The 42,867-nt window shown below is 37.9% G+C and carries 36 protein-coding genes and 1 pseudogene; 21 read left to right on the forward strand and 16 right to left on the reverse strand.

The window, feature by feature from the left end; genetic code table 11:
- Positions 1-301: 301 nt before the first annotated feature.
- The 4 genes from BC008_RS45665 to BC008_RS49235 all read left to right on the forward strand — a co-directional run bounded on the left by BC008_RS45665 (position 302) and on the right by BC008_RS49235 (position 2,928).
- Positions 302-937 carry a L,D-transpeptidase family protein gene (locus BC008_RS45665; protein ID WP_063800732.1) on the forward strand — a complete coding sequence of 212 codons (636 nt, stop codon included), beginning with the start codon at positions 302-304 and terminating at the stop codon, positions 935-937.
- A 764-nt stretch (positions 938-1,701) separates the two neighbouring features.
- Positions 1,702-2,076: an AAA family ATPase gene (locus BC008_RS01780; protein ID WP_201026068.1), complete on the forward strand. Its 375-nt coding sequence runs from the start codon at positions 1,702-1,704 to the stop codon at positions 2,074-2,076.
- On the forward strand, positions 2,066-2,722 hold the full coding sequence (locus BC008_RS01785) for a VWA-like domain-containing protein (RefSeq protein WP_058182996.1): 657 nt from the start codon (positions 2,066-2,068) through the stop codon (positions 2,720-2,722). The genes BC008_RS01780 and BC008_RS01785 overlap by 11 nt, the downstream gene beginning before the upstream one ends.
- A gap of 38 nt (positions 2,723-2,760) precedes the next feature.
- Positions 2,761-2,928: a hypothetical protein gene (locus BC008_RS49235; RefSeq protein ID WP_161938065.1), complete on the forward strand. Its 168-nt coding sequence runs from the start codon at positions 2,761-2,763 to the stop codon at positions 2,926-2,928.
- 105 nt (positions 2,929-3,033) lie between these two features.
- Here BC008_RS49235 and BC008_RS01790 read toward each other — a convergent pair whose 3' ends face one another.
- The 3 genes from BC008_RS01790 to BC008_RS01800 all read right to left on the reverse strand — a co-directional run bounded on the left by BC008_RS01790 (position 3,034) and on the right by BC008_RS01800 (position 6,324).
- A complete protein-coding gene (locus tag BC008_RS01790; RefSeq protein ID WP_027846249.1) occupies positions 3,034-4,434 on the reverse strand; it encodes an NAD(P)(+) transhydrogenase (Re/Si-specific) subunit beta in 1,401 nt (466 codons plus the stop codon).
- A 237-nt stretch (positions 4,435-4,671) separates the two neighbouring features.
- Positions 4,672-4,959 (reverse strand): NAD(P) transhydrogenase subunit alpha, encoded by a 288-nt coding sequence (locus tag BC008_RS01795; protein WP_027846250.1) that lies wholly within the window; start codon positions 4,957-4,959, stop codon positions 4,672-4,674.
- A gap of 213 nt (positions 4,960-5,172) precedes the next feature.
- Positions 5,173-6,324, reverse strand: a complete 1,152-nt coding sequence (locus BC008_RS01800; RefSeq protein ID WP_027846251.1) for a Re/Si-specific NAD(P)(+) transhydrogenase subunit alpha — start codon at positions 6,322-6,324, stop codon at positions 5,173-5,175.
- A gap of 842 nt (positions 6,325-7,166) precedes the next feature.
- On the opposite strand from BC008_RS01800, the pseudogene BC008_RS51095 reads away from it, so the two are divergent.
- From BC008_RS51095 to BC008_RS01835, 9 genes and pseudogenes are all read left to right on the forward strand, one after another.
- Positions 7,167-7,293 (forward strand): annotated as a pseudogene (locus BC008_RS51095) (membrane protein insertase YidC); the annotation flags it as partial.
- A gap of 582 nt (positions 7,294-7,875) precedes the next feature.
- On the forward strand, positions 7,876-8,382 hold the full coding sequence (locus BC008_RS01805; RefSeq protein ID WP_027846823.1) for a DUF2808 domain-containing protein: 507 nt from the start codon (positions 7,876-7,878) through the stop codon (positions 8,380-8,382).
- Positions 8,383-8,818: 436 nt separating this feature from the next.
- Positions 8,819-8,953 carry a 50S ribosomal protein L34 gene (gene rpmH / locus BC008_RS46030; RefSeq protein WP_072207676.1) on the forward strand — a complete coding sequence of 45 codons (135 nt, stop codon included), beginning with the start codon at positions 8,819-8,821 and terminating at the stop codon, positions 8,951-8,953.
- 49 nt (positions 8,954-9,002) lie between these two features.
- On the forward strand, positions 9,003-9,452 hold the full coding sequence (gene rnpA / locus BC008_RS01810; RefSeq protein ID WP_027846824.1) for a ribonuclease P protein component: 450 nt from the start codon (positions 9,003-9,005) through the stop codon (positions 9,450-9,452).
- Complete coding sequence (locus tag BC008_RS01815) at positions 9,439-9,828, forward strand: PH domain-containing protein (RefSeq protein ID WP_027846825.1); 390 nt, start codon at positions 9,439-9,441, stop codon at positions 9,826-9,828. The genes rnpA and BC008_RS01815 overlap by 14 nt, the downstream gene beginning before the upstream one ends.
- A gap of 208 nt (positions 9,829-10,036) precedes the next feature.
- The gene (gene yidC, locus BC008_RS01820; protein WP_058182997.1) at positions 10,037-11,188 is read left to right on the forward strand and encodes a membrane protein insertase YidC; all 1,152 of its coding nucleotides are present in this window, start codon (positions 10,037-10,039) and stop codon (positions 11,186-11,188) included.
- A 63-nt stretch (positions 11,189-11,251) separates the two neighbouring features.
- Positions 11,252-11,764 (forward strand): Jag family protein, encoded by a 513-nt coding sequence (locus BC008_RS01825; RefSeq protein WP_201026069.1) that lies wholly within the window; start codon positions 11,252-11,254, stop codon positions 11,762-11,764.
- Between the two features lie 389 nt (positions 11,765-12,153).
- The gene (locus BC008_RS01830) at positions 12,154-12,654 is read left to right on the forward strand and encodes a YceD family protein (RefSeq protein WP_027844009.1); all 501 of its coding nucleotides are present in this window, start codon (positions 12,154-12,156) and stop codon (positions 12,652-12,654) included.
- Positions 12,655-12,819: 165 nt separating this feature from the next.
- The gene (locus tag BC008_RS01835) at positions 12,820-13,641 is read left to right on the forward strand and encodes a pantothenate kinase (protein ID WP_082650459.1); all 822 of its coding nucleotides are present in this window, start codon (positions 12,820-12,822) and stop codon (positions 13,639-13,641) included.
- Here the strand turns inward: BC008_RS01835 and BC008_RS01840 are convergent, their stop codons facing one another.
- Positions 13,642-14,457, reverse strand: coding sequence for an alpha/beta fold hydrolase (locus tag BC008_RS01840; protein WP_027844007.1), 816 nt, complete (start codon positions 14,455-14,457; stop codon positions 13,642-13,644).
- Positions 14,458-15,020: 563 nt separating this feature from the next.
- A complete protein-coding gene (locus tag BC008_RS01845) occupies positions 15,021-15,476 on the reverse strand; it encodes an NUDIX domain-containing protein (protein ID WP_058183002.1) in 456 nt (151 codons plus the stop codon).
- 1,546 nt (positions 15,477-17,022) lie between these two features.
- Between BC008_RS01845 and BC008_RS50260 the strand changes: the two genes are divergently transcribed.
- Positions 17,023-17,190, forward strand: a complete 168-nt coding sequence (locus BC008_RS50260; protein WP_201026070.1) for a hypothetical protein — start codon at positions 17,023-17,025, stop codon at positions 17,188-17,190.
- Positions 17,191-17,501: 311 nt separating this feature from the next.
- On the opposite strand, the gene argH is transcribed toward BC008_RS50260, so the two are convergent.
- From argH to trmD, 6 genes are all read right to left on the reverse strand, one after another.
- Positions 17,502-18,893, reverse strand: a complete 1,392-nt coding sequence (gene argH, locus BC008_RS01850) for an argininosuccinate lyase (protein WP_027844005.1) — start codon at positions 18,891-18,893, stop codon at positions 17,502-17,504.
- Positions 18,894-19,148: 255 nt separating this feature from the next.
- Positions 19,149-19,355 (reverse strand): hypothetical protein, encoded by a 207-nt coding sequence (locus tag BC008_RS01855; protein ID WP_027844004.1) that lies wholly within the window; start codon positions 19,353-19,355, stop codon positions 19,149-19,151.
- Between the two features lie 441 nt (positions 19,356-19,796).
- The gene (gene larB / locus BC008_RS01860) at positions 19,797-20,573 is read right to left on the reverse strand and encodes a nickel pincer cofactor biosynthesis protein LarB (protein ID WP_027844003.1); all 777 of its coding nucleotides are present in this window, start codon (positions 20,571-20,573) and stop codon (positions 19,797-19,799) included.
- 376 nt (positions 20,574-20,949) lie between these two features.
- The gene (locus BC008_RS01865) at positions 20,950-22,752 is read right to left on the reverse strand and encodes an ABC transporter substrate-binding protein (protein WP_235595774.1); all 1,803 of its coding nucleotides are present in this window, start codon (positions 22,750-22,752) and stop codon (positions 20,950-20,952) included.
- 411 nt (positions 22,753-23,163) lie between these two features.
- Entirely contained in the window at positions 23,164-23,640 is a 477-nt protein-coding gene (gene ispF, locus BC008_RS01870) for a 2-C-methyl-D-erythritol 2,4-cyclodiphosphate synthase (protein WP_027844001.1), read from the reverse strand.
- Between the two features lie 244 nt (positions 23,641-23,884).
- Positions 23,885-24,598 (reverse strand): tRNA (guanosine(37)-N1)-methyltransferase TrmD, encoded by a 714-nt coding sequence (gene trmD / locus BC008_RS01875; protein ID WP_027844000.1) that lies wholly within the window; start codon positions 24,596-24,598, stop codon positions 23,885-23,887.
- 488 nt (positions 24,599-25,086) lie between these two features.
- Between trmD and BC008_RS01885 the strand changes: the two genes are divergently transcribed.
- Together BC008_RS01885 and cphA are read left to right on the forward strand one after the other, a co-directional pair.
- Positions 25,087-25,950, forward strand: coding sequence for a cyanophycinase (locus BC008_RS01885; RefSeq protein ID WP_027843999.1), 864 nt, complete (start codon positions 25,087-25,089; stop codon positions 25,948-25,950).
- A gap of 174 nt (positions 25,951-26,124) precedes the next feature.
- Complete coding sequence (gene cphA, locus BC008_RS01890) at positions 26,125-28,824, forward strand: cyanophycin synthetase (protein ID WP_027843998.1); 2,700 nt, start codon at positions 26,125-26,127, stop codon at positions 28,822-28,824.
- 441 nt (positions 28,825-29,265) lie between these two features.
- Here the strand turns inward: cphA and BC008_RS01895 are convergent, their stop codons facing one another.
- Entirely contained in the window at positions 29,266-29,460 is a 195-nt protein-coding gene (locus BC008_RS01895) for a Sec-independent protein translocase subunit TatA/TatB (RefSeq protein ID WP_058182998.1), read from the reverse strand.
- Between the two features lie 327 nt (positions 29,461-29,787).
- Complete coding sequence (locus BC008_RS01900; RefSeq protein WP_058182999.1) at positions 29,788-31,395, reverse strand: serine/threonine protein kinase; 1,608 nt, start codon at positions 31,393-31,395, stop codon at positions 29,788-29,790.
- A 784-nt stretch (positions 31,396-32,179) separates the two neighbouring features.
- Here BC008_RS01900 and BC008_RS01905 point away from each other — a divergent pair.
- The 3 genes from BC008_RS01905 to BC008_RS01915 all read left to right on the forward strand — a co-directional run bounded on the left by BC008_RS01905 (position 32,180) and on the right by BC008_RS01915 (position 35,627).
- Positions 32,180-33,400, forward strand: coding sequence for a hypothetical protein (locus BC008_RS01905; RefSeq protein WP_027845525.1), 1,221 nt, complete (start codon positions 32,180-32,182; stop codon positions 33,398-33,400).
- A gap of 960 nt (positions 33,401-34,360) precedes the next feature.
- The gene (locus BC008_RS01910; RefSeq protein WP_153009508.1) at positions 34,361-34,702 is read left to right on the forward strand and encodes a hypothetical protein; all 342 of its coding nucleotides are present in this window, start codon (positions 34,361-34,363) and stop codon (positions 34,700-34,702) included.
- Between the two features lie 55 nt (positions 34,703-34,757).
- Positions 34,758-35,627 (forward strand): hypothetical protein, encoded by an 870-nt coding sequence (locus tag BC008_RS01915; RefSeq protein WP_027845523.1) that lies wholly within the window; start codon positions 34,758-34,760, stop codon positions 35,625-35,627.
- A 39-nt stretch (positions 35,628-35,666) separates the two neighbouring features.
- Here BC008_RS01915 and BC008_RS01920 read toward each other — a convergent pair whose 3' ends face one another.
- From BC008_RS01920 to ahcY, 3 genes are all read right to left on the reverse strand, one after another.
- On the reverse strand, positions 35,667-38,081 hold the full coding sequence (locus BC008_RS01920) for a GH116 family glycosyl hydrolase (protein WP_027845522.1): 2,415 nt from the start codon (positions 38,079-38,081) through the stop codon (positions 35,667-35,669).
- Between the two features lie 279 nt (positions 38,082-38,360).
- A complete protein-coding gene (locus BC008_RS01925; RefSeq protein ID WP_027845521.1) occupies positions 38,361-38,954 on the reverse strand; it encodes a hypothetical protein in 594 nt (197 codons plus the stop codon).
- 685 nt (positions 38,955-39,639) lie between these two features.
- Positions 39,640-40,920: an adenosylhomocysteinase gene (gene ahcY, locus BC008_RS01930; protein WP_027845520.1), complete on the reverse strand. Its 1,281-nt coding sequence runs from the start codon at positions 40,918-40,920 to the stop codon at positions 39,640-39,642.
- Between the two features lie 307 nt (positions 40,921-41,227).
- Here ahcY and BC008_RS01935 point away from each other — a divergent pair, with 307 nt between their 5' ends.
- Together BC008_RS01935 and BC008_RS01940 are read left to right on the forward strand one after the other, a co-directional pair.
- Positions 41,228-41,626: a hypothetical protein gene (locus BC008_RS01935; protein WP_027845519.1), complete on the forward strand. Its 399-nt coding sequence runs from the start codon at positions 41,228-41,230 to the stop codon at positions 41,624-41,626.
- 410 nt (positions 41,627-42,036) lie between these two features.
- The gene (locus BC008_RS01940) at positions 42,037-42,807 is read left to right on the forward strand and encodes an NB-ARC domain-containing protein (protein ID WP_027847089.1); all 771 of its coding nucleotides are present in this window, start codon (positions 42,037-42,039) and stop codon (positions 42,805-42,807) included.
- Positions 42,808-42,867: the final 60 nt, after the last annotated feature.

Consider the following 42,867-nt stretch of genomic DNA (forward strand, 5'->3'; position numbering starts at 1 on the left):
GTGGTAAAAAGTACTTTTTTACTCTTTTATTATTGATTTATTTAAGTAATTACCGATTGTGACAGTTAGAGTGCGGAAGATGGGTTGTATGCGCGAGCATTAGCATCGAGAGATGTCACAAGAAATAGATCTTACAAGAAATAATCCTAACTTTCTGGAATTAAACAGCCTGGATCGGTATTCATCGTCAGAGCAAACGAGCGTAAATGACTTCTGTCAAAAGTTATCCAGAATAGTACTTTTAACGGGAAATCATTTTTTGTAACAAACCAACAATACAGTTACTATTAATAATAATCTAATGGCACAAACATACATATCAAAAGTCATCGTTGACTTATGGAAACAAGAAGTGACACTTGAATGGACTGGAGCAAATGCAGCTATACAAGAAAAAGGTCCCTTTCATTGTAGTCCTGGTGAAGGTGTGTCCGGTGTCAATTGCGATGATGTTGTGACCAGTAAAAGAGGTGGGACGAGTTGCACTCCAAAAGGTGAATTCCCAGTAAATTACCATGAACGTCGTTTTAGTCAATTTCCACAAGCCCAATGGGTAACACGTTTTCAAGATGATTCTCGTGGAATTGCTCTTCATTACTATCCAGTCGTTCCCGAATATCCTGATTCCAATGGATGCGTTCGTATCGCCAGCTTGAACGCAGCAAAACTCATTCATGACAACACAAAATCCAGACAATCAGTTATCAGCGTACGTGAAGAACTACGCCCAAAATTCGGTATTGTCTTAAAGCATGGAGCAAAAGGTCAAGATGTCAGAAAAGTTCAGCGTCGACTACTTGAGAAAGGATATAGACTAGGGGTAGATGGCGATTTTGGTCCTAGAACTGAAGCGGTAGTTAAACAATTTCAAAAGGATAAGAGGCTTTCAGCTGACGGAGTATTTGGTCGTCAAACCTATCAGGTACTTTTTGCATAAGTACGTTTAGTAAGAAAAATCATAACTTGTTTGTAATAGCGCTTTAGCGCTAAAGCGCTACTACTAGCCAAATACAGATATTTTATATTTATTTACATAGTTTACTTTTTTCTCGCCTACTTACTTAGTATGTTTGCACTTATTGGAATACTGTTGGCAAAAGAACGCTAATATATATCTGCCATAAAATGCAAAAATGTCAAAGTATATTACATTTTTTCAATAAATAAGGGTACCCTAGCGAGGGTTACCCTTTAAAATTTTGAGTTATTAAGCAAAATTATTTAGTTTTTTTATACAAACATCACTTCATAAAATTTGATTTTATTATTTCCATTTTCATTATTTAAATACACTTTTTCTATAATTGGATTTCAAATAATCTTTACTGACAGATAATATCTCAGAATTATCTGGATGACTGAGTTGAAATCGACCCCAAAGTAAAATTAATATTTCATCGCCACAAAACCAGAGACAACATCGTTGAGCCCTTGTTAAATTTAGAACTGCACTTTGTTCTATAGGTTTCACATCACTGTAGGCGATCGCATTAATGATTCATAAAATTTACTTGTTCCCCTACATCGAATCAAAAGATTGCTTGATTTTGACTTCGTCATATTTTTAAAGAAGTTTTATCAACGGAGCAATTTTTAATTGAAAAAATCAAATGGGAAGACATTTTTACAGTAAAGTCCCGAAAACTCTTATTCTTATTTAGTTACCTTTAATTTTTAATCATATTTCATCTATTTTTTCCGATGACTCCACAACAATTAGAAAACTACCTCAACCAATTAGTTACTAAAAATATCAAAATCAGTACAATGATTTGGGGTCCTCCTGGTGTTGGTAAATCAAGTATTGTTTCCCAGATCGCTTCCGCACATAAAATAAACTTTGTGGATGTGAGATTATCACAACTAGCACCAACAGATTTAAGAGGTTTACCAGTTGCTTCTAATGGTGTATCGAGTTGGTATCCACCAGATTTTTTACCTCGTACGGGTAAAGGGATATTATTCTTAGATGAACTGAATATGGCACCCCCAGCAATGCAAGGGGTTGCACAGCAACTAATCTTAGACCGTCGAGTCGGTTCTTACGTAGTACCATCAGGTTGGTATGTATATTAGTCAAAAACAAGTATTAGAAACATATTGGCGCAACGCTTTAGCTAGATCGGAAACCATCGCTCGCAGCAAACCTGATGGTAATATTCCTGGGGGAATCGCTCGGGAATTAGGAGCAATAAAAGATGCTCAACTAGATTGGAGGTCTTATTTGTGGCGTTACTTAGTAAAAACTCCAACTGATTTTTCTGGATTCGATCGCCGTTTTATTGGTAGAGGTTTATATCTAGAAAACTTAGAAGGGGAATCAGTTAAAGTATACGTTGCTGTCGATACTTCTGGTTCCATTGACAATGAAGAATTATCTCTGTTTCTGGGTGAAATTGACGGGATAATTAATTCTTACCCTCATCTGGACTGCGAGCTGTATTACGCTGACAGCGATATTTACGGACCTTATTCCCTTGAGAATAAAAGTTCTTTACCTACACCGGAAGGGGGTGGAGGTACTTCGTTTATTCCCTTTTTCTCGCTCCTTGGAGAAAAGTGGAATCATTTAGATACTGCTGTTTGTGTTTATTTAACAGATGGATATGGTGATTTTCCCCAGGTCGATCCAGATGTACCTGTTTTATGGGTTGTTACTCCTGGTGGTTTAAATAAAGATGAATTTCCTTTTGGTGAAGTGGTGAAATTACTACCTGTCTAGTTAAGGCTACATAAGTATTTACTTTGAAAGTATAAGTTATGTCTAAAAACCTTGAACTTGCTGAGAATATTAATACTCCTGTAGAAGAATTAATAGAATTAGCTGCGAATACAAACGATAAACGCGTCCTTGCTGCGATCGCAAAAAATCCAAATACACCCATAGATTTATTAATTGAATTAGCAGGTGGTAGATCAGAAAAATAGCAAAAAATAATCTTTTGGAGAGACAGACTGATCGGAGATAAATAAAAAAAGACGCGAATTAAATCGCGTCCCATATTGGAAATATTAGGTAAAAAAATTAGAAACTTACAGTTGCTTCACTTCAGAAACTAACTTACCAACCATATCTTTAGCGCTACCAAAAAGCATTGTGGTTTTATCCTTATAGAACAAATCATTGTCAACACCAGCAAAACCTTTACTCATTCCGCGCTTGATCACAATAGTTTGTTTTGCCCGGTCTACTTCCAAAATTGGCATTCCATAAATCGGACTATTTGCATCACTGCGCGCAGACGGGTTAACAACATCATTAGCACCAATTACTAACGCCACATCTGTTTGCTCGAATTGGGGATTAATATCTTCCATATCACAGAGCAAGTCATAAGATACATTCGCCTCTGCAAGCAATACGTTCATATGTCCCGGCATTCTTCCTGCTACTGGGTGAATAGCATATTTGACATCAACACCCAATCTTTCCAATTGATCTGCTAACTCGCGGACGTTATGTTGTGCTTGGGCTACCGCCATACCGTAACCAGGAACAATCACCACAGAGCGAGAATAACCTAACATCATCGCCCCTTCTTCTGGATCGATGCTGCGGACGCTCTTATCACCATCGTCACCACCGGCTCCTCCTCCAGCAGCAGCTTGACCAAATGCACCAAACAATACGCTGAACAAAGAGCGATTCATTGCTTTACACATAATCTGGGTCAGGATCAAACCTGATGCTCCCACCAATGCACCTGCAATAATCAACATATTGTTCATAACCACAAAACCAGCAGCAGCAGCCGCTAAACCAGATAGCGAGTTTAACAGCGAAATTACTACCGGCATATCACCACCACCGATGGGGATGACAAATAGCACGCCCAAAAGTAAAGAAATCCCAGTAATACCCAAGAAAATTCCTAGGTTATGAGGCGACATTACCAAGAAAACACTACCTACAACATAGGCAATTAATAGCAAAGCATTAACTGGTTGTTGTAAAGGGTATGTAATGGGAGTACCCCGTAAAATTCCCTGTAACTTTGCAAAAGCGATCGCACTACCAGTAAAAGTAATACCGCCAATAAATACATCCAAAACAATGGAAATATTTACATCTAAAGGTATGGTTTGAGAATGTTCCAGCAAGCGCCAAAATTCAGCAACAGCAACCAATGCTGAAGCCGCACCACCAAGCCCGTTGAGTAAACCAACCATTTGGGGCATTGAAGTCATTTTGACTGCGTAAGCACCTATAGCACCTACAGCCGAACCAATAGCTAACCCTACCAAAATCATTTGGTAGTTCAACACATTTTGGTCTAACAAAGTAACTACGATTGCTAGGAGCATACCCACAGCCGCGATCGCATTACCATTTCTAGCTGTAGCAGGCGAACCCAGTTTCTTTAAACCAAGAATAAATAAAGATGCAGCAAGCAAATATGATAGCTGAATGCCAGTCGGGAGAAAATCATTCATAATTCAGTTTTTAATTCCCATAATTCAGTTGTCACTGCTCATTAGTAAATTTCATTCGTCAAGCAACTAATGAACTTAAGATTTCTTTTGGTAAACACCAATATTTTGCAAAGCGCTAACGGTTAACTACTAATTGGTAATTGGTAATTACGAATTGAATAATTATTACCCATTACCTGTATTCCATAAGGACATGACATTAGCTATAAACCGTTACCTACTGATAACTGTTAACTGTTATCCAGCTTTTTTCTTGAACATTTGCAACATTCTATCGGTAACCAAAAAACCACCGACAACGTTAACCGTTGCTAGGGCGACAGCGATTAAACCAAGAGTTACTGATAGACTCGATTCCTTTGCACCAGAAGCTACGATCGCACCTAATACGGCGATACCAGAAATGGCATTGGAACCGGACATTAAAGGTGTATGAAGGGTTGGTGGAACTTTGTTGATGACTTCAAATCCAACAAAAGACGCCAAAACAAATACAAATAAAGCAGCAAGTAATGTTTCTGTCACTTTAAACTCCTTGGGGTGGGGGATTTACGGTAGGCGTTAGCGATAGCGTGACGTTAGCCATTAGGGGATTGGGAATTTAGGATTGGCGTTAGAGTGGGGTTAGCTGTATGGGGATTAGTAATTATTAATTACGGATATTATCTTCCCAGTAGCTAGTCCCCTATTCCCAGTCGCCAGTCGCCAGTAGCTAGTCCCCAATCCCTAATCACTCAATCACACCAAAGCAGCTAATGCATCCTTAATTCTGGAGGAAAGAATTTCTCCTCCATGGGTAATACAAGCTGCGTTGATAATGTCGTCTTCAAAGTTCAACTGCAAAGTATTTTCTTTGGTGAAAAGCTTCATTAGTGATGTCAGGTTTTTCGCATACAACTGACTGGCGTGAACTGGCATCGATGATGGTAAATTAATTGGACCAATAATAGTAACGCCATCTTTTATGATGTCCTTACCTGGTTCAGTACACTCGCAGTTACCACCTTGTTCTGCAGCCAAATCTACAATTACTGCACCTGGCTTCATTTGTGAAACCATCTCTTTGGTTACTAACAAAGGCGCTTTTCTACCAGGTACCTGAGCAGTAGTAATCACCACATCGGCATTTTTGACGTGTTCGGTAACTAATTCTTGGGTGCGCTGTTTGCTAGCTTCGGAAATTTCCTTAGCGTAACCACCTGCTGCAGTGGTTTCCTCTTTCAGCTTGACCTCGACAAATTTAGCACCAAGACTTTGAACTTCTTCTTTAACAGCAGGACGAATATCAAAAGCTTCTACCACAGATCCCAAACGTCTAGCTGTAGCGATCGCTTGTAAACCCGCAACACCCGCACCCATCACAAATACCTTCGCCGGTGCAATGGTTCCAGCAGCAGTTGTTAGCATTGGGAAATATTTCGGTAGAGCCGCTCCTGCAATTAATACCGCTTTATAACCAGCAATGGAAGCCTGAGAGGACAAAGCATCCATACTTTGTGCTCTTGTGGTTCTCGGGATCATCTCCATTGCAAAAGCTGTAATTTTGCGTTCTGCCAACTTTTGCGCGATCTCTGGATTTCCTAAAGGATTAAGAAAGCTAATAAGTACCGCATTTTCTTTGAGAGAATCAATTTCTGAGATCCCATCTTCACGTATTTGGGGAGGACTTACTTTCAGTAAAATATCTGCTTCTCCCCATAACTTTGCTGAATCATTAACTATTTTTGCTCCTGCAGCTTCATAATCAGCATCAGAGAAGAAAGATCGTTCCCCTGCACCACTTTCTAGGAATACTTCAAAACCTTGTTTTACTAACCGAGAAACGGTGTCGGGAACTAATGCCACACGACGTTCGCAAACTTCAATTTCTTTGGCAATTGATATTTTCATGAACTCTCCCACAGATGAATGTATATATATCTGCAACCTATAAATTATTAGGGAATTAGAAGTGCATTTATGCTGATTTAGACACAGCTATTTCCCCTTAGGAATAATTGCACATACTTTAAATACAACTGATGTTGATTGTACTTTCTCAATTAAGATAATGTCTGCTCCTCACTAAGCAATATATTAAAAATGCTCATATTTAACTTTTTACATTTTCCTATTTGCACATCCTATGTCGATCCCCAATTTATAGATTGATGCTTTAACTTTTTTTCGGAATTAGAAAATCTGAGGTAATAAATTCACTTAACTATTTACCCCAAAATTCTAACCAACCATTACTAAAAAAAGTGTTCGTCGATCCAAGTAAAACTTGTTTTAATCAATCTATCTCAATTTAACTAATAATTGTTCTATTTGAAAGCTGAAATTTTATCAAGAAAAAATTCATTTTAGATATAAATCTAAACATTCTGAAATAGTTAGATAAATAGAAAATATGCTTAATGATAAATTTACGTGGAGATAAACAGGTTTGAGATGGTTTTTAATCTTGAAAAAAATAATATAAAAATAATTTTGTTTTTTAGGTATTTTGTACAATTTATATTTTGTTTTTATGTAATTACTATTTTTGTCCCAGTTTTTTAAACTTACTATTTTCTGCTTAAAGCTATAATCTACCGAAATTTGAGCAAATTTTTCTTCTAATAATACAATTATTCACTCTCATATGGAATGTGCGGCTATCTGTAGTCAAATACAGTCGCAGACATCCATAGCTTTTAGATCAATTAGATTTAGTTAATATACCACTACCTCAGCTTGAATTCGGGATAATGGATTTTGGTATCAGGTTTCTCTCGAACAATGTAATGCTGCCAATCCATAAATACCTTCCATAGCATAGTGCCTAGCTATGGATTGGTGATCGTAGCATTGACATTAATTATACGCTTTTCACTATTGTAAAAGCTGAAATTTCATCAATAAAAGATTCATTTTAGATATAAATCTAAATATTCTGAAATAGTTAGATTTATAGAAAATATTATTAAGACGCTTGTAGAATTACTACACTTATGTGTTGATAACATGAATTTGCTCTGAGTGCATGTAAAGCTTAGAAATAGCCCGATATAGTAAACTACTTACTGTTGATGAGAAAGACAGAAAAATCAATTAAATTCTGAAATCCTCTGACTTCAGAAAGGGGTATTACACACCCCATTACTGACCCATTACTGACCCATTACCAATTACCATATCGCTAACACCGTAAGGTAAGGGTTTTTACCGATTACCTCTTATTCATTACCCGTTACTCATTACAAATCAAGTACCTGGGGAATTGATATGCAAAATGTCTCCAACGAAAATAAATAGCATATTCAGGTATAAATTCGAGTGATCTATGAAAATAGACACTTTTTATGGTTATTTTACGTCCATTTTTTACGGGTCAGTAGTAAAGTTTAGTTACAAGCCTTTATCTGTTGTAATTCAAACTGCAGATTGATATTTTACTTTTGCCAGAGGAGCTTAACCATGAAACGTTTTTTGTCTGCTTTATTGGTAAGTGGCTGCTTGTTAGGTACCTTTCCCGCTCTCACTTTGGCGCAATCCGGATTAACATTGTTTAGCGGAGTTAAGCGCGAAAATCAATTAAGTTACCGGTTAGATTTCGGCGGACAAACAAATGATTGGGATCGGTACAGACTGAGAATCCCACAGAAAAAAATGAAGGTCGCCGCTGCTAAATTTGTCATTAGCTACCCGAATTATTATGAAGGTTCTTTTGACACGGATGAAGTAGAAGTCAAAGTTAAAGGCAAAAAAGTTGAACTAGAGAAAGTTAATTGGGACAAAGAAGGTAACGTACTCGAGATTTACCCTAAGGAAGCAGTCCCAGCAGGAAATAGAGTTGAATTAATTTTGGACAACACACGTAATCCTTCTTCTGGGGGAATATTCTATTTTAATTGTTCGATTCAGTCTCCAGGAGACTTACCCCTTGCTCGCTATATCGGTACTTGGATAATCGACATTAGCTAGAAAAATCAAATAAATTTTTCGCTCCTCAACTTATTTTCTCCTAGTTAACCTACGAATCCACATAGACGTAGCATTACCGTACCCAGATATTTTGATAAGTAATTCTTCTGTAGGTAGTTCAAATATATTTTAGTATTTTGCCTGCTGAAATTATTATGGTGTCTCTCCTGTTGGAAGATCATGATGAAACAGGGAACTAGTCATAATTTTTGGGAATCAATTGCTACGTCTGTTAAAAAACAATTTTGATTGCAATTGTATGCAACAGTACCTATTCAAACTTTAAATTACGTATGCTGAATAAACCTTAACCAGGATTTTTAGATTATATAAAGTAAACTTAAAAAAAAGTCACATTTATATTTGATATTGATATTGATATAATCATAGATCGTGACATTTTATATGATTTTCTAGGAGTTTAGAGGACAATAGCATGAAGAGAACATTAGGAGGCACCTGCCGTAAGCGTAAAAGAACTTCTGGTTTTCGTGCCAGAATGCGTACCCCAAACGGTAGGAACGTCATTAGAGCGAGGAGAAAGAAAGGACGTCATCGTTTGAGCGTCTAACATAGAAAACGAACTATTCAGGCAAACAACTATCAAATAAGTAACGATTGTGGCGTTGCCTCGTAAAAATCGGTTAAAATCGCGCAAAGATTTCCAGGCAGTCTTTCGAGCAGGTACCCGTTGTTATGGTTATTACATGACATTAAGGGCTTTGAAAACTGCTTCAATATCCTCTCGAAAAACTGTCATTGGCTACAATCGCGAAATCGGTAAGCATCAGCAAAAATATGTTTCATTGACTGAATCTCAGACAATTAAACCTAGTTGCATTGGTATATCGATTAGTACAAAGGTAAGTAAGCGAGCAGTGGTTCGCAATCGTATCAAACGTCAGTTGTCAGCAGCTTTCTATCAACTGTTGCCCAAAGTAGCACCAGGATGGCAATTAGTAGTTGTTGTAAAACCAACAGCAGTAGAATGTAAGTGCGGAGGCCAACAATTTCTGCAAGAATTAGAGCAGTTGTTGGCAAAAACCGAGGTATTAAATGGGCATTCGTGAAGAAGTTTACTTTGAAGGCGGACCCCACATAGGGGATTTAATTTTAAACGTATTGGTTGGATTTACCGTAGTTGGTCTACCCTTAGCAGTGGGAGCTATTGTCAGAGCATTGTGGTTGCGTTATCGCATCACCGATCGCCGAGTTTCAGTGATTGGGGGTTGGATGGGACGCGACCGGTCAGATGTGATTTATTCAGAAATCGCTAAAATTGCCAAAGTTCCCCGTGGTTTAGGTTTATGGGGAGATATGGTATTGACAATGCGAAATGGAACACGTTTAGAAATGCGAGCAGTTCCCAGATTTCGCGAAACCTACAATTACATCAGTGAAAAAGTAGCAGCCAAAAATCCTAACTTTGTTGCCAGTAAGAAGTAATTGTAATGCCAGAAGTCAGGCAACAATACGGTAATATAATTCCAAATTCTGACTTCTGGCTCATGTAGCCATCAGCGACAAAAGCGATTTTTCGACTTTTTTAAAAAATGTGCGGCTATCCGTAGTCAAATACAGTCGCAGATCTTCATAGCTTTTAGATAAATTAGATTCAGTTAATTTACCACTACCTCAGGTTGAATTCAGGATAATGGATTTTGGTATCGGGTTTCTCTCGAACAATGTAATGCTGCCGATTATAGATATGTTCTATAACATAGTGCCCAGCTATGGATTGGCGATCGTAGCATTGACATTAATTATACGCTTTTCACTATATCCTCTGAGTGCTGGTTCTATTCGTAATATGCGCAAAACACGAATAGTACAGCCTATGATGCAAAAGCGGATGAAGGAAATAAAAGAACGTTATAAAGACGATCCGCAAAAGCAGCAGGAAGAAATGCTGAGCGTCCAAAAGGAATTTGGCAATCCTTTAGCGGGATGTTTACCCTTATTGCTGCAAATGCCAGTATTATTTGCGCTATTCGCAACATTACGGGGATCGCCATTTGCAGGAGTTACCTATAATGTTAACTTGCAAGTCTTACCATCAGAGCAAATCGAACGAATTCAACCCCAACCCTTTTCCACTTCTCCTCAAAATATTTATGTTGCTGACGGAGAACATGTTAAAGTAAGTGCTATTGTTCCTGGTGGTAATAAATTGGCAGTAGGAGAACATACTCAAATTCAGTATCAAACTCCTGAAGGCAAGCCATTTCAAGAATTATTAGCAGAACACCCTGAAGCCCAACTGACCCCGAAATGGAAAATTACTAAGGGTGAAGAGAGGGTCACAATTGACGAAAATGGGAACTTAGAAGCTTTACAAGCTGGAGATGTAACAATTCAAGGAATAATTCCTGGATTAGCTGCAGACCAGGGATTTTTGTTTATAGATGCTTTGGGTACAGTTGGAGCGTTTGATGACGACGGTGGCATCCATTGGGATATAGTCATCATGGTATTGGCATTTGGTATAACCACTTATGTGAGCCAAATGCTTTCTGGACAGAATGCCAGTAATGCCAATTCTCAGCAAGATACAGTAAATAAGGTTACTCCGGTACTTATTTCGGGAATGTTTCTGTTTTTCCCTTTACCTGCTGGGGTATTGATGTACATGGTGATTGGTAATATCTTCCAAACCCTGCAAACTTATATTCTTTCGCGGGAGCCTCTACCTGAGGACCTACAGAAAATTGTAGATACCCAGCAAAAGGAATTAGAAGGTGCGCAGGAAAAAGTACTACCCTTCGAACCGAAAAGTTCTAAGAAAACCACAACTAAAAAGACTTAGATAGTATTTTATTTCTTACTATCTTTTCAATCAAAATTTTCACGAAAAAGCCATAGGCTAATTATGAATGATAGTCCCGATTGCAGAGGTCAGCAGTGGCTAGAATCATTGCTGAAACTAGCTGGATTATCTGCTGAAGTAACAGCTAGAATCGATCGTGATTTCGTTGCTGAGGATGAAAATACCTCTATTTCCAGCTACTGGCTGACAATTGATGAAACCAACTTGAGAGCAAAAGATATTGAGGCGCTAATAGGTAAAAATGGAAATGCATTAGATGCTATTCAATATTTAGCCAATTCTGCTCTTAATCTCAATCAACCTGGGGAAAGTCAAGCTTCTTATACAATTGAGTTGGGTGGTTATCGGGTCGCCAGACAAGCAGAAATTTTTGAGGTTGCAACATCAGCAGCAAATGAAGTCCGTACTTCTGGTAGAGAAGTAGAAATTCAATCTTTAAGTTCAGCAGAACGCCGTCAAGTTCACACTTATTTGCGAAATTACACTGATTTGGAAACCTTCAGTAGAGGTAAAGAACCCAATCGTAATTTAGTTGTGCGTCCAGCTGAACACTAGCTAAATTGCTGAATTGCTCTAAGTTTCTGATTTTTTGTGAGACTTGCACTTCCTAAAACCCTGGGGCTTGGTTATGCATGATTCTAATATCATGCCGATACCCCCATTCTCCTGGAACAAAATTTTAGATACCCAGGGTAAGGAGTCATTCACAACTAGTTAACAACGGTAAAGACGATTAAAAGCTTAATTTTATCGTTTAAGAGTAAAAATTGGCATCAGACGTCGCTTAAGTGGCGTCTGTGTTGCCAAAATTTTTATATAGTGATGAGGTCAACTCAAAACTCAGAATATTTAGCAATATTAAATGTAAAACTCAGATCTAGAAAAGCTAGACTAAAGATATTATTGGAGCAGATGGTTTGAGGTGAGGGTATCTCACAAGTACAATGGATGCTATTTATATTCCACAGCTATTACAAACACCAGAGAAAAAACAGGAGTTCGAGTTCAAAGAATTCTTACCTGGGCTAGAAACTTTAACACCAGTTCGCGGTCGTATCCGCATTAAACACCAAGTTAACTACTTAGAGGTATCAGTAACTGCTGAAACTATTGCTACACTAACTTGCGATCGCTGTTTGCAGCAGTATAATCACCGTTTAGCGATTGATACTTCAGAAATAATCTGGTTGAATGCAAACAGTCAACAAGACACTGATTTACCCATAGAACAAGAAGTTGCTGTGGAAGATTTAGTTGAAACACTTTCTTCCCAAGGACATTTTTACCCTCATGAGTGGCTTTACGAGCAGGCTTGTTTGGCCATACCTCAGCGTCAATTATGCGATAATAACTGTCCGGGAATTGTAACAGAGGATATTAACGAAAAGCCGATTGACAGTCGTTGGGCGTCTTTAGAAGCTTTAAAAAAACAATTTCCTTCCTAGTTTTTGTTTCTTGAGTTTTAATTTTGAGTTTTGATTTTTAGTTTTTCACTTTTTGAACCTAAATATCTTTTTCGTATTTTCTCTTTATTATTCTTAAGTACTAAATTCTCAAGTATTTAATTCTCAAATGTTTAATTCTCAAGTGTTTAACTTTAGAATACTGAAATTTTGGCTCAATCGATTAGCAGCGATATTTCCAACTGGTTAGCTTTAGTAATTGGTAATTCCAATTTACATTGGGGATTATTTAAAGGGGAACAACTTATATCAGCTTGGGATAGCACATATGTATCTGAAACTGTTGTAGAAAAATTAGCTCGATTCCGATCGCCCAAAAATTTTCCATCAGAAATTCATCCCGAATTCGAGTCTAAATTATTACCCTTTATAACCCAAACAATTCCTCTACTGGTCGCTTCTGTAGTTCCAGAACAAACTAAAATTTGGCAAACTTATTCAAACGTTCACATCATTACTTTAGAGCATATACCCTTTAACAGACTTTACCCTTCTCTAGGAACAGATCGTATTTTAGCTCTGTGGGGTGCTGGAGAAAATTATGGTTATCCCATCTTGGTTATTGATGCTGGTACAGCACTCACATTCACTTCTGCTGACAATCACTACAACTTAGTTGGTGGTGCGATTTTACCAGGTTTTGGTTTGCAATTAGAGACTCTGACCCGAAGAACAGGAATGTTACCAAAAGTAGAATTACCTCAACAACTTCCTCAGCGTTATGCTTTAGATACCCCCACAGCAATTCAAAGTGGTGTAATCTACACTTTACTTGCTGGGATAGAAGATTTTATTTGTGATTGGTTAAGTTTGTTTAATGATGGGAAAATTGTAATTACTGGTGGCGATCGCAATTTACTCCTAAAATATTTGCAATCCCAGAAGCCTGAGATTGCAAAACTTGTTAAGGTCGAACCACATTTAATTTTTTGGGGAGTAAGATGCTGGAAAAAAGAGTTATGTTTATAACTAGAAGTGCTGTAAATATCCACCAGCAATAAAATCTCGAATTTCTTTGGATACTAATCTTGTTGGAATCGATGATAGATTTTCAATAGTTTTCAATGAAGCTTTGTACGCTAAGCGAGCATACACCTGACTCATTTCTATGGTTTCGGGAGTATCTTCGGAAGCTTGTAAGACCAAAGTTTGTGCATCTATTTCATACAAATGTTCATTTAGCATCTCTGCTAATATTTCTGGAGTTTGACGGTTATATAGCAATCGTGTGGCGATTGGATATTCTTCCATTAATTCTCTGTATTTCTTGTCAGCTTCCGGGTTGATATTAAAACCCAGCCTTTTAGCTAGGGGATGCAATAGACGTAACAGGTCGAAAATGAATAAGGGACGTTTGAGCAAACGCTGCATTTTCTGACAACGTTTTACTGAAGCTTCTGTTTCCACTCCTTCTGGTGAAATTAAGATCATTCCAGCAACTTGGAGTGGATATTTACGAGCATAAGTAGTTGCAACCCAAGCTCCCAAAGAGTGACCGACAAATAGTACTTGTTCTAACCTTAAAGCTTGGAGAAATTCTGCCAACATCTCTACTTGTAGATCGATAGAGTAGTGAATATCCGGAGATTCTGATTCTCCAACCCCCAATAAATCCGGTGCAAAACATTGACATTCTTGAGAAATCAACTCCATTACCGGTACCCATTGGCTACTGTCATTCCAAGTACCATGTAAAAAAACTACAGGATACCCACTACCAATCTCTCGCCAGAATAGTAATCCTTGCGAAAGCTTTCTACGGGAATTACGGAATAGATAGTCCATTTTAACCTAAAGTTAACGGTTAGTAATTTTGGGATGATTTAAGACTTATCAAAAATAAGATTTCACGCACACAAGTGTTCTAATTGTTGCTGTAATCGCTAATTATTACAAGTCGTTTCCAGGTATAATTTAAACCTATAATCACAAAAAATAAAATAATCAAAAATTACAATTGTGCATTTATTCACTTTGCTCTACGAAGATAATGCCAATTTAGGCAAGCTTTAGAAACGACTATCCACAACTATAATCTCAATAAGACTTCCTAACCTAATTACGTAGTGCGATATTTTAAGCTCCAGCACAGGCTGGAGTAATAAAAATTAAATAATAGCCCTGTAAATAACAGGGATGCTTATTCAGATAAGTATATTTCGTTACTAAACCATGAACTGCATAATTAAAACTATGTAGGATAATTATGCGCAGTAACGTAGCGCTTCGCTGTGACAGGAAACAGGAAGAGGGACTGAAAGCCGCTTTACACATTAAATTTTAGCTTTTTAACTGTGCCTCACTTACTTATAATTCGCTATAAGTTTAGTGAAACAGAAGATACAAAATTAAGCGAGTGTTGTTAAGCCTTTCATGTAGTCTTGTAGTTGTCTGTCGTGGTCGTGGGACATTTCCCCTATGGGAAGGGAATTCACTTCGAACCCTTGAACTTCTGAAACTTCTAATGAATCTTGAATATTCATTTCTCCTCGGACGTCAGCTTCGACGACCACGCAAATGGAATGAATTCTTGGGTCGCGATCTGGTGCTGAATATACACCCACCAAGCGACGAATTTGAAGTAATTCTAAACCAGTCTCTTCCATTAATTCTCGACTGACACTGGTAGGAATATCTTCACCCCAATCAACCATACCTCCAGGTAGCGCCCAACGTCCGTTATCGCGACGCCGAATCAAGGCGATTCGACCATCAGGCAAAATAGGGATAATACTGGTACCTGTGACAGGATGGCGAAAAATAATACCAATGACTGTATATACAAAACGCCATAAATTGCGCATAGGATAGATAGCTATAGCAAATAAAGCAGAAAATTCAATACTCAAAGGTTTACTTGTTTAGTGTTGCTTGTAAATTTTAATCTCCACCACATCTTTGATTCACAGAAAATTTGATTCACGAATGGTTAATTCGTAAATTTTTCTATTTTTTTGTTATTTTTGGTGGTGATTTTTTCGAGTTTGAGGATTTACTTTTAATCCAGAAAACATCTTAGCACTTAGTAAAAGAAAAATTTGTGTGTTCGGATATACTCGTAATGTATTAATGATTATAATAATTTTCCGTATATATATACTTAATAGTAAATCCCTTATTATAAAGTATTATGAATGTTAATTGATGAATATTGGGGGGATATTCTTAATAAAAGACCTACCCAAATTATTATTTATTCTGAGGAAATACATGATGTTTTTACTAGGTGGACAAATATTTACCTGGAAGCTAGTAATAGTTGATTTTTGCTCAATGATTGATAATGACAAACTAACTATTGAGTGAATAATTATATTTTATGCGCTCGTGATTCTGAATAAAGTATATAGTGCACATAATTAATGAAATTTATATTATGTGATATTTAACTAATTTCATTCTAATTTAAATGTTTAAAAAGTCTATTTTTAATTCTATAAAATATATTACTACCAATATTAAACAATTAATCTGATTCAACTAAAATCAGAAATATAAAACTTTTACTTTTTGACTTATGAGTCATGTTTAGCTGATAAGCTACAAACAATTTGTAACGGCTAAATTAGATTATAAATATAATTTATCTATATTTAGATTCTCCTAAGCCATCATTAGCTTGAAATTTAATATTTTTTGAGTCTAATGTTTATAAATGTAATATTTTCATAAAATTGTTGCCTAGATGTATGACGATTGGTTGTAGTCTTATTTAGTTACTTTATGATTGTTTTTTGCCTCATAATTTTCTAAATTTAGAGATATTTCCAAGATAAATGTTTTCAACAATAGAAATATCGTTTTTCACTCAAAACTCCACAATTTGCTTTAAAATTAGTTATTTCAAGACTATAAACATCACAAATTATAAAAAACCTAATGTAAATTCCGTATAAATATTTATGGATATTTTTTATTTATATTTTCTATGAATATTGTCCATGAATATTATCTATGGACATTTATTATAAATTTTTGTAACAGTATAAAAGTATTGAATTTAAGTTTTTGTGGCAATCTCTTAATTTAGGAATCTGTACTTAGTAGAGTAAGATAAGGGATCGCTCATTCGCATTTGATATTTTCGGGTTATTTCAGTGCCTTATTTTTAAATGTTAATGGTATAACTTATGAGAATACATGCTATGAGAATAGCAACATAAATACTTGTTTCTTGTCAGTAATTAAATATTGACTAAACTAGTAAAAATATGTTAAATTAAATAGCTGTTGAAAAAGTATAAATTGGTAGCTGTAATAAACTAAGAGTTTAACCAATAACATTAAAAGCTGATATTGTTTGCTTAGTTTGTAAAACTAGCTATCCTGTTGTTTATTCATGAGGTGAATATGGCTAAGCGCCGTAACCCGAAAAAAGAAAAGGCGCTACGGAACCAGGCATATGCCCGTAAGTTTCGTAAGAAAACTAATAACGGACGTTATCAAAGAAGGTCCCAGCAATCAGCGCCTAAGAGCGAGAATGAAGAAGAAGTAACAGCAGTTGAAGGCACTGATTAAAAAATTGAAGGTTTTAGTGTTGCTACCTTCATTTTTTAAATTTATGGGGCGGATAATTAAGACTCCCTTAATTTGTCTCAAATTTCCGCTATTTTAAACTTCCGCTATTTCAAATTTGTGCAAAAAGCCTACCCTTAGGCTTAGTTAATGCCTAGATTAAGGCGTAAAGCTAATTGCAATTTATTAAATCACAATACAGTGAAATTAATTGCGGAATCAAAAAAACAAAGTGATATATTCAGATCCCCTAATGAGAAATCGAGTGATTAGAATTTAGGGGATCTCATATTTTTACTATTTTGTAGTAAATCTTATTTTGTGTTTTTGAGTAAATTACGAGCAGTTTTTAAAGCTTGTTCTATTTGAGCAAAACCTGTCCCACCTTCACTATTACGAGCAGCGACAACCTGACGGGGAGATATTGCTTCATAAATGTCAGCAGCAAATACTGGATGTAACTCTTGCCATTCCGTTAAACTTAAATCTTTCAGTAGTTTTCCATTCTCAATACTAGTTTTTACAACTTTACCGACAAGATTATATGCTTCCCGAAATGGAATACCCTTCGCAGCAAGATAATCCGCTACATCGGTAGCATTGGAAAAGTCTTCGTTAACAGCTTCAGCTAGACGTTGAGAGCGAAACTCTAAGCCTTCTTTGAGCAAAATCGTCATTGCTTCTAAACAAGCTTTGACTGTATTCACTCCATCAAATAAACCTTCCTTATCTTCTTGTAAATCCTTATTGTAGGCCAATGGTAGTCCCTTCATCATCACCAGCATAGCTTGGAGGTGACCAAAGACACGTCCAGTTTTACCCCTGACTAATTCTGGAACATCAGGATTCTTCTTTTGGGGCATAATGCTAGAGCCAGTTGCACAACTATCTTTGAGGTTGACAAATTTAAATTCTGCCGAAGCCCAAAAAATAATTTCTTCGGATAAGCGACTCAAGTGAACCATGATGAGGCTAGCTGCTGCTAGGAACTCTATGACAAAATCGCGATCGCTCACTCCATCAAGACTATTGGCGTAAATATCTTCAAATCCTAATAGTTCTGCAGTATAGCGACGATCAATCGGAAAAGTCGTTCCAGCTAAAGCACCACAACCCAGAGGTGAAATATTCACCCTTTGATAAACATCCCCCAAGCGTTCCCAGTCCCGTTGTGTCATCTGAAAATATGCCATTAGATGATGAGCTAAACTTAGGGGTTGGGCGCGTTGTAGATGTGTATAACCTGGAATTAAGGTTTCAATATTTTTTTCTGCAAGATCGAGAATTACGGTTTGGAATTCTCTCAATTGGGAACGAATTACTTGGATTTGCTCGCGGAGATATAGCCTGGTATCGGTTCCAACTTGATCGTTACGCGAACGCCCTGTATGGAGCTTTTTACCCACATCACCAACAATTTCTACCAGGCGTCTTTCGACTGCAAAATGTACATCTTCAGCTTCAATTCCAGGATTAAATTTACCTTGGTGATGTTCTTGACGAATTTGCTCCAGACCAGTGACTAATTGTTCTGCTTCTGTTTGGGAGATGATTCCACTTTTTGCCAACATTTTGGCATGAGCTTGGGAACCGGTTAGATCATATTCAACTAACTCAATATCAAAATTAATACTTGCATTGAAGCGAGCAATCGCAGGATGTAGCGCCGACTCAAACCGCTGGCTCCAAGTTTTCTGCTGGGTCATAGACATTGGGAAATAGTAAGGTTTTGAGGTGGTGAATTGAACTGTGTTTTTATCTTGTATTCCCTTATCCTCAAAGCGTTCGGGAAACACAAACAACAGGAAAATGAGGAATAACCAAATAATTATAGATTAGAGTTTACAAATTAAAGCTCATAAGTTATTACGAAGCGCTAATCTCAACTGCGTATCCACTAATTTCTAATTATTCTGCCCAGTTTCCCAAAGCATAGTCCAAATCCCAATCCTAATCTCAATTCACCCATAGCTTGTGATATTACGAATAAAGTAACCAATGACTAAACCAATTAGTAATGCCCAAATTTGACCTGTTTGGACGAAATTAGTAAAAGCCTTATGTATTTGACCCAGAATGTCGGGATCTGTAACATTCTGAGCTATTACCCAGGAATTCAGGAGAAAATGCCAAACTTGTGAATATATCAAAGCACTATATAATTCCATATTTTCTCTATTTCAATATTTCGTGAAAATTAGTTCGCTATTACCAATAATTTTTCCAATATTTTTCGTAGAGACGCCCTACTAGGACATCTTTACGAAAAATTTGAGAGTTCATAGTTATATATTGCTAGTGGGTAGTATTTATTTCCCAATCGCCTCAAAGACTACTTACTCAAAAGCTATGAATCTACAACATCTAGTAAGCAAAATTACATAGATGATTATAATTTGATAACCTTGAAAGGTAAAAAATGACAACCCTTTACTCCAAATTTTTTTCATCTGCGACAGCAAGGGTCAATATGGTTAGGTTAGGGATTACTAGTGTTTTATCCCATTAATTTTCTTGGTTAGCATTGGATTTATTTCCCACAAGACAATGTAGAGACGTTGCATGCAACGTCTCTACAACCAATCAAAACTTGCAACCGTTGGCAGAACTTATCTCTGTTGTAGCTTTCCCGCCGTGCGTAAAATTTGACCAGCTAATACTGCAGCACCGAAACCATTATCAATATTTACAACGCCTACACCTGCAGCACAAGAATTCAACATTGTTAACAAGGGTGCTAAACCACCAAAACTCGCACCATAGCCAATACTTGTAGGAACCGCAATTACAGGACAATCGGCTAAACCAGCCACAACGCTAGGTAAAGCACCTTCCATTCCCGCAACTACGATTAAAACTGATGCATCTTCAATTACATGACGATTATTTAGCAAACGATGGATACCAGAAACTCCTACATCCCAAAGTCTTTGGACGTTAAATCCGGAGAGTTCTGCTGTAACTGCTGCTTCTTCTGCTACGGGTAAATCAGCGGTACCAGCAGATAAAATACCAATGACACCAGAATATTGGGGTTTGAGTTCCAGAGGTGCGATCGCACAAATTTGAGCAGATCCAAAGTAACGCACATCTCGGACTTTAGATTGTAAAGCACTATAAACGTCAGGGGTAATACGCGTCGCCATTACTACTTCATTGCGCTGGCGCATTACTTCCATAATTTGAGCAATTTGTTCGGGGGTTTTTCCCGGACCCCAAATGACTTCAGGGAAACCCGTTCTTAAAGCGCGATGATGGTCTATTTTGGCAAATTCTCCTACAGGTTCGTAGGTTAAATCTTTGAGTCGATCTAAGGCTATGTCAGGGGAAACTTGACCGTTAGCGACGTCAGTTAAGAGGGAATGTAGGTTTTTTTCATTTGACATGGGGATTGGGGATTAGCGTTAGGGTTGATAGCATAGCGTACTGGATTACACGCACCTGAAGATGTTAGCGTTCGTTGTTAGACGCGTCGTGCCAAGCAATACCGCAAGGCTTAACCGTAGGTAACGCAGCCAGAATCTCCCCTGACACCGCAGACCGTAAGGTATTGCGTGACAACAGCGTCATATGAGGATTAGCATACACCTACCTATCTATAACTCACTACCTTTACAAAGCATGGCGTTAACCGTATGGGAATTTGCGTAATTGGACAGTAACAGATTATTCATCTGTTACTACCAAGGATTAACTATAGATTTCCACGCTTGCTTTCTTAAATGAATTGGAGGTTGTTATTCATAGCCAACCCTAAGCAATTTAATTTTCAGTAATTTCTAACTCATAAAGATTCCAGAATGCACCACCAAGAGCAGTGTATTTAATACCTTGTAAGCGATCACGCACTGCTTGCAAATCTAACCTTGTTACCAAATGAATAAACGGTAGTTGTTCTGAAGCAATTCTTTGGTATTCGTAATAATATTCTTTACGCTTATTCTCATCCAATTCCTGTGCTCCTTTGATATAAAGGCTGTCGATTTCCTTTTCCCAGTCAGAAACTTCCCAACCAGTCATTTTTTGACCTCCCGGTTGGGGTCCCAAATTAAATGCATGAGATGCACCCTTAACTTTCCAGATATTACTAGCACCGTGAGGTTCTACACCACCACCACCAAATCCACCAAGATAACAATCCCAGTCATTAGTAACTTTTAATTTGTTCAGATAAGCATTGAAACTAAGAATTTGCAAATCAACTTTAATACCTATTTTGCCCAAATCCTTCATGATTTGTGACGCCATATCTTGTCTGACTTTCCTTTCCGAATTTGTCAAAAGTATAAATTTAACTCTGTTGCCATCGTTATCTATTAATTGATTTTGAGTATTATATTTAAAACCTGCCTGCAAAAGTAACTTCTTAGCTTTCTCTGGATTGTAATCGTATACTTTTAAACCTTTTTCCGGTGGAAGAAAGAATGGACTTTCAACATACACAAAGGAATTTTGTAATTCTCCTAATCCACGAAAAGAATTGATTCTCATCGTTTCACGATCAATAGCATAGGCTATGGCCTGGCGAAATTCCTTTTTATTGAACCACCGAGATTTGATGGGATCTACAAAAGCCTGTCCCTTAGAATTTTTAGCTTTATTAAGATTAAAAGCAATAAAACTAGTACTGGTGTCTGGTCCGCCATTATAAATAGTAAATTTTCCTTTCTTTTCCTCTCTTTTAAGCAAGCTAAATCCTTCGGGAGGTACTTCTAAAGAATCCAATTGACCTGAACGAAAACTAATTAGCATATTGTCAGTAGACTCAATAATTTGGTAGACAATACGCTCAATATGAGGTTGAGGATTTCCTAGGTCGTCTTTGCGCCAGTAATTAGGGTTGCGCTTCAGTATCACTCTTTGACTGGGGACGTAACTGTCAATTACATAAGGACCATTACCGATAATATCTTTTGGATTAGTACCTAAACCCCACATTCGGAGAAATTGAGGATTACCATTAGGTCCCTTGGTGCGAATAGATTCTTCAAGAACATGCTTTGGTAGAATTGGGATGCCACCAACCCATCGTAAAAAAGGAGCAAAAGGTTCTGGTATAGAAAATTCTACTGTTAGGTTGTCAATTTTTCTCACCTTTGGAGTATCGCCCCGTTCGTTGATTTTTAAAGAGTCTTTGCTGGGTGCAGGAATTTCGGGATTAAGGTAGATACCGTTATAGCTGAAGACTATATCATCAGCAGTCATTGGTTTCCCATCAGACCACTTGAGTCCTTCTTTCAAAGCGATCTCAATTCGTAGTCCATCGCCAGAGATTTTCCAAGACTTAGCTAATGCAGGTTCTAACTTCTTGGTTAAAGGGTTTTCTGTAATTAATGAGTCATATACTAAGCCCAATACGTACGTAGTGTATAGGGATTCGTTTAAAGCATAGTTGAAAGTTGAAGGACCACCAAGAAGAGTTCCTATAAGTGTTGGGACTTGAACTGCTTGGCTTCTAAAGTTCGCCGGATTACAAGCTGTAATAATTAATGCTGCAACTACAGCTAATATTGCTGGCAAACGCAAACGCCGAAAAATATTTACTCTTGTAATAATTCTTATCATTTAAGTAGTCAAAATATTCAAAACAACTTATTACTTCAGTTAAGGAAATTCCAAAAAATAATTCATACCATTATTTGTTACTTGTAGTAGCGCACAAACTTGTACTTGAAACACAGTATTTTTGTTTACTAAGAAGTTCCTAAAATTTTAACTAATCCTAGAAATTTTAATTCTTATTGAAATATAGGATACCAGTATATGGTAAAAGCTCTTTTACCTAACGCTTACCAAATTTCCCCGAATTGGGACTTAAGAGAAATTCTAAATCAAAAAATATACTGCTTGTCGGAGCGCAGATCCATAGGGCGCACATCAGTGCACCCCTACAACTCATAAATTATGATTGTAAAAAAAATTAATTTATCTACGAATTATTTTCCAGAAAAATTAATCCAGAGTTACCAATTCCCATTACCCATTAATCAAAACCACAGCATAAGCACAAATCCCCTCCTGATTTCCCACAGGACCCAATTTTTCATTGGTAGTAGCTTTAACACCAACTTGGTTTGGTTCTAAGTGCAAAACTTTTGCCAGATTTCCCCGCATTTCCTCAATGTGGGGTTTTAGTTTAGGGCGTTCCGCCACAACTACCGAATCAATATTTCCAACTCGCCAGCCCTGCTCTTGAATCAATTCATTAACTTGCTCTAGCAACACTAAACTATCTGCACCAGCCCATTTGGGGTCGCTAGGAGGGAAATAATGACCGATATCCCCCAAGGACAAAGCACCCAACATTGCGTCCATAATGGCATGGGTCAGGACATCGGCGTCACTATGTCCCAGTAACCCCAAAGAATGAGGAATTTTAACACCACCTAAAATTAGTGGGCGATCGCTAACTAAACGATGTATATCGTAACCATTACCAATTCGAATATTCATTTGTTGTTCGTTACCTTTTCCTTTTTCATGTTGCAAATTCCCCCTTCTGTTTCAAAGAAGATAGTGCATTACGCCCTTGCGGGAACACACCCTACCAGTCTCACCACTCATTACTGTGCGCTGTAGACACGCTCATTATCTGTGCTTGCGCCCCGCCTTGCTAACACTTTGTGAACGCTAACATTACTCATCACTCATTACTCATTACTCATTACTCATTCCCAATTCCAAATCCCCAATCTCCTCACTTCTTAAACCTTTTTAACTTCTGCATTTCTTCCATCCAAACCTTATACATGTCAGGGCGACGTTTTCTAGTTCTTTCGATTTGCTGCTCATAACGCCAACGGGAAATTGCAGCATGGTTACCACTGAGTAAAACATCGGGAACTTTCCATTTGCGAAATGTTGCCGGACGGGTATATTGTGGATAATCCAATAAACCTTCTTCAAAACTTTCTGACTTTAGAGACTCAACTTTTCCCACTGTCCCTGGTAGTAGGCGAACAACCCCGTTAATCAAAGCCATCGCCGGAATTTCACCGCCAGTTAAAATAAAATCACCCAGAGAAACTTCCCTGGTTACTAAATGGAGTACCCGATCGTCAACTCCCTCATAATGCCCACAGATCACCACCAGCTGATCGAAATTTGCTGAAAGCTCACGTAATAATGGTTGATCGACAGTTTGACCCTGGGGACTCATCAAAATTATTTCTCGTCGTGGGAGAATAGGTAAAGATTCAACAGCACTAAAAATGGGTTCTGGTTTCATTAACATTCCCACGCCACCACCATAGGGCTCATCATCAACTTTGTGATGCTTGTCGGTGGTAAAATCTCTCGGATTTATGAGATTTACTTCGGCGATCTGTTTTGCCAAGGCTTTACCCAAAAGCCCAGAATTTAAAACAGAATTAAAACAATCAGGAAACAGCGTAACTATATCAAAGCGCACAGTATTTCGTATTGAAGGACACTAATCTTAAATTGGAATAGTCACAAAAATCTTAAATTGGAATTCAAGCATAAATAGAAGTCTAAATGGTGTAAAACAAATATTATCTCCCTCGCTAGCATTTAAAAATAATAGAAATATTTGATTTCTAGTGCGAATAAAAGTTTTCGCGAATGCTTAATTTATGTTTAAATATTGTCACATCTAAATTTAAATAATTTATCTGACCGGGTTAACAACTTCAAGGATGCATCGAGTCAGCCTTAGAAAAAAAGCGTATATAAATTTTTTCGCCCCAGGGGGTTTTTTTGCCAGTCTGGACAAACAGACGGGCGAAAATAGTGCCGTTATTCTCAAAATGGTAGGAGATATTCTAAGCTCCGCTTTATGCTGTGTGAGGCGGTATGCTCTCAAATGGGCGAGGCGCAAAAATTATCAGGCAATAATCGCTTGTTTATTGACTGGAGTTGTTGACAGGAGAAGCACAAATGCGGCAATTGAAAGCTAAATGGCTGGAAATGAGGACACCCCAAGCAACTAAGACCGCCATTATGGTTATCGGTGGTGCAGAAGATAAAGTTCATGGACGTGAAATTCTCCGAACTTTTTTTAATCGAACCGGAGCCAACGATGCATATATAACAATTATCCCTTCTGCATCCCGAGAACCCAGTATTATTGGCGAACGCTATGTCCGTATTTTTAAGGATATGGGCGTAGAAAAGGCTGATATTTTAGACATTCGAGAAAGAGACCATTGTGACTCGTCCTATATAAAAGAATCCCTAGAAGCCTGTAGCGGTGTATTCCTAACTGGAGGAGATCAACTCCGTTTGTGTGGAGTATTAGCTGATACTCGTGCCATGGATATAATCCGGCAAAGAGTCCGGGCAGGACAAATAACATTGGCTGGAACTAGTGCCGGTGCTGCAGTGATGGGGCACCACATGATTGCTGGTGGTGGTAGTGGCGAATCACCCAACCGCTCCTTAGTGGATATGGCAACAGGTTTAAGTTTGATCCCAGAAATAATTGTTGACCAGCACTTTCACAATCGAAATCGAATGGTACGATTAATGAGTGCCTTAGCATCCCATCCAGATAGAATTGGCATTGGGATTGATGAAGATACTTGTGCCATGTTTGAGAAAGATGGTTGGTTGCATGTTATGGGCAAGGGAAGCGTGACTATAGTGGATCCAACTGAGATGACTCACACCAATGAATCTCACGTTGGCGCTAGCGATCCCCTTAACCTTCATAATTTGCGCCTACACATTCTGAGCCACGGCGATCGCTTTCATCTGTACCAGCGTACCGTACTACCTTCTGTCTATCGAATTCCCAGCTGACGACAATCAGTACTGGGAGTTACACTGAATTGACCGCAATTTTTTACGTTGCAGGTAAAAAGAGTACCAGTAATACTATAAAAGAATAAAAAACTGTTTGCAGCGAACAGTTAAGCGGTCAATTTCAGTAGGAAACTAGAATATTGGTTCCGAATCTCCATCTACCCTATTCCCATGAGAATCCTCAAAATCCAGACTTTACGCGGCCCCAACTATTGGAGCATTCGACGCCACAAGCTCATCGTCATGCGCCTCGACTTAGAAAACATTGCTGAGACGCCCTCGAATGAAATACCCGGTTTTTATGAAGGATTAGTTGAGGCACTGCCCAGTCTGGAAGCCCACTATTGTTCTCCGGGCTGTCGTGGTGGTTTCCTGATGCGGGTACGAGAAGGCACGATGATGGGTCATGTGGTAGAACATGTAGCCTTGGAACTACAAGAACTGACTGGGATGCGTTGCGGTTTCGGTCGCACGCGTGAAACAGCAACACCTGGTGTTTATCAGGTAGTTTTTGAGTATCTGAATGAGGAAGCCGGTCGCTATGCAGGTAGGGCTGCAGTGCGGTTATGCCAAAGCATTATTGAGCGAGGACGCTATCCAAAAGCAGAATTAGAGCAAGATTTGCAAGACCTCAAAGACTACTGGCGAGATGCGGCATTAGGACCTTCTACAGAGGCTATTGTTAAGGAAGCTGAGAAAAGAGGTATCCCCTGGATGCAACTAGGGGCACGCTTTTTAATTCAGCTTGGTTACGGCGTCAATCAAAAACGGATGCAGGCAACTATGACGGATAATACCGGCATCCTTGGCGTAGAACTAGCCTGTGATAAAGAAGCTACCAAACGTATCTTATCCGGTGCTGGAGTTCCAGTTCCTCGAGGTACAGTTATTAACTTTTTGGACGATCTAGAAGACGCAATTGAATATGTTGGCGGTTATCCAATTGTAATTAAACCCCTTGATGGCAATCATGGGCGGGGAATTACGATTGATATTAGAAGCTGGGATGAAGCAGAAGCAGCTTACGATGCTGCTAAACAAATTTCCCGGTCTATCATTGTTGAACGTTACCATGTCGGCCAAGATCATCGCGTATTAGTTGTCGATGGTAAAGTGGTTGCTGTCGCCGAACGAGTACCGGCTCATGTCGTTGGTGATGGTAGATCAACTGTTGCCGAATTAATTGAGGAGATTAATAAAGATCCCCATCGTGGTGATGGACATGATAATTTATTAACCCGAATTGAGTTAGACCGCACCAGTTACCAGTTACTAGAAAAGCAAGGGTTGAGCATTAACAGCGTTCTCAATGAAGGGGAAGTATGTTATCTAAAAGCAACGGCTAATTTAAGTACTGGTGGTGTTGCCGTAGATCGTACAGATCAAATTCACCCAGAGAATGTTTGGCTAGCACAACGGATAGTCAAGATTATTGGGTTAGATATTGCCGGGATAGATATAGTAACTACGGATATTAGTCGCCCACTACGGGAAGTTGATGGTGTAGTTGTAGAGGTCAATGCCGCGCCCGGATTTAGAATGCACGTAGCTCCCAGTAAAGGGGTGTCGCGTAATGTAGCCGGTGCGGTTATGGATATGCTATTTCCATCCGACAAACCCAGTCGTATACCAGTTCTCAGCGTTACTGGTACTAATGGTAAAACTACAACGACTCGACTTTTAGCACATATTTTCAAACAAACCGGTAAAGTAATTGGTTACACGACTACCGACGGCACTTATATCGGTAATTTCATGGTCGAGCCAGGAGATAATACTGGTCCCCAAAGTGCGCAGTTAATTTTACAAGATCCTACGGTGGAAGTGGCAGTTCTAGAAACAGCAAGGGGTGGTATCCTGCGTTCGGGAATCGCTTTTGACTCTGCTAATGTTGGCGTCGTATTAAACGTCGCATCCGACCACTTAGGTATTGGTGATATTGATACTATTGACCAGTTAGCACATCTCAAGAGTGTAGTAGCCGAGGCGGTTTTCCCAGACGGTTATACTGTTCTCAATGCTGACGATCCCCGAGTGGCAGCAATGGCGCAGAGAACTAAAGCCAATATTGCTTACTTCACCATGAATCCTAATTCAGAACTAGTGCGGCAACACATCCAAAAAGGAGGAGTCGCAGCGGTTTATGAACGGGGTTGTCTATCAATTCTCAAAGGTGATTGGACCCATCGCATTGAGCGGGCGGAGAATATCCCCTTAACTATGGGCGGACGCGCACCATTTATGATTGCCAATGCTTTAGCTGCATCCTTGGCTGCATTTGTGCAAAATGTTTCTATCGAGCAAATCCGTTTGGGCTTAAATACTTTCCGTGCTTCAGTAAGTCAAACTCCAGGACGAATGAACTTGTTCGATCTAGGAAGACACCATGCTTTAGTGGATTATGCCCACAACCCCCATAGCTATCAAGCCGTAGGTGGCTTTGTTCGTAACTGGAGGGATGGAGAACGCATTGGTGTTGTTGGTGGACCTGGCGATCGCCGCGACGAAGATTTCATCATGTTAGGTAGACTAGCAGCAGAAATTTTCGACAAAATAATTATTAAAGAAGATGATGACACTAGAGGACGCAGACGAGGTTCGGCTGCCGATCTAATAGCCCAGGGGATCGAAGAAGTTAACCGAAATTGCAATTACCAAACAATTCTTGATGAAACTACAGCTGTGAATACAGCTTTAGATATGGCTACAGAAAAAAGTTTGGTTGTGATCCTACCTGAAAGTGTGAATCGTGCGATTGGATTGATTAAAGCCCGTGGAGTAGTCAAGGAAGAATCATACGAACCGAATACCGGAACAAATCAAGTTGATTCTAGAACGGGAAAAAACTATAAGGTAGTTAATTCGCGTTAAGTCGAAATTTTTAGGTCTAAAATTCTTAAGTTTAAAGTTCGCGATCCTTTAAAGTTCTTAAGCTTAAATCTTAAGTTGAAAATTCTTAGATCTAAGAAATATCAAAAATTCAATTTACTAATTTTCCATTGAGTAAAATACTGATTTTGAAGTAGCAATAATTTGTCTTAAGTACGAAATATTACAGGCAATTATTTGCTCTAAAAACGTTTTTTACCCCGATGAAAATTTTTGCTTTCAAATAAACCCGGTTTCTTTTTGAAGCCGGGTAATTATTATAGCAGCTTATATGACGCATATGGAAATGCTTATCATATCTTTATTTAATGGGAATTCGGGTTAGAGTCATTTATCTTCTTTATACCAATTCAATAAATCATTGCAACAGATTCTACGGTAGAGACGTTGCATGCAACGTCTCTACAAAATCTATCTGTCTCATTATTTTTCCAAATTGGTATTATCTGAATCATGTTTTTCTGAATCATTCTCATCGCTGGGATTTTTTAATTCTTCTTTGAATCCCCGCAGTGTCTTTCCTAAAGAACTTCCTAACTGTGGAAGTTTTTTTGGTCCAAAAATCAAAACAGCCACTAGAGCAATAATTCCAAGTTCTGGTAAACCCAGTCCAAACATAACTTTCTCCGTTCGCCTTTCTCAGTTAATCATAATGGGGATTGGGGATTGGCGATTGGCGATTAGGGATTGGCGTTAGCGGAAGCGTGGCGTTAGCCATAAGCACTGCGTGCCGCCTTGCGGCATATGGCGATTGGCGATTCGTTACTTATTACTTATTACTCACGCCTTATGTGAATTAGAAGCTGAAATAACGTAAATTCGTAGGAATAATCACAAACGTGATTTAAGCCGGTTCTTGAAACCCTTGATATTACAAGGCTGAATTTAATTCACATTAGCCGTTACTTATTACTCATTACTCATTACTCATTACTCCTTACTTCCTTAATTCTCGCTGTGTCGGTTGCGTAAATCCTGAATTGGTAAATCGAACCACTCACTTAGCTCAGAAGCTAACCACTCAATTTCTGGGTCAGATTGTACTGTTCCGGCATCACCACCAATCTGATATTTATGAACTCCCGCCCAAATGATTAAAGATGAGGGAACTTTAATTGGATATCCGGTATTACCTTTATTGGCTAAATGTCCGGGGATATAGACGATTTTATTTACATTTTTAGTTAGTGCTGGTGGAGTGACATTAAATTTAAGTCCTAAAATTTCTTTTTGTAACCAAATCTTCTGTTGATTTATATATAACCGGACGCGCCCACATAAAGGAGAAAGAAATTGAGACGCGATCGCAGCACCAACACCCCAAAAAGGAACGGAAAATAAAGCCATCAATGGTAGAGGACTATGTAAAGCAGCAATAGTCCAAAAGAAAAGAAATGAGTTCCAAGCGGTTGCAAATAAACCAACTAACATTAGCGATCCATTAAAACCAGTTGGCGGAATAACAACTTCAAGACTATTTTTATTTTTTTTGAGTTTAATTTTACTACTTGATGGTTGGGTAATATTCCATTTGGAAATCTTTGTATTGCGATTCTTGTTTTGATTTGTGAGAGCAGAGTTTGAGCGGGAACGACCCCGTAATTTATGAAGATATTTTGGAACCCAGTTCTTTCCATCCCATTTCCAATTCTTTGAGGATAAATCAGCAATTTGAGGTGGATTAAATTCCGATTTATCCGATCCAAATCGTGGGGACATTATTGACTTTTCCAAAGCCTTTAATGCTTGATGTGCAAAAGCTAAACGTTCTTCTAAAGTTGGTTCTATTAGCCAATTTAACCACTCAACAAATCCAGAACTCAAGGTAGTTAAATGGTCGAACTGAATTCGGAAATTCTTCTGGGGTAAATCTGCTGGATGATAACCTGTGATGAGATAAATTAAAGTTGCACCCAAACTATAAAGGTCAGAAGCCGGAACAGTGCGATCGCCAAATTGTTCTGGGGGCATATAACCGTAGGTTCCCACCACTGTCCTAGTTGCACCTTCACTTGCAACAGCTGTTTGTACAGAACCAAAATCTACTAAATATACTTCTCCAACATTATTGCCCGAGCGATCGCTCAATAAAATATTGCTGGGCTTGAGATCACGATGAATGACAGGTGGATTTTGTTTTTGGAGATAAATAAGAATTTCTAAAAGTTTTTTGGCTATTGCTTTGATTTCTAATTCTGTAAAAGCACGTCCGGCTTTGAGGATTTGCTCTAAATTTTTTGCTGGGATATAGGTTTGAACTAAAGCAAATCCTTTGATTTTTGACGAATTTACTTCAAAATAATCTAGATAATCAGGAATTGCTGGATGTTGAAGTCTCTTTAAGATTTCTGCTTCTCGCTCAAAAAGTTTCAAATCATCCCATTCAAAGTCACTGTATAAAGAAAGCAATTTTATGACAACTAATTCTTGGGAGTTTAAATCTCTCGCTAGTAGAGTTCGTCTTCCAGACTTTTTACTTAACTGCTGCTGAATTGCGTAGCGTAAACCAGCAGAGTCGTTTCCCCAAAAATCGCTGTACTCTAAACTAGCCATGTCAAATTGGTTTAAGCAAGTGATATTGCTAATTTAACGTACCCAAGAGTAGAAATACTGGACGAAATAAAATTTACTTCCACTTCGTTAACAAATCTTATATTTTTGGGATTATTGTCACAGCGAAGGAAGAGGGAAGAGGGAAGAAGGAAGAAGGTTTTATGTTGCCGAAGTTGCTTGTACTCCTCCCAAACCTTCTGGGTCCTGGAAGGACGGGGCTTGCATCCTTTCGGGGTCGGTTAGCGTAGCGTTGCGTCAGCAATGCTTGATGGAAGATTTTTTTGGAAAACGCGCTTATTGACATCTTCCCTCTTCCGTCTTCCTTCTTCCTTCCGACGAAGTCGGTCAAAATTAAATTAGCCAGTCATTGGTAATGAGTAATTGGCAACGGACTACTCTGAATAAATCCTGGCAATAGAAAAAAGGGAAAGGGGAGCAGAAAAGTATATTAGTCACTAAGTGCTGTAGTAGCAAATTACTACTTATTGGTATTAACCCTATTTATTTTAGATATAAATTAACTCTAATAATGCTAAAAACGTGATTTTAGATTATTACGGATAATAATCTGTTTTGATATTAATATCTCTTGATATACAGCTAAAAGCAGTGTAAAACAAATAATCTCAAATAAATATATAACTACAAAAATCTAACTATCAATATTATTTTCAATAACTGTAAATGAGAATACGTTTGAAAAAATAATCTTTCTGATAAAAGATAAGTAAACAATGAGACTTTAATTTTTATTTACTTAAGATATTTAGGAGTAACGCGAATCATGAAATATGTTGATATAAATTTGTTGGAAGTTATTTGGCAAGTGTTAGCTAGAAGTATCGGTTACGAGGATATGATTAACACTTGCCAAAATCTTATTACAGATACGAGAACAGATAGTAGGTTCAGCCAAAATTTAATTTTTTTATTTAATAAGTCTTTCTGTGAAGCACAAGCAAAAATTGCATCTAAATGTCGAGAAGAACTTATCAAACAATCTATTATGACTCTATATCGTGGAGTGATAAGCTACCAACCACCACAAAATGATTATGAAATAAAAAATATAGAAACTAAAATACAATTTTTGAATATTGAGTTAAAAGATATTGAAAAAATTAGACAAAATGGTAGACAGAAGTTTGCTCATAACATTATTGAAGAATTGTTGACACAATTATTTAAATTAAACGATAGGTCTTCTCTGAAGACTCAAGAGTATATAGATAAGTTAATAGAAGAAGCAGAAAAAGACTGTGATGCTAAATTTTACAAAAATACCCTTCGAGATAAAGAATTTGGTTTGCGTAAAGAGTTATACGATATTTTTTTCACAGAGATAGAAGAGAATCAAGAACTTAACAATATCTTCGGTAAAGATTTACTTCCCCTTAGGGACATGACAACCATTAGAATTAATAATTTGCCTACACGTCATGTCATAAAGAAACTAGATGGAAAACTTTTTAGTGCCCCAGTAAAACCAATCCCAGTCAGACCTGGTACCTCTTGGAGAAAATTAAGGTATGGGAAAAAAACTGTGAATAATATTCAAGATAATGTGAATTTTACCGAAGTACAGAGAGAATTAAAATCAAATGTGCCCTCGGAAGTGTTAGAGAAATCTTTACAAGATGCTTGCAATCTTGAATCTGATTTATGGCGCGCGAAGAAAATTGGGGAATTGGCACCAAAATTACCTCCAAAACTATTAAAGCAGGCTTTGGAAACTGTCCTTGATATGAAATCTGAATTATGGCGTGCTAATGCTTTAGGAGATTTAGCACCATACCTCTCAACAAAATTATTAGAGCAAGCTTTTGATACTATCAGTAATATTAAGTCTGAATTATGGCGTGTAAAAGCACTAAGCAAATTAGCGCCACATCTAACACCAAAATTGTTAGAACAAGCTTTGGAATTAGCCAACGGAATTAAATCTGAATATAATCGCACAAGAGCATTGGAAGAATTGACACCATATCTTCCTCCAAATGAATAGCTCAAAGTAATGACTGGAAAAACGTAATTTATAATAGCATTGCGTACCACCTTGCAGTATTATAGCTACATAGTGTGCAATAAAGTACTGCTCGTTTGGCTTTAACTGTAGCTAATATGAGGTGTAAAAGTCTTTTGTCACGAAAAATTATTGTCAGCCTGGATTCGTTTACCCATATTAATAGAATCTGCAACGTCTGCGAAGCCTAATAGAAAGTGGCGTAGGCATAATAACCTCTTGCGGATACCGTATTTGTGTAAGGTAAATCCTTTGGGGACAAAGCAATCATATGTCCCCAAAGTCATATAGCTAACATAAAACTCAGTAAAAGCTCTGAATAAACACGAGGAACGGGGAACGGGGAAAAATAAAAATGTGTTTATTTCATTCGTAAGAGTTATCTTTTGGCTGCATACTTGCTATTTAATATTGCACATTATTTATTACTTTTTACTTTCTCCTTCTTATGGAGTGTTGATAGCTTATTTTCTTTTCCATTGTCTTTTCCCAATAGTTAAGGCTTAGATTGGGACAAGAGCAAAGGGCTTTTGTTGATAATGGTGTAAGTTATCAATAAAAAGTAAATTTTTGATTTTTATTTGTTTTAGGCTCTTATATTACTCTCGCAAGATAATAATATTGGAGACAATCTTGTCCGCAGCTAGAGGTTAAGTTCCACATACAGCATTAATACGTCAGCGTACATTACGTGTAAATGCCGGTTTGGTTTTTCCTTGCCTTTATGGAAATAGCTGTAAACAAAATATTGTTAAGTATTTAGGCTCTACAGCCTGAATACGCAGATAGAGCCTGCAGTTTCAGCATACGGAACGTGACTTATCCCGGAACGGCTGGAAAATTTATTTTTGCATAAAGCCTTTCAATGTAAGGATTTCACAAAAATATATATATTCTGACGATATTGATGAGCGTTAAGGTGTGTTATTGGTGGCTATTGGGATGAAATATACTGATATAAAGTTTTTGGGAGCGATCTGGCAAGTTTTAGCTGAACATACAGGTTATGAACTGATGAAAAAAGTTTGCCAAGATGTTGTTAAATATAATATCGAAACAAATCACAATATCGGCCAAGACTTAGTCTTCATACTTTACGATTCTTTTTATAAAGCACAGAATATAATCTTATCCAAATGTAGAGAAGAACTAATCGAACAGTCCACTATAATTTCATATCGTGGGATACCAACTTATAAGCCACAGGAAAATGATTATGATATTAGAAAACTAGAAAATAAAATACAATCTTTAGCTCTTCAATTAAAAAAAAAATCATATTAACCAAGCAAACTATCGACAAACGATAAATCGAGATAGTGATCTTGGAATAATATTGATGCGATTATCTGACTCAGATAATCAGTTATCGAAAGAAAATGAAGGACATTTAGATAAGCTAATTCAAGAAGCAGAACAGGATTGTGACGTCAAGTCTTATAGAAGTAAACTGAGAGATAAAGAAAATGGTTTAGGTCAAATATTACAAGAGGTTTTTTTAACAGAAATAGAAGACAATGATGAGCTTAATAATATATTTGATGCTCATCTATTTGCCTCAAAATTTAATACTGATTTATTAACCTTCAAGGATGTAAACTATCTCAGAACAGATTATTCAAAACATCATATTTTAGAAAAACCAGAGGAACAAAAATTAGCAACTATCGAGCAATTCTCAGCCAATTCAAGTATTTATCAAGAAAAATTAGGAAATCAGGCAAAAGTAACTGATGATGGTGATTTTCAGGATAAGAAAAACCTCATCAAAGTAGTGAAAGATTTACTACCTAAGCTTTCCCCCGAACAGTTCGAAAAGGCTTTGGATATTCCTTGCGATCGTGAGTCTGACATGCGACGTGCCAAGAAATTGGAGGAATTAGCACCAGATCTACCCCCAGAAGTATTAGAGCGAGCTTTAGAAATTACCTGTAATATTGAATCTGAATTATGGCGTGCAAAAGCACTAGGAGAGTTAGCACCACGTCTCTCCAGAAAATTATTAGAGCGAGCTTTTTATACAGCCTGTGATATTAAATCAGAATTATCCCGTGTGAAAGCATTGAGTAAGTTAGCACCATATCTAACGCCAAAACTGTTAGAAGAAGCTTTGGAAGTTACTCGTGGAATTAAGTCAAAATACAATCGTACAAGGGCATTGGAAGAGTTGACGCCGTATTTTTCTGCGAAACAACCCAATGGTGGGTAATTGGCAATTGAATTGGTAATCAGCTTGCTTTGTTTGGTGCTATTCGAGAACTAAATAAATTGCCCAAATTGCCATAGCCCGGAGATAAGTACAAGCACGAAAAGTTCCAACAGCAGTAATTGCTTCTGGGGTACGGAATTGTAAACCATTTTCGTAAATTTGCTTGACTACGGCTTCTGCCATTTTAAATGCTTCGTCTTTCATTCCCATTTGTACCAGAAAAGCTGCTAACCCAAAATTAATTCCTGTCCAAACTTCCAATGGATGGGTTGCATCAGGGTTTTCTGGAGAACCGTCAGGTCGTAAACCGTTAGCTGCACCAAACTCACCATTATGAAATTTCAGAAAACAAGCTTGATAAACAGTTTTAAGAGCAGATTTAGCACGGTTAGTTGGTACGATATCAGGTAAACCTAGCAGTTTCGCGTAAAATTGTCCGCATAGCTGATCCGCCATTACTACATCGGAACCACTTTCGCTATCAAGTCGGTAATATTTACCATTCCAGAGTTTTTCTTGATATACAGGGACTGACTTTGCTAACCAGGTTTCGTAGGTTTTTATATTTTCTTCTAAAGAGGCGATGTTTGGCTTTTCTACCGGGTTTTCAATTAAAATTTTGCTGATCGCGATCGCGGCTTCTAAAGCAGCTAACCACAAACCACCACAGTAAGCGCTTACACCCCTCAACCGCCAATCATCAAAGGTTTGATCGGGTGCGCCAGAGTTTTCGGGAATTCCATCACCATCTAAATCGAAACTCTTTAAATAATTTAGAGTTTGAACAATTGCATCCCAACATTCTGCTAAAAACTCTACATCATCAGCACCAGTGAGCAAAAAATCTCGGTAAACCTGTAATACAAAATCACTACCTAAATCTTTCCACAGATTGCAATCTTGATAACTCGTATAATTTGTTTTTTCCCAAACATGTTCGTTTGGCGCACCTAAATCATGGGGTGTAGCCCCTGCAATTTTCCGAGCAGCCATCGGACTTTCTGCTCCAATGGTGTGATAGTAACCAATCACACGGGTTTTTTCATCGCTAGCAGGAATTGCTCTCGCAAAAGCACGAATAACTGATTTTTCCAGTTCGGGAAATAGCATTAATAGTCCAAAAGAACCATATAAACGCACATCCAAGCTTTCATACCAGCGGTAATCTAAACATTCCAAAACAGCAAACTGACCAAAGGGGTCGTGCTGTGTCGCTGCGCTCCACAATGTACCACCACTAGTAAGGTCATAAAGTTCGTTAAATAATGCCATTTTGAACCAACTTGGCAAATTTTCATCCTCTAGGATCGGTTTTTGCCAAACTTCAATTTGCGATCGCCAATTTTGATATGCTTCTAAAGCAGTATGGGCAATTTTCCAAGCATTATTAGCGTTGCGATCAAAGAAATCAGTATATCTACGATAGTAGCGAACCCCAGCAGCAAACTCAGTAATAGGCAAATCCCAACTTAAAGCAAAGGGAATTTCTAATGTTTCCCCTGGTTGCAAAGTAAATCTTACTGTTAATGCAGTTCCTACCCGTTCCCCTTCCATTGCTAGGGTTTCATCTTCATAATTAGGTAAAAAACCATCTTTTGCAAAACTTTGCCAAACATCTTCACCGGTCCCAACTGGATTAGTACGAGCATGATAAAAAATTTCCACCTGGGGATGTTTGCAAGTCGCAATACACCACTGTCCTTCACCTTCATCGATAGGTTCAGTCATACCCAAACGACCTAAAAGAATCCCAACCGAATCAGTATTTTCAATTAATTGATTGAAATTATATTGGCTATCATCTAATTTGGGCTGATATTCATATACTGGGCTACCATCATCCCGCATTTTGACTTCTGGCGACTTCAAAGCATTGGTAAACCAACCCACCATATTTTCCCAAGTGAGCATAATGCTTAGAGTCAAAGGTTGATCGGTTGGATTCTTTGCAGTCCAAAGAAATATTGCTACCGGATAACTACTTTCCTGATAATTATTAGCCCAAACAGGAGAAAATTGTTCGCAAGTTAAGGTACTTTGAAATACATTTTCGTAAACAAACCAGCTGCGGGGATATAGAGCATAATAGGTTCCTGTGGTAATTCTATCTGTAGATTTTGGATACCATTGCCAAGATTTTAAACTTTTATCTTCCGGTGCTTCTGCAGACAAAGCATAAGCCTGTGAAGATGAACCATCTGACTCAAAAACACTGAACTGACAAGCAGGAATATTTTTGAAGAGATGCTCCCCACCATCAATGTGCCATAAATTAAAATCTCCCCGTGAAGAACGACCAATACAGCCAGCACCAAATCCACCCAAAGGCATTCCATGCCAGGGACCATCATCAATATTACTAGCATAACGGACAGTATAGGGATTATCCCAACCTAAACCAATGGGACGACTCCAAGCACAAGAAGGAATTACCGAGGGGAGCTGATGTGTCATCGCGTCAATTTTACAGCATTCACTTACGACAATGAAGCCTAACCCGATGTGCAATTTTTCTCAAGTCTATATAGCGCTATGTGCAAGTAAAAAGTAAAAAGTAAAAAGTCAAACTATGTTCTGCGGAAACGCTTTGCTAACAAAACAAACCACCCCTATGGGGAGCGAAAGTTTACTGCTCACTGGTCTCAGCATTCATTAAGGTTCTACCTAATTATGTAGTGCGATACATTGAACAATAATTTATTTTCTCCAATCAATATCTACTTTACCAGTTAGCTATAAGTCGTTTGGAGAGATTTCTTTTGCAGCGAAACGTGACATATTCAGTCGTAAATCTTCGTAGCTCATATTGACTATTTCTAAGTTGTTATTGCTACTTATTTCATCATCTAAGTTAAATTCCATCTCATTGATTACATCTAAAACCTCTGCGAGGAACAAATCTTGTTCTTGGATTGATTCTTTGTGAGAAGCTAGTTGAATTTTTTCTATTGCTAAGTCCATAAGATGAGCCAAATCATACATCTTAGAATTTAGTAGTGATTCTTTAACTTTTTGAAAAGAGACAGCAATCATTTCTAATGCATGTTTTCTTTCTATTTCTGTAAAAGCTATGGCTGTGACCAATAAACCTTGAAAAACATCTTTTAAAGAAAACGATGATTTATCTGGAACTCCTGCATCTCTACCTTGCTCGGTAATGCCTCTATTAGTTGAATCGTTTTCTTGTAAAAATACTGCTAATTGAGTCATTATAAAATTAGGTATTACTGCTTTTGATAAATTATTACTTTCTGAAAAGTTAGGGTTTATACCTAGTAGCTTATTTGCTTTTATAAAATACAAATCTTGATTGTTGGAATACGTCATCAATTAATCTGACTATTGTTATGAAGTAATTGATAAGTATTACACAAAAATCTGGTTAATAAAATGCCATATCCACGCAAAACCTTAAAAATTACCAGGAATTTACATATATACGAAAGAAAAATAATCTTTTCCAAAAAAACTGTAAATGTAGTAATTAGAAATTGACATTTTGCCAATTTATTGAAATGATATAAAGCCTTTCTCTAAGAGAATATTTGGAAAGGTATATTTATTATTTATTTACCTAAGATATCTTGGATCCCCCTAAATCCCCCGCTGAGTTGGGGGACTTTTGCCCCCTTTTTAAGGGAGTTGGGGGATATCAATCATAATTTTTGGTAATAAACGATACTTTACAAGTATTCTCTAAATATTAAGAAGCGGAAGTTTAGAGAATCAAATTTTTGTTATTCTGTACGATAGAAAAATTATTGGGGAATAATGATTCCTGATAGAATATTTTGCAATTGCTGTTGCAGAATTATGCGCAATACTTACAGTACGCTTACGCCAGGTCGCGCCCCGCTTTGTTAACAGGAGACAGGAGTCAGGAGACAGAAGTAGAATACTTCATAAAAAAAGGTAGGTAATTTACCTACCCTACTAAAGTATTCGCTTATAGTACGAAATGATTGAAATTAATCAATCCGAATTTAATTATTAAATCCAACTGGAGCAATCCTTAGGTACCAGAAGTCCAGGAATTGATGTACTCAACTTGTTCGGCTGTTAGAGTATCAATCTGAATACCCATTGCTTGCAACTTCAAGCGAGCAATATCTTTGTCTACTTCTGCAGGAATAGAATATAAACCGGGTTCTAACTTACCTGTATTTTTCACTAAGTATTCGCAACCCAAAGCTTGGTTTGCAAAGCTCATATCCATTACTGCGCTGGGGTGACCTTCTGCAGCAGCCAAGTTAATTAAACGTCCTTCCCCTAGAACTACCACTGATTTACCACTGGGTAATTTATATTGTTGGGTAAAGGGACGAACATCTTTAACTTCAGATGCTTTTGCACCCAAAGATTTGAGGTCAATTTCAATATCAAAGTGACCGGAGTTACACACAATTGCACCGTCTTTCATCACTTCGAAGTGCTCGGGGCGAATTACATGCTTGTTACCTGTTACCGTAATAAACAAGTCAGCTAAAGGTGCAGCTTCAGCCATTGGCATGACGCGGAAGCCATCCATTACTGCTTCAATTGCTTTGATGGGGTCAATTTCGGTGACAATTACATTTGCACCAAGTCCGCGAGCGCGCATCGCAGTACCTTTACCACACCAGCCATAACCAGCAACAACTGTGGTTTTACCAGCTAATAAAACATTAGTAGCGCGGATGATACCATCAAGGGTAGATTGTCCGGTACCGTAACGGTTATCAAAGAAATGCTTGGTATCGGCATCGTTAACATTCATTGCAGGGAAGCTGAGAACGCCGTCATTCAGCATAGCCCGCAAGCGAACGATTCCAGTTGTGGTTTCTTCTGTAGTACCGATGATGTCAGAAAGTTGTTCTTTCCGTTCCTTAACCAAGGTAGCAACTACGTCAGAACCATCATCAATAATAATATTTGGACGATGATCTAAAGCGATTTGAACGTGGCGGTTGTAAGTTTCGCTATCTTCGCCTTTAATTGCAAAAACAGGAATTCCGTAATCAGCAACCAAACAAGCAGCTACGTCATCTTGAGTAGATAGGGGGTTGCTAGCAATCAAAATTGAGTCTGCACCACCAGCTTTCAAGGCGATCGCCAAGTGAGCGGTTTCAGTGGTGACGTGACAGCAAGCTACGATGCGAATTCCTTCAAAAGGTTTTTCCTTAGCAAAGCGATCGCGAATTTGTTTGAGAACTGGCATTTCGCGTCCAGCCCATTCGATCCGCTGATTTCCCAAAGGAGCTAGGGCGAGGTCTTTAACCTCGTGCTTTAATTGGGGAGCTGCAGTTGCAGTCATTTAAAAATTTCCTCTGTATACAAAAGGTATAGGTACAAAAATTAAAAATCATTTTTGCATCCCTCCATAGATTATGGCACGACTCGCGATATGAAAAGAGGTAATTTGGGGATTGGGGATTGGCGACTGGGAATTGGCGACTGGGGATTTGGGATTGGTATATTTCAAAAAAACTAATTCAAAAATAATATTCCGTCATTGCGACGTAAGGAAGCAATCTCATCCCATCGAAATTATTACAATAAAAAAGAACTTATATAAACAAATAATATATAAACAAATAATATTATCGCGAGTAATTTAATTGATGGAACCTTTAAGTACTGCAGCGATCGCCATTGGTTCAGTAGTTGCTACCAAAGCTTTAGAAAAAACCGGTGAAAAGGTTGGAGAAGCTTTGTGGGATAAAGCCAGTAAATTTCGGGTAACGTTAAAAAAACATTCTCCCCATACCATTACTGCGATCGAGAAAATTCCAGATGAAAAACTCGACTATGGTAAAGCTGTATTAGAAGTTGAATCTGCAGCGAAAGTGAATCCTGAAGTTGCTCGAGCCATGCAGGAATTAGCAGCAGCAGCAAAAACTGAACCCAATCCTAAATTTAATCAAATTCTTGCTATGCCCAATCTAGAAAAATTAGCAGAAAAAATTGGTCAGGTGGTTATGCCTGGTGGGACAGGAAATATCGAAAATATGTCCTTTTGAACCCATAACTTACAATAATCGATATTTTGTCCAAATTCCCACCTTGAAATAAATGATGCTGTTGGTCAATTCTCACAGGGTTAAACCCCTCGCCCTCAAAACCTGAATATTGCGTTGTTTTTATGTCCTGTAATAAATTGTGGGCTAAAATCCTAAGTCAGTTCCAAGGAACTGAAATCCAGAAAATTAATACAATTTAGAACTGATGGGTCAGACCCCTTTTTAATTCGCCAACAACATCATAAATTTCAAGGCTCATAATCTAAGTACGTTAAAACGTACTCAAACCCTTGTTCAATCTGATTTATCAGACTTTTTCTATGAGGCTGGGAATTTATTCCAAGGCATTAAATGTGGCTAGTTGAGAATAGAATTTGTCAGTTTAAACCTGCTAATAAGTAACTTTAAAAATGTCTGAAGAACTGGGAAAGTTTGCCGAGAAAATAGGTGTTTACATTGCTCCTGGAGGACAAGCTTCGATTGGGACTCAGATTATTCAAGGTCAAAAACAATTACGTCCCACAAAACGTATCCCTCGTGGTTCAGTCCATTTTGTGGGGCGAGAACGGGAACTTACCCTGTTACATGGAGATTTGCAACGCGGGGATTATGTAGCCTTAGCAGGGATGGGAGGGGTGGGAAAAACTGAATTAGCCACCCAATATGGGCGAAGATATGAAAATGAATATGGGGGAATAGTTTGGTTAAATGCCAGAGAAACGAATCTTTCTGGAGAAGTTTTAAAGTTTTTTAGTTTAGATTTAGGTTTAGAAATTCCCACAAAAGACCAGCAAGAAAAATTATTAACCCTTAAGCAACAGGTTGCTTGGTGTTGGTCTCAATATCCTGATTCTGATTTACCGATTCTAATTATTTTTGATGATGTCGCAGACCTAGCTCATTTACGTGAAGCTATTCCTGATGAACCTCGTTTTCGAGTTTTAATTACTACTAGGATACGAAATTTAGACCCCAATTTTATCCAAACAATTTCCTTAGATGTTCTCTCACCACAAAAAGAACCAGGAAAAGCATTAGAACTTTTGCAAGATTTATTAGGTAAGGAAGATATTCGGGTAAAAAGAGAAGCAGAAAATGCAGAGCTAATTTGCGAACTCTTGGAATATTTGCCCTTAGGGATAGAGTTGGTGGGGAGTTATAGCAATCGCCAGCTTAGTTAGGACGTAAGGTAAGATAGATCGAGAAGTGATTAGTCTGGACAATTCCAATGGCAAGGTCTT

It is taken from the genome of Mastigocoleus testarum BC008 (genome assembly GCF_001456025.1).
GTDB lineage: Bacteria > Cyanobacteriota > Cyanobacteriia > Cyanobacteriales > Nostocaceae > Mastigocoleus > Mastigocoleus testarum.

Bases quoted from the DNA above. Each gene is read 5' to 3' on its own strand.
- BC008_RS45665 (WP_063800732.1), top strand. From the start codon at position 302: ATGGCACAAACATACATATCAAAAGTCATCGTTGACTTATGGAAACAA.
- BC008_RS01780 (WP_201026068.1), top strand. From the start codon at position 1,702: ATGACTCCACAACAATTAGAAAACTACCTCAACCAATTAGTTACTAAA.
- BC008_RS01785 (WP_058182996.1), top strand. From the start codon at position 2,066: ATGTATATTAGTCAAAAACAAGTATTAGAAACATATTGGCGCAACGCT.
- BC008_RS49235 (WP_161938065.1), top strand. From the start codon at position 2,761: ATGTCTAAAAACCTTGAACTTGCTGAGAATATTAATACTCCTGTAGAA.
- BC008_RS01790 (WP_027846249.1), bottom strand. From the start codon at position 4,434: ATGAATGATTTTCTCCCGACTGGCATTCAGCTATCATATTTGCTTGCT.
- BC008_RS01800 (WP_027846251.1), bottom strand. From the start codon at position 6,324: ATGAAAATATCAATTGCCAAAGAAATTGAAGTTTGCGAACGTCGTGTG.
- BC008_RS01805 (WP_027846823.1), top strand. From the start codon at position 7,876: ATGAAACGTTTTTTGTCTGCTTTATTGGTAAGTGGCTGCTTGTTAGGT.
- rpmH (WP_072207676.1), top strand. From the start codon at position 8,819: ATGAAGAGAACATTAGGAGGCACCTGCCGTAAGCGTAAAAGAACTTCT.
- BC008_RS01815 (WP_027846825.1), top strand. From the start codon at position 9,439: ATGGGCATTCGTGAAGAAGTTTACTTTGAAGGCGGACCCCACATAGGG.
- yidC (WP_058182997.1), top strand. From the start codon at position 10,037: ATGGATTTTGGTATCGGGTTTCTCTCGAACAATGTAATGCTGCCGATT.
- BC008_RS01825 (WP_201026069.1), top strand. From the start codon at position 11,252: ATGAATGATAGTCCCGATTGCAGAGGTCAGCAGTGGCTAGAATCATTG.
- BC008_RS01830 (WP_027844009.1), top strand. From the start codon at position 12,154: ATGGATGCTATTTATATTCCACAGCTATTACAAACACCAGAGAAAAAA.
- BC008_RS01840 (WP_027844007.1), bottom strand. From the start codon at position 14,457: ATGGACTATCTATTCCGTAATTCCCGTAGAAAGCTTTCGCAAGGATTA.
- BC008_RS01845 (WP_058183002.1), bottom strand. From the start codon at position 15,476: ATGCGCAATTTATGGCGTTTTGTATATACAGTCATTGGTATTATTTTT.
- BC008_RS50260 (WP_201026070.1), top strand. From the start codon at position 17,023: ATGGCTAAGCGCCGTAACCCGAAAAAAGAAAAGGCGCTACGGAACCAG.
- argH (WP_027844005.1), bottom strand. From the start codon at position 18,893: ATGACCCAGCAGAAAACTTGGAGCCAGCGGTTTGAGTCGGCGCTACAT.
- BC008_RS01855 (WP_027844004.1), bottom strand. From the start codon at position 19,355: ATGGAATTATATAGTGCTTTGATATATTCACAAGTTTGGCATTTTCTC.
- larB (WP_027844003.1), bottom strand. From the start codon at position 20,573: ATGTCAAATGAAAAAAACCTACATTCCCTCTTAACTGACGTCGCTAAC.
- BC008_RS01865 (WP_235595774.1), bottom strand. From the start codon at position 22,752: ATGATAAGAATTATTACAAGAGTAAATATTTTTCGGCGTTTGCGTTTG.
- ispF (WP_027844001.1), bottom strand. From the start codon at position 23,640: ATGAATATTCGAATTGGTAATGGTTACGATATACATCGTTTAGTTAGC.
- BC008_RS01885 (WP_027843999.1), top strand. From the start codon at position 25,087: ATGCGGCAATTGAAAGCTAAATGGCTGGAAATGAGGACACCCCAAGCA.
- cphA (WP_027843998.1), top strand. From the start codon at position 26,125: ATGAGAATCCTCAAAATCCAGACTTTACGCGGCCCCAACTATTGGAGC.
- BC008_RS01895 (WP_058182998.1), bottom strand. From the start codon at position 29,460: ATGTTTGGACTGGGTTTACCAGAACTTGGAATTATTGCTCTAGTGGCT.
- BC008_RS01900 (WP_058182999.1), bottom strand. From the start codon at position 31,395: ATGGCTAGTTTAGAGTACAGCGATTTTTGGGGAAACGACTCTGCTGGT.
- BC008_RS01905 (WP_027845525.1), top strand. From the start codon at position 32,180: ATGAAATATGTTGATATAAATTTGTTGGAAGTTATTTGGCAAGTGTTA.
- BC008_RS01910 (WP_153009508.1), top strand. From the start codon at position 34,361: ATGAAATATACTGATATAAAGTTTTTGGGAGCGATCTGGCAAGTTTTA.
- BC008_RS01915 (WP_027845523.1), top strand. From the start codon at position 34,758: ATGCGATTATCTGACTCAGATAATCAGTTATCGAAAGAAAATGAAGGA.
- BC008_RS01920 (WP_027845522.1), bottom strand. From the start codon at position 38,081: ATGACACATCAGCTCCCCTCGGTAATTCCTTCTTGTGCTTGGAGTCGT.
- BC008_RS01925 (WP_027845521.1), bottom strand. From the start codon at position 38,954: ATGACGTATTCCAACAATCAAGATTTGTATTTTATAAAAGCAAATAAG.
- ahcY (WP_027845520.1), bottom strand. From the start codon at position 40,920: ATGACTGCAACTGCAGCTCCCCAATTAAAGCACGAGGTTAAAGACCTC.
- BC008_RS01935 (WP_027845519.1), top strand. From the start codon at position 41,228: ATGGAACCTTTAAGTACTGCAGCGATCGCCATTGGTTCAGTAGTTGCT.
- BC008_RS01940 (WP_027847089.1), top strand. From the start codon at position 42,037: ATGTCTGAAGAACTGGGAAAGTTTGCCGAGAAAATAGGTGTTTACATT.